This is a genomic window from Zoogloea sp. 1C4 (genome assembly GCF_009469605.1).
GTDB classification, from domain to species: domain Bacteria; phylum Pseudomonadota; class Gammaproteobacteria; order Burkholderiales; family Rhodocyclaceae; genus Zoogloea; species Zoogloea oryzae.
Genome location: NZ_SSXU01000003.1, coordinates 287,395 through 335,478 on the forward strand (window position 1 = coordinate 287,395; position 48,084 = coordinate 335,478).

43 protein-coding genes are annotated in these 48,084 nt (G+C 64.4%); 18 read left to right on the forward strand and 25 right to left on the reverse strand.

All coding sequences use genetic code 11. The annotated features are described in order from the left end of the window. The first annotated feature begins 90 nt into the window (after positions 1-90). The 7 genes from GH681_RS05715 (at position 91) to GH681_RS05745 (ending at position 12,665) form a co-directional block, all read left to right on the forward strand. Complete coding sequence (locus GH681_RS05715; RefSeq protein WP_228111796.1) at positions 91-1,248, forward strand: ABC transporter substrate-binding protein; 1,158 nt, start codon at positions 91-93, stop codon at positions 1,246-1,248. 377 nt (positions 1,249-1,625) lie between these two features. Next, on the forward strand, positions 1,626-4,301 hold the full coding sequence (aceE, locus tag GH681_RS05720) for a pyruvate dehydrogenase (acetyl-transferring), homodimeric type (RefSeq protein WP_153160455.1): 2,676 nt from the start codon (positions 1,626-1,628) through the stop codon (positions 4,299-4,301). A gap of 17 nt (positions 4,302-4,318) precedes the next feature. Then, positions 4,319-5,992 carry a dihydrolipoyllysine-residue acetyltransferase gene (gene aceF / locus GH681_RS05725; protein WP_153160456.1) on the forward strand — a complete coding sequence of 558 codons (1,674 nt, stop codon included), beginning with the start codon at positions 4,319-4,321 and terminating at the stop codon, positions 5,990-5,992. Between the two features lie 88 nt (positions 5,993-6,080). Continuing rightward, on the forward strand, positions 6,081-7,871 hold the full coding sequence (gene lpdA, locus GH681_RS05730; RefSeq protein WP_153160457.1) for a dihydrolipoyl dehydrogenase: 1,791 nt from the start codon (positions 6,081-6,083) through the stop codon (positions 7,869-7,871). 224 nt (positions 7,872-8,095) lie between these two features. After that, positions 8,096-9,430, forward strand: coding sequence for a diguanylate cyclase (locus GH681_RS05735; RefSeq protein WP_194271142.1), 1,335 nt, complete (start codon positions 8,096-8,098; stop codon positions 9,428-9,430). 371 nt (positions 9,431-9,801) lie between these two features. Continuing rightward, positions 9,802-10,350 carry a hypothetical protein gene (locus GH681_RS05740; protein WP_153160459.1) on the forward strand — a complete coding sequence of 183 codons (549 nt, stop codon included), beginning with the start codon at positions 9,802-9,804 and terminating at the stop codon, positions 10,348-10,350. Further along, entirely contained in the window at positions 10,344-12,665 is a 2,322-nt protein-coding gene (locus GH681_RS05745; protein ID WP_194271143.1) for an ATP-binding protein, read from the forward strand. Before GH681_RS05740 ends, GH681_RS05745 begins: the two co-directional genes overlap by 7 nt. Positions 12,666-12,791: 126 nt before the next feature. On the opposite strand, the gene GH681_RS05750 is transcribed toward GH681_RS05745, so the two are convergent. From GH681_RS05750 to GH681_RS05770, 5 genes are all read right to left on the reverse strand, one after another. After that, the gene (locus tag GH681_RS05750; RefSeq protein WP_153160461.1) at positions 12,792-14,987 is read right to left on the reverse strand and encodes an OsmC domain/YcaO domain-containing protein; all 2,196 of its coding nucleotides are present in this window, start codon (positions 14,985-14,987) and stop codon (positions 12,792-12,794) included. A 358-nt stretch (positions 14,988-15,345) separates the two neighbouring features. Further along, positions 15,346-15,831 carry a GNAT family N-acetyltransferase gene (locus GH681_RS05755; RefSeq protein WP_194271144.1) on the reverse strand — a complete coding sequence of 162 codons (486 nt, stop codon included), beginning with the start codon at positions 15,829-15,831 and terminating at the stop codon, positions 15,346-15,348. Between the two features lie 26 nt (positions 15,832-15,857). Then, the gene (locus GH681_RS05760; protein ID WP_153160463.1) at positions 15,858-16,271 is read right to left on the reverse strand and encodes a hypothetical protein; all 414 of its coding nucleotides are present in this window, start codon (positions 16,269-16,271) and stop codon (positions 15,858-15,860) included. Between the two features lie 68 nt (positions 16,272-16,339). Next, on the reverse strand, positions 16,340-16,933 hold the full coding sequence (locus tag GH681_RS05765; protein ID WP_153160464.1) for an HD family hydrolase: 594 nt from the start codon (positions 16,931-16,933) through the stop codon (positions 16,340-16,342). A 513-nt stretch (positions 16,934-17,446) separates the two neighbouring features. Next, complete coding sequence (locus GH681_RS05770; protein WP_153160465.1) at positions 17,447-17,911, reverse strand: GDP-mannose mannosyl hydrolase; 465 nt, start codon at positions 17,909-17,911, stop codon at positions 17,447-17,449. A 260-nt stretch (positions 17,912-18,171) separates the two neighbouring features. On the opposite strand from GH681_RS05770, the gene GH681_RS05775 reads away from it, so the two are divergent. Both GH681_RS05775 and GH681_RS05780 read left to right on the forward strand, forming a co-directional pair. Then, on the forward strand, positions 18,172-18,489 hold the full coding sequence (locus tag GH681_RS05775) for a chorismate mutase (protein ID WP_153160466.1): 318 nt from the start codon (positions 18,172-18,174) through the stop codon (positions 18,487-18,489). A gap of 19 nt (positions 18,490-18,508) precedes the next feature. Then, positions 18,509-19,402: a DMT family transporter gene (locus GH681_RS05780; RefSeq protein ID WP_153160467.1), complete on the forward strand. Its 894-nt coding sequence runs from the start codon at positions 18,509-18,511 to the stop codon at positions 19,400-19,402. Between the two features lie 421 nt (positions 19,403-19,823). On the opposite strand, the gene GH681_RS05785 is transcribed toward GH681_RS05780, so the two are convergent. From GH681_RS05785 to GH681_RS05840, 12 genes are all read right to left on the reverse strand, one after another. Next, positions 19,824-20,147, reverse strand: coding sequence for a hypothetical protein (locus GH681_RS05785; protein WP_153160468.1), 324 nt, complete (start codon positions 20,145-20,147; stop codon positions 19,824-19,826). A gap of 35 nt (positions 20,148-20,182) precedes the next feature. Beyond that, positions 20,183-21,922: a DUF3373 domain-containing protein gene (locus GH681_RS05790; protein WP_153160469.1), complete on the reverse strand. Its 1,740-nt coding sequence runs from the start codon at positions 21,920-21,922 to the stop codon at positions 20,183-20,185. A 30-nt stretch (positions 21,923-21,952) separates the two neighbouring features. After that, entirely contained in the window at positions 21,953-22,543 is a 591-nt protein-coding gene (locus tag GH681_RS05795) for a cytochrome b/b6 domain-containing protein (protein ID WP_194271145.1), read from the reverse strand. A gap of 15 nt (positions 22,544-22,558) precedes the next feature. Then, complete coding sequence (locus tag GH681_RS05800) at positions 22,559-24,118, reverse strand: tetrathionate reductase family octaheme c-type cytochrome (RefSeq protein WP_228111789.1); 1,560 nt, start codon at positions 24,116-24,118, stop codon at positions 22,559-22,561. Positions 24,119-24,462: 344 nt separating this feature from the next. Beyond that, positions 24,463-25,338, reverse strand: coding sequence for an alpha/beta fold hydrolase (locus GH681_RS05805; protein WP_153160471.1), 876 nt, complete (start codon positions 25,336-25,338; stop codon positions 24,463-24,465). 184 nt (positions 25,339-25,522) lie between these two features. Continuing rightward, positions 25,523-26,068: a hypothetical protein gene (locus tag GH681_RS05810; RefSeq protein WP_153160472.1), complete on the reverse strand. Its 546-nt coding sequence runs from the start codon at positions 26,066-26,068 to the stop codon at positions 25,523-25,525. 55 nt (positions 26,069-26,123) lie between these two features. Then, positions 26,124-26,501 carry a hypothetical protein gene (locus GH681_RS05815; RefSeq protein WP_153160473.1) on the reverse strand — a complete coding sequence of 126 codons (378 nt, stop codon included), beginning with the start codon at positions 26,499-26,501 and terminating at the stop codon, positions 26,124-26,126. A gap of 4 nt (positions 26,502-26,505) precedes the next feature. Further along, positions 26,506-27,279 (reverse strand): molybdopterin-binding protein, encoded by a 774-nt coding sequence (locus tag GH681_RS05820; protein WP_153160474.1) that lies wholly within the window; start codon positions 27,277-27,279, stop codon positions 26,506-26,508. A gap of 2 nt (positions 27,280-27,281) precedes the next feature. Then, complete coding sequence (locus GH681_RS05825) at positions 27,282-28,025, reverse strand: EI24 domain-containing protein (protein WP_153160475.1); 744 nt, start codon at positions 28,023-28,025, stop codon at positions 27,282-27,284. A 218-nt stretch (positions 28,026-28,243) separates the two neighbouring features. Then, positions 28,244-28,966, reverse strand: coding sequence for an N-acetylmuramoyl-L-alanine amidase (locus GH681_RS23330; protein WP_194271146.1), 723 nt, complete (start codon positions 28,964-28,966; stop codon positions 28,244-28,246). Further along, positions 28,966-29,826: a toll/interleukin-1 receptor domain-containing protein gene (locus GH681_RS05835; RefSeq protein ID WP_153160477.1), complete on the reverse strand. Its 861-nt coding sequence runs from the start codon at positions 29,824-29,826 to the stop codon at positions 28,966-28,968. The genes GH681_RS23330 and GH681_RS05835 overlap by 1 nt, the downstream gene beginning before the upstream one ends. 21 nt (positions 29,827-29,847) lie before the next feature. Continuing rightward, positions 29,848-30,759, reverse strand: a complete 912-nt coding sequence (locus GH681_RS05840; protein ID WP_194271147.1) for a TraB/GumN family protein — start codon at positions 30,757-30,759, stop codon at positions 29,848-29,850. Between the two features lie 47 nt (positions 30,760-30,806). Between GH681_RS05840 and miaA the strand changes: the two genes are divergently transcribed. Further along, positions 30,807-31,763, forward strand: coding sequence for a tRNA (adenosine(37)-N6)-dimethylallyltransferase MiaA (gene miaA, locus GH681_RS05845; RefSeq protein ID WP_153160479.1), 957 nt, complete (start codon positions 30,807-30,809; stop codon positions 31,761-31,763). A gap of 180 nt (positions 31,764-31,943) precedes the next feature. Continuing rightward, positions 31,944-32,237, forward strand: a complete 294-nt coding sequence (locus tag GH681_RS05850) for an excalibur calcium-binding domain-containing protein (RefSeq protein WP_153160480.1) — start codon at positions 31,944-31,946, stop codon at positions 32,235-32,237. 112 nt (positions 32,238-32,349) lie between these two features. On the opposite strand, the gene GH681_RS05855 is transcribed toward GH681_RS05850, so the two are convergent. The 5 genes from GH681_RS05855 to GH681_RS05875 form a co-directional block, all read right to left on the reverse strand. After that, on the reverse strand, positions 32,350-33,081 hold the full coding sequence (locus GH681_RS05855; RefSeq protein WP_228111790.1) for an EF-hand domain-containing protein: 732 nt from the start codon (positions 33,079-33,081) through the stop codon (positions 32,350-32,352). A 342-nt stretch (positions 33,082-33,423) separates the two neighbouring features. Continuing rightward, complete coding sequence (gene alr / locus GH681_RS05860; RefSeq protein WP_153160481.1) at positions 33,424-34,554, reverse strand: alanine racemase; 1,131 nt, start codon at positions 34,552-34,554, stop codon at positions 33,424-33,426. 12 nt (positions 34,555-34,566) lie between these two features. After that, complete coding sequence (locus GH681_RS05865) at positions 34,567-36,006, reverse strand: amino acid permease (protein WP_153160482.1); 1,440 nt, start codon at positions 36,004-36,006, stop codon at positions 34,567-34,569. Positions 36,007-36,100: 94 nt separating this feature from the next. Next, positions 36,101-36,475, reverse strand: a complete 375-nt coding sequence (locus tag GH681_RS05870; RefSeq protein WP_153160483.1) for a RidA family protein — start codon at positions 36,473-36,475, stop codon at positions 36,101-36,103. A gap of 48 nt (positions 36,476-36,523) precedes the next feature. Further along, on the reverse strand, positions 36,524-37,777 hold the full coding sequence (locus GH681_RS05875; protein WP_153160484.1) for a D-amino acid dehydrogenase: 1,254 nt from the start codon (positions 37,775-37,777) through the stop codon (positions 36,524-36,526). A 257-nt stretch (positions 37,778-38,034) separates the two neighbouring features. Between GH681_RS05875 and GH681_RS05880 the strand changes: the two genes are divergently transcribed. From GH681_RS05880 to GH681_RS05905, 6 genes are all read left to right on the forward strand, one after another. Next, on the forward strand, positions 38,035-39,555 hold the full coding sequence (locus GH681_RS05880) for a sigma-54-dependent transcriptional regulator (protein ID WP_153160485.1): 1,521 nt from the start codon (positions 38,035-38,037) through the stop codon (positions 39,553-39,555). Positions 39,556-39,751: 196 nt separating this feature from the next. Then, entirely contained in the window at positions 39,752-40,219 is a 468-nt protein-coding gene (locus GH681_RS05885; RefSeq protein WP_153160486.1) for a hypothetical protein, read from the forward strand. Positions 40,220-40,862: 643 nt separating this feature from the next. Beyond that, positions 40,863-42,428: a DUF3696 domain-containing protein gene (locus GH681_RS05890; protein WP_153160487.1), complete on the forward strand. Its 1,566-nt coding sequence runs from the start codon at positions 40,863-40,865 to the stop codon at positions 42,426-42,428. Positions 42,429-42,430: 2 nt separating this feature from the next. Beyond that, positions 42,431-43,522, forward strand: a complete 1,092-nt coding sequence (locus GH681_RS05895) for a hypothetical protein (protein ID WP_153160488.1) — start codon at positions 42,431-42,433, stop codon at positions 43,520-43,522. A 168-nt stretch (positions 43,523-43,690) separates the two neighbouring features. Beyond that, positions 43,691-44,542, forward strand: a complete 852-nt coding sequence (gene nadC, locus GH681_RS05900) for a carboxylating nicotinate-nucleotide diphosphorylase (RefSeq protein WP_153160489.1) — start codon at positions 43,691-43,693, stop codon at positions 44,540-44,542. Positions 44,543-44,603: 61 nt separating this feature from the next. Then, the gene (locus GH681_RS05905; protein ID WP_153160490.1) at positions 44,604-45,500 is read left to right on the forward strand and encodes a hypothetical protein; all 897 of its coding nucleotides are present in this window, start codon (positions 44,604-44,606) and stop codon (positions 45,498-45,500) included. A gap of 18 nt (positions 45,501-45,518) precedes the next feature. On the opposite strand, the gene GH681_RS05910 is transcribed toward GH681_RS05905, so the two are convergent. The 3 genes from GH681_RS05910 to GH681_RS05920 form a co-directional block, all read right to left on the reverse strand. Continuing rightward, complete coding sequence (locus tag GH681_RS05910; RefSeq protein ID WP_153160491.1) at positions 45,519-46,436, reverse strand: hypothetical protein; 918 nt, start codon at positions 46,434-46,436, stop codon at positions 45,519-45,521. Positions 46,437-46,594: 158 nt separating this feature from the next. Then, positions 46,595-46,798, reverse strand: coding sequence for a SlyX family protein (locus GH681_RS05915; RefSeq protein ID WP_153160492.1), 204 nt, complete (start codon positions 46,796-46,798; stop codon positions 46,595-46,597). A gap of 84 nt (positions 46,799-46,882) precedes the next feature. Beyond that, positions 46,883-47,374 carry a 2-phosphosulfolactate phosphatase gene (locus GH681_RS05920; RefSeq protein WP_228111791.1) on the reverse strand — a complete coding sequence of 164 codons (492 nt, stop codon included), beginning with the start codon at positions 47,372-47,374 and terminating at the stop codon, positions 46,883-46,885. Between the two features lie 61 nt (positions 47,375-47,435). On the opposite strand from GH681_RS05920, the gene GH681_RS05925 reads away from it, so the two are divergent. Beyond that, the coding region (locus GH681_RS05925) for a transposase (RefSeq protein WP_194271148.1) at positions 47,436-48,084 on the forward strand (649 nt) is incomplete at its 3' end.

Sequence of the window (48,084 nt, forward strand, 5' to 3'; positions counted from 1 at the left end):
GGCGCGGGCTGGCAGCCACTCAAGCAGAACAAGAACACAACAGCGGAGACACCCTTGCTTCGATTCGTGCGTGCCGCGGCCTGTGCCGCGCTGGGTTTGCTCGCGGCCGGCGTGGCGGCGGTGGAGCCGATCCGCATCGGCGTGACCGGGCCATTCACCGGCGGGTCGAGCCCGATGGGGGTGGCGATGCGCGACGGCATTCGTCTGGCGGCGCGGGAGATCAACGACGCCGGCGGCATCCTCGGGCGGCCGGTGCAGCTGCTGGAGCGCGACGACGAGGCCCGCCCGGAACGCGGCGCACAGATCGCCCAGGAGCTCATCAACCACGAGAAGATCGTCGCCGGCCTCGGCATCGTGAACACCGGCGTGGCGCTCGCCAGCCAGCGTTTCTACCAGCAGGCCCACGTGCCGATGATCACCTCGGTGGCCACCGGGTCGATCGTCACCAAGCAGTTTCTGCCGCCCCAGTACCCCGACAACTACATCTTCCGCGTCTCCGCGCCCGATACCTTGCAGGCGGCGATGATCGTCGAGGAGGCGGTGGTGCGCCAGCGCCTGCGCCGGCTTGCGATCTTTCACGACAGCACCAACTACGGCCAGCTCGGCCGCGAAGACCTGGAGCGCGCGCTGGAACGCCACGGCATCAAGCCGGTGACGATCGAGCGCTTCAACATCCGCGACGTGGACATGACGCCCCAGCTCACCCGCGCCCGGGCCGCTGGCGCCGAGGGCATCCTCACCTACGGCCTCGGGCCCGAAACCGCTCACCTCGCCAACGGCATGGTGCGCCTGGGCTGGAAGGTGCCGATGGTGGGCAGCTGGGCGCTGGCCATGTCCAACTTCATCGACAGCGCCGGCCCCAACGCCGAGGGCGCGCGGATGCCCCAGACCTTCATCCAGGAAAGCGATGCGCCGCACCGGCGCAAGTTCGTCGAGAAATACCGCAGCACCTACGGCATCGACCGCCTGCCGGTGGCGCCGGCGGCAGCCCAGGGCTATGACTCGATGCTGCTGCTCGCCGCGGCGATCCGCCAGGCCCGCAGCACCGACGGCACGCGCCTGAAGGACGCCCTCGAATCGCTCAAGGAGCGGGTGGAAGGCATCGTGATGGTATATGATCGACCTTTCTCCAAGACCGACCACGAGGCGATCGACTCGACCCGTCCGCTGGTCATGGGGGAGATTCGCAACAGACAAGTGGTCTTCGCATACGACGAAGACCGTAAGCGGGACGCGCTGTCCAGATGATCCCGCCGCGGAACAACCATTTCCGCAAACGGCCGGGGGTTTTCTCCCTCCCTCCCTCGCCCCCGGCCGTTTTTTTTTACCCGTCCCCGTCGAACGAAAACTCGCCGGCCGGAGCCTTCTGGCCCGGCCGGCGTATGCATTGGGTTTTCCGTATCGCAGCAGAACCGGATGGGATAGCACCGCCACCACCATACCTCGAAAAAAAACCCTCGAACCCCGTGCAAATTGCGGTCGACCCTATTGCACATCGCGGGATTTGATTTTATATTACGAAAAATTCGGGTCGTGATCCGACCCTGCTCCGGTTTGTAGTGAAAGCACGTTGCCGTTACCCACGGCAACAACCCACAACCCGCAAGTCATGAGGAGACAAAACCATGGCCGCGAACACGCAAGAGATCCGGGCTGACATCGACGCCCAGGAAACCAAGGAATGGCTGGACGCCCTCGAAGGCGTCGTCGCACAGGAAGGCACCGACCGTGCCCACTTCCTGATCGAAAAGCTGATCGAAGCCGGTCGTGAGGAAGGGATCGACATCCCCTACTCCGCCAACACCCAGTACATCAACACCATTCCTGCCGACCAGCAGCCCAAGTACCCGGGCAATCCGGACATGGAGATCAAGCTCCACTCCTACATCCGCTGGAACGCCATGGCCATGGTGGTGCGCGCCAACAAGCACACCAACGTCGGCGGCCACATTGCCTCCTTCGCCTCTGCCGCCGCGCTCTACGACGTGGGCTTCTCCCACTTCTGGAAGAGCATCGACCACGAAACCGGCGGCGACCTGATCTTCTTCCAGGGCCACTCGGTTCCCGGCGTTTACTCCCGCGCCTACATGCTCGGCCGTCTGACCGACGAGCAGATGGACAGCTTCCGCCAGGAAGTGGACGGCAAGGGCATCTCCTCCTACCCGCACCCGTGGCTGATGCCGGATTTCTGGCAGTTCCCCACCGTGTCGATGGGCCTTGGCCCCCTGTGCGCGATCTACTCCGCGCGCTTCATGAAGTACCTCGCCAGCCGCGGCCTGATCGACGCCGCCAAGGCCGAGCAGCGCAAGGTCTGGGCCTTCCTGGGCGACGGTGAGACCGACGAGGTCGAATCCCTCGGCGCCATCGGCATGGCCGGCCGCGAGAAGCTCGACAACCTGATCTTCGTCATCAACTGCAACCTGCAGCGCCTCGACGGCCCGGTGCGCGGCAACGGCAAGATCATCCAGGAGCTCGAAGCCGAGTTCCGCGGCGCCGGCTGGAACGTCATCAAGCTGATCTGGGGCACCCACTGGGACGCCCTGTTTGCCCGCGACAAGAAGGGCATCCTGAAGAAGCGGATGATGGAGCTGTGCGACGGCGAGTATCAGACCTTCAAGGCCAAGAACGGCGCCTACGTGCGCGAGCACTTCTTCAACACGCCCGAACTGCGCGCCCTGGTGGCCGACTGGACCGACGACGAGGTGTGGAACCTCAACCGCGGTGGCCACGACATCTTCAAGATCTTCACTGCCTACAACGCCGCCGTCACCCACAAGGGCCAGCCGACGCTGATCCTCGCCAAGACCATCAAGGGCTTCGGCATGGGCCAGTCCGGCGAGGCGATGAACATCTCCCACCAGCAGAAGAAGCTCGACATCGAGTCGATCCGCCGCTTCCGCGACCGCTTCGGCCTGCCGGTACCCGACGACAAGCTGGCCGAGCTGCCCTACCTGCGATTCCCGGAAGACTCCCCCGAATACAAGTACATGCGCGAGCGTCGCATGGCCCTGGGTGGCTTCCTGCCGAGCCGTCGCCGCACCGCTGCCGCCCTCGAGGTGCCGCCGCTCGAAACCTTCGCCGCCCTGCTCAAGGCGTCGGGTGAAGGCCGCGAGCTGTCCACCACGATGGCCATCGTGCGCATCATGAACACCCTGCTGAAGGACAAGCAGATCGGCAAGAACATCGTCCCGATCGTGCCGGACGAGTCCCGCACCTTCGGCATGGAAGGCATGTTCCGCCAGTACGGCATCTGGAACCAGCAAGGCCAGAAGTACGTTCCGGAAGACCATGACCAGCTCATGTTCTACAAGGAAAGCGAAACCGGCCAGGTGCTGCAGGAAGGCATCAACGAGGCCGGCGCCATGGCCGACTGGATCGCCGCCGGCACCGCCTACAGCGTGCACGGCGTGCAGATGATTCCGTTCTACATCTTCTACTCGATGTTCGGCCTGCAGCGCACCATGGACCTGTGCTGGGCGGCAGCCGACCAGCGCACCCGCGGCTTCCTGATCGGCGGTACCGCCGGCCGCACCACGCTGAACGGCGAAGGCCTGCAGCACGAGGACGGCCACAGCCAGCTGCTGGCCAACATGATCCCGAACTGCATCAGCTACGACCCGACCTTCCAGTACGAAGTCGCCGTGATCGTGCAGGACGGTATGCGCCGCATGTTCGCCGAGCAGCAGGATGTGTACTACTACATCACCGTGATGAACGAGAACTACGAGCACCCGGAAATGCCCGCCGGTGCCGAGGCCGACATCATCAAGGGGATGTACGCCTTCCGTAAGGGCGGCGCCGGCGACGTGCGCGTGCAGCTGCTGGGTTCCGGCACGATCTTCAACGAAGTCATCGCCGCGGCCGACCTGCTCAAGAACGACTGGGGTGTCGAGGCCGACATCTGGGGCTGCCCGAGCTTCAACGAACTGGCCCGCGACGGCCAGGACGCTGCCCGCTGGAACCTGCTACACCCGCTGGAAGCCCCGAAGAAGAGCCACGTCGAGCAGAAGCTCGAAGGCGCCGTCGGCCCGGTGATCGCCGCCACCGACTACATCAAGCTCTTCTCCGAGCAGATCCGCCCGTTCGTCAAGAACACCTACGTCACCCTGGGCACCGACGGTTTCGGCCGTTCCGACACCCGCGAGAAGCTGCGCCACTTCTTTGAAGTGGATCGCCACTGGGTCACCCTGGCCGCCCTCAAGGCGCTGGCCGACGAAGGCAGGATCGATCGCGACAAGGTCGCCGCTGCGCTGGTCAAGTACAACCTTGACCCGTCCAAGCCGAACCCCATGTCCGTCTGATCGAGAGGAGCGCAAACATGAGCCAACTCATCGAAGTAAAGGTTCCGGACATTGGCGATTTCGACCAGGTTCCGGTGATCGAACTGTTCGTCAAGGTCGGTGACACCATCAAGGTGGACGACGCCATCGCCACCCTGGAATCCGACAAGGCCACGATGGACGTCCCGTCCTCTGCCGCCGGCATCGTCAAGGAAGTGCTGGTCGGCCTGGGCGACAAGGTTGCCGAAGGCACCGTGCTGATCAAGGTCGAAGCCGCCGGCGCAGCTGCCGCGGCGCCCGCTCCGGCTGCTGCTGCCCCGGCGCCGGCCCCCGCTGCCGCACCGGCCGCACCCGCCCCCGTGGCGGCGGCAGCCCCCGCCGCTGGCGGTGGCATCGTCGAGGTGAAGGTCCCGGACATCGGCGACTTCTCCGACGTGCCGGTGATCGAGCTGTTCGTGAAGGTCGGCGACAGCATCAAGGCGGAAGACGCCATCGCCACCCTGGAATCCGACAAGGCCACGATGGACGTGCCCTCCTCCGCCACCGGCGTGGTGAAGGAAGTGCTGGTCCAGCTGGGCAGCAAGGTGTCCGAAGGCGCGGTGCTGATCAAGGTTGAAACCGGTGCCGGCGCCACTGCGCCTGCCCCGGCTGCAGCCGCCCCCGCGCCTGCGGCCTCCGGCCCGACCACCCCGCTCGCCGATGGCGCCCCGGCAGCCGTGGCCCCGGTGGTTGCAGCCGCCCCGGCCGCTGCCGCCGCGCCGTCCGCCGTCACCCTCGGCGGCAAGGTGCACGCCAGCCCGTCGGTGCGTGCCTTTGCCCGCGAACTGGGTGTCGATCTCGCCCAGGTCAAGGCCACCGGCCCGAAGAACCGCATCATCCAGGCCGACGTCACTGCCTTCGTGAAGGGTGCCATGAGCACCGGCGTCGTTCCGGGCAAGACGGTGGCCGCTGCCGCTGCCGTCGGCAGCCTGGGTGGCGGGCTCGACCTGCTGCCGTGGCCGAAGGTGGACTTCTCCAAGTTCGGCGAAGTCGAAGTGAAGCCGCTGTCGCGCATCAAGAAGATCTCCGGCCAGAACCTGGCCCGCAACTGGGCGATGATCCCGGCCGTCACGTATCACGAGGACGCCGACATCACCGATCTGGAAGCCTTCCGCGTCCAGATGAACAAGGAGTACGACAAGTCCGGCAAGAAGCTCACCATGCTCGCCTTCATCATCAAGGCTTCGGTGCGCGCGCTGCAGGAGTTCCCCGAGTTCAACACCAGTCTCGACGGCGACAACCTGGTCTACAAGAAGTACTTCAACATCGCCTTCGCAGCCGACACCCCGAACGGCCTCGTCGTGCCGGTGGTGAAGGACGCCGACAAGAAGAGCGTGTTCGAGATCGCCGCCGAAACCGGCTCCCTGGCCAAGCTCGCCCGTGACGGCAAGCTCAAGCCGGCCGACATGTCCGGCGCGTGCTTCACCATCTCCAGCCTTGGCGGCATCGGCGGCACCTACTTCGCGCCGATCGTCAATGCACCGGAAGTGGCCATCCTGGGCGTCAACAAGTCGGTGATGAAGCCGGTGTGGGACGGCAAGCAGTTCGTACCGCGCCTCACCCTGCCCATGTCGCTGACTGCCGATCACCGCGTGATCGACGGCGCGCTGGCCACCCGCTTCAACGTGTACCTCGCCCAACTGCTGGCCGACTTCCGTCGGGTCATGCTCTGAAATCGGTGAGGAGTGAGGGGTGAGGAGCCAGGCGTAAAGCCTTCGCCTCCCCCGCACTTTTCACACTACGCCCAAAGAGGTGATCAAGATGAGTCAATTAGTGGAAGTCAAAGTACCCGACATCGGCGATTTTTCCGACGTGCCGGTCATCGAGTTGTTCGTGAAGGTCGGCGACACCATCAAGGTGGACGATGCCATCGCCACGCTCGAATCCGACAAGGCCACGATGGACGTGCCATCCTCGGCCGCCGGCGTCATCAAGGAAGTGAAGGTTGCCCTGGGTGACCGTGTCGGCGAAGGCAAGGTGCTGATCGTCGTCGAAACCGAAGGCGCGGGCGCAAGCCCCGCTCCGGCAGCAGCGACTGCCCCGGCTGCGGCCCCTGCCGCGGCGCCGGTAGCCGCGCCGGCCGCTGCCAGCCACGGTGGCGCGGCCGATGTCGAGTACGACATGGTCGTGCTGGGCGCGGGCCCCGGCGGCTACTCCGCCGCCTTCCGCGCCGCCGACCTCGGCCTGAAGACGGCCATCATCGAGCGCTACGCCACCCTCGGCGGCGTGTGCCTGAACGTGGGCTGCATTCCGTCCAAGGCCCTGCTGCACGTGGCCGCCGTCATCGAGGAGGCCGAACACGCCTCCGTGGCCGGCGTCAGCTTCGCCAAGCCGTCCGTCGACGTGGATGCCCTGCGCGCTCACAAGGAGAAGGTGGTCGGCAAGCTTACCGGCGGTCTGGCCGGCATGGCCAAGGGCCGCAAGGTGGACGTGATCCGCGGCTACGGCCACTTCCTCGACCCGAACCACATCGAAGTCGAGGAAACCACCGGCACCAGCCAGGACAAGACCGGCGCCAAGAAGGTCGTCAAGTTCAAGCAGTGCATCATCGCTGCCGGTTCCGCCGCGGTGCATCTGCCCTTCATCCCGCGTGACCCGCGCATCGTCGATTCCACCGGCGCGCTGGAGCTCCGCTTCGTGCCCGGCAAGCTGCTGGTCATCGGCGGCGGCATCATCGGTCTCGAGATGGCCACCGTCTATTCAACCCTCGGCGCCCGCGTCGATGTGGTCGAGATGATGGACGGCCTGATGCAGGGCCCGGACCGGGACGCCGTGAAGGTGTGGGAGAAGCAGAACGCCAGCCGCTTCGACAAGATCATGCTGAAGACCAAGACGGTCGCCGTGGATGCGAAGGAAGACGGCCTGTACGTCACCTTCGAAGGAGTGGACGCAACTTCGGGCGCGCCTTCCGAGCCGGTCAAGTACGACATGATCCTGCAGTCCGCGGGCCGCGCGCCCAACGGCAAGAAGATCGGCGCCGAGAAGGCCGGCGTGATCGTCACCGATCGCGGCTTCATCCCGGTCGATGCGCAGATGCGCACCAACGTGCCCAACATCTTCGCCATCGGCGACGTGGTCGGCCAGCCCATGCTTGCCCACAAGGCGGTGCATGAAGCCCACGTGGCGGCCGAAGTCGCAGCGGGCCACAAGGCCGCCTTCGACGCCACCGTGATCCCGGGCGTGGCCTACACCCATCCGGAAGTGGCATGGGTCGGCTACACCGAAGCCCAGGCCAAGGCTGAAGGCAAGAAGGTGGAAACCGCCAAGTTCCCGTGGGCCGCCAGCGGCCGCGCGATCGCCAACGGTGCCGACTACGGCTTCACCAAGCTGATCTTCGACGCCGAGACCCACCGCGTGATCGGCGGCACCATCGTCGGCCCGTCGGCTGGCGACATGATCGGCGAAGTGTGCCTGGCCATCGAGATGGGCGCGGATGCCGTGGATATCGGCAAGACCATCCACCCGCACCCGACCCTCGGCGAAACCGTCGGCATGGCGGCCGAGGTGGCCCACGGCAGCTGCACCGACGTGCCCCCGGCGCGCAAGAAGTAGAACAGTACAGATCCCTGTTGCAACGATGCTTGGCGGCCTTCGGGCCGCTTTTTTTTGGCTCGTCGGGCGCCTGGGAAGTGGAGAAAGTCGTGCCCTCGCCGCTCCGGGGGTGCTTGCAGCGAAGAAGCCCGCGCAGGAAGGATTCCAGCAGCACGCGACACGATTTCGGGGGCGGAGAGATGCGTGTATCTTTCCTCCTCCGACCGAACGGATCAGGCACCGTCATGACCACCCCCGCGGACCGCGCTTCCACGCACGCTCACTTCATTCTCGACACCATCCAGCCTGAAGATCGCCACGCGCTGGACGGGCTGCTGGACCATCTGCTCAACGGCGTCGCCTATTGCCGCATGGAATACCGCAATGGCCGCCCCCACGATTTCCGCTACCTCTACACCAACACCGCCTTCCGGACGCTCACCGGCCTTGCAGATGTCGTCGGGCGTCTCGTCAGCGAGGTCATCCCCGGCGTGCAGGAATCCGACGCCGGGCTCTTCGAGATCTACGGACGCGTGGCCAGGGGCGGCGACCCCGAAACCTTCGTCACCTACCTCAAGGCGTTGAATCAGTGGCTGTCCATCTCGGTGTATTGCCCCAAGCCGGACCACTTCGTGGCGCTCTTCGACGTCATCACCGAACGCAAGAAAGCCGAGATCGCGCTGGAAGAGCGCGCCCGGCAGCTCCGCTTCGTGCTCGAAGGCTCCGAGCTGGGCTTCTGGGATTGGGACGTGGTCTCCGGCAAGGTGGAGCGCAACCCCCGCTGGGGCCAGATCCTGGGCTACACCTTCGAAGAGCTCCAGCACACCGCGCAGCAGTGGTCCGACTTCGTCCACCCCGACGACCGGGAGCGCGCCTGGGCATCCGTCTTCGACGCCCTCGAAGGCCGCACCGCCGCCCACAAGCTCGAATACCGCATGCTCCACAAGGATGGCAGCATCCGCTGGATCCTCGACCAGGCCAAGGTGATGCAGCGTGACGAGAACGGCAAAGGCATCCGCATGTGCGGCACCCACACCGACATCACCGAACGCAAGCTCCTCGAAGAAGAACTCCGCCGCCAGGCCCACATCGACTACCTGACCGGCGTCCATAACCGCCGCCACTTCATGGAACGCGCCGAGCAGGAGCTCAGCCGCGCCCACCGCTACGGCAGCCCGCTCTCGATGCTGATGCTCGACATCGACCACTTCAAGCAGATCAACGACCGCTACGGCCACAAGGTGGGCGACATCGTGCTCAAGGCCGTCGCCGACCTGTGCCACGCCACCTTCCGCGACGTGGACATCCTCGGCCGCCTGGGTGGCGAGGAATTCGCGGTGCTGCTCCCCGAAACCGACCAGCACTTTGCCGTCGACGCCGCCGAGCGCCTGCGCGAAACCATCACCAACGCCCGCATCCCCCTTGCCGAAGGCCTGCCCGTCACCTTCAGCGTGTCGATTGGCGTATCAAGCCTGAGCTCCCCTGACGACAACATCGACGTGCTGTTGAGTCTCGCCGACAAGGCCCTCTACGCCGCCAAGGAGAGCGGGCGCAACCGGGTGTGCGGCGCGGGCGGCTGACGTCGCCGGCCAGGACGTGCCCAAGGTCCGTTGCCTGCCCGACCTGGGCGCGACCGGAACAACCGGTGAAGGTGGAAGACCAGCGCGTATTCGGCACCAGGACAGATGGCGCCGCACCGCACCATCACAAGACGCCGCACCGAAGCGTGCAGCCGCCCAAAAATGACATCACGCTCCTGTCACCCCGCCTCGCAGCGCTCAAGACCACGATGCCAATCCGGTTTTCTGGACTTGACCGGAGGATGCGCTTAGAGTGGGCTTGTAAGCTCTTGATCCCAAGACAGGAACGGCTTTTTCCATAAAGCCCGGGCACTCCAGAGTCGATAGCGCTTTGCATGCAGCTGGGTTCCCACGACTCGGGGAGGGAGTGGATGCAATCTCGATTGACCGCGGTGATGACGCCGCACTGTGTTGTCCGTTTCTGGCTCCGCCGGCATCTTGCCCAGCCCCTGCGTGCGCTCACGGCCGGGGTGATCCTGCTGCTCGTGTCCGGCACCGGCTTGGCCGCCACGCCGCCGCACGCAGACCCCGCGCCCACCCCGTCAGCCCCGCAACCGGGCGCAGCGCACAAGTCCGTGCTCATCCTGTCGGGCTCCCAGTACGGTCTCCCGGTCATGGACACGCTCACCGCCGGGGCGGTAAGCAGCCTGAAAGACCGGGGCATCAGCGTCAATCGCATCTATGTCGAGCATCTCGACCTCGTCCGCAGTGGTGACCCCCACTGGCCTCAGACATTGGCCGGCGTGCTGCGCGACAAGCTCGCCAAGGCCGACATCGGCCTCGTGATGGTGCAGAACCAGGGGGCGCTCGAATTTCTGGCCCAGGACGGTTACGGCATCGTGCCGCCCGACGTACCGGTGCTGGCCACCCTGATCTCCAACCCGGCCGTAGCATGGCGCGGCCCGCCGCCCCGATGCTGAACATCATCCGGCGCTGGGATATCGCCGGGACGATCCACCACGGGCTCAAGCTCTTTCCGCAAACACGACGGGTGGTGGTCGTCACCGGGGCCGACAGCGAGCAGCCCTTCTTCATCGCCCAGGCAAACGCCGCGCTCAAGGCCGCATCCGCCAAGCTGGAGGTCGAGGAAACCTCTGCGCTCTCCCACGCCGAAATGCTCCAGCGCATCTCGACCCTCCCGCCCGACACGCTCGTGCTGCTGGGGCTCTATTACAAGGATCGCACGGGGCGCAACTTCATCCCGGCCGAGGTTGCCGCCGACGTTGCCCGACGCACCAACGCGCCCGTGCTGGCGCTATACGATGCCCATATCCGCGAAGGGCTCACGGGTGGTTCGGTGGTGGTCACCACGACGGTTGCCCGACAGGCAGGCGAACTCAGCGCCGACCTGCTCACCGGAACCCGCCGGGTCGACGCGATCAACGCCGACGCCGTCGTTGCGCCGCGGCCGATGTTCGACTGGGCCCAGCTGCAGCGCTGGGGGGCCGACCCGGCGGCGCTCCCCGAAGACACGCTGTTCCTCAATCGCCCGCGAACGCTGTGGAGCGAATACCGGAGCGCCGTCATCACCGCTTCGGCCGCCATTGCCGTGCTGTCCGCCCTGACCATTGCGCTGGCGATCCAGAATCACCGGCGCAGGCGGGCCGAAGAAGCCACCGCAACGCTCAACGAAAGGCTCGAAGAGCTGGTCGCCAGCCGCTCGGCCGAGCTCGCCGCCCGCTCCGCCGAACTGCAGACGATCTTCGACTCCGCCAGCTCCGGCATCGCCCTCGTCACCGACCGCACCATCGTCCGCGGCAACCGCCGGATGCACGAGATGTTCGGCTGGCCCGTGGGCGAGATGATCGGAAAATCCACCGCCATCCTGTATCCCGATGACGAGGCCTTCCAGACCACCGGCCAGGCCGCCTACGCGCAGATCTGGCGTGGCGAACTGCACTGCCGGGAGCAGGAATGCGTCCGCCGCGACGGCACCCGCATCTGGGTACGCATCACTGGCAGCGCCGTCGACCCGAGCGACCCCGCCAAGGGCCTGGTGTCGGTCATCGACGACATCACCCAGGAACGCGAAACCCTGGCCGAGATGGCGCGGGCGCGATCCCTCGCCGAAGCCGCAAACGTCGCCAAGAGCGCCTTCCTGGCCAACATGAGCCACGAGATCCGCACGCCCCTCAACGCCATCATCGGGCTCACCCACCTGCTGAGAAAACGCGCGCTCGACACCGAGTCCACCGAAAAGCTTGAGCGCGTCCATGCGGCCGGCAAGCACCTGCTCCACCTCATCAACGACATCCTCGACTTCTCGAAGATCGAATCCGGCAAGCTGGTGATCGTCCGCGAACCCATGAACGTGGGCGTCACCCCCAACAACGTGGTGTCCATCCTCTCCGAAAGCGCCGCCGCCAAGGGGATCGTGCTGCGCACCGAATCCGACCCGCTCCCCCGGGCGCTGCGCGGCGACACGATGCGCATCACCCAGGCGCTGCTCAACCTGGCCGGAAACGCCATCAAGTTCACGCCAGCGGGCAGCGTCACGATCCGCACCTTGAAAGAAGAAGAAACCGAATCGCAGATCAAGCTGCGCTTTGAAGTCGTCGATACCGGCATCGGCATCGACGAAGAAACGCTGTCAAAGCTCTTCGCTCCCTTCGAGCAGGGCGACTCGTCCATGTCGAAGCGTTTTGGCGGCACGGGCCTCGGCCTCGCCATCACCCGCAAGCTCGCCGAACTGATGGGCGGCGAGGCCGGCGCCAGCAGCACCCCGGGCAAGGGCAGCACCTTCTGGTTCTCGGCGGTCTTCGACAAGATCGAGGACGACGAGCCCATCCAGATGGAACAACGGAGCAAGGACGCCAGCCACGAGATCGCCACCCGATTTGCCGGCGCCCGCGTGCTGCTCGTCGAAGACGACGAGATCAATCAGATCGTCGCCCAGGAGAACCTCGCCGACGCCGGCCTTGTGGCCGACATTGCCAGCGACGGCCTCGAAGCCCTTGCACGCATCCGGCAGGCGCCTCCCGGCCAGTACGCCCTGGTCCTGATGGACATGCAGATGCCCCACATGGACGGCCTGGAGGCAACTCGCGAGATCCGCAAACTCCCCCAGGCCGCCAAGCTCCCGATCATCGCCATGACGGCCAACGCCTTCAACGAAGACCGCGAACGCTGCTTCGCTGCCGGCATGAACGACTTCATCACCAAACCCGTCGAACCCGACCAGATGTTCGCAACCCTTCTCCTGTGGTTGCAACGCGGAACGACGCAGGGGCATTAGTCGCGCCTGAACACCCCGCCTCTTCCTTCCCCGGCGCTGGCGCCATGCCTTGCGCGCCAGAAGTCCGATCGAAGGTCTGGAGCGGTTCAGCCCGAACTTGCAGCGTGATCCGCAACCCCGGTCGCGCTACGCCGCCAGCCGGGCCCGGGCCGTGTGCAGCTTGCGGTAGCTGTCGATCAGGCGCTGGTGGCGGTCGAGGCCTTCCAGTTTCAGGCTCGTGGGTGTGAGACCGAAGAAGCGCACGCTGCCGTCCACCGACCCCATCGCCGCATCCATCCGCTCGTCGCCGAACATCCGACGGAAATTGGCCTCGTAATCGTCCAGCTCCAGCTCGTCGTCCAGCACCACCTCAAGCACCACGTTCACCGCCTGATAGAACAAGCCGCGCTCGACCGTGTTCTCGTTGTACTGCAGGAAGGCCTCGACCTGCTCCTTCGCCGCTTCAAACTGCTGCAGGGCGAGATTGATCAGCAGCTTCAATTCCAGAATCGTCAGCTGCCCCCAGACGGTATTCTCGTCAAACTCGATGCCGATCAGGGTGATGATGTCGGTGTAATCGTCGAGCTCGCTGTCTTCAAGACGTTCAAGCAGCGCCTCCAGCGCGTCGTCGTCGAGGCGATGGAGGTTGAGGATATCGGCGCGGAAGGCCAGCGCCTTGTTGGTGTTATCCCAGATCAGATCTTCCACCGGATAGATCTCGGAATAATCCGGCACCAGGATGCGACAGGCCGTTGCGCCGAGCTGGTCATACACCGCCATGTAAACTTCCTTGCCCATCCCTTCGAGAATGCCGAACAAGGCCGCGGCTTCCTCTGCATTCGAGTTCTCACCCTTGCCGGAGAAATCCCACTCGACAAATTCGTGATCGGCCCTGGCACTAAAGAAGCGCCACGACACCACGCCACTGGAGTCGATGAAATGCTCAACGAAATTGTTCGGCTCGGTGACGGCGTTGCTCTCGAAGGTGGGCCGCGGCAGATCGTTCAGGCCTTCAAAACTGCGCCCCTGCAGCAGCTCGGTGAGGCTGCGCTCCAGCGCCACCTCCAGGCTTGGGTGAGCCCCGAACGAAGCGAACACGCCACCCGTACGCGGATTCATCAGGGTGACGCACATCACCGGGAACCGCCCGCCCAGCGACGCATCCTTTACCAGCACCGGAAACCCCTGCTTTTCCAGCTCGTCGATGCCGGCCAGAATGCCCGGGTACTTCGCGAGCACTTCGTGCGGCACGTCGGGCAGCGCCATCTCGCCCTCCAGAATCTCGCGCTTCACTGCCCGCTCGAAGATTTCCGACAGGCATTGCACCTGCGCTTCGGCCAGCGTATTGCCGGCGCTCATGCCATTGCTGAGGAACAGGTTGTCGATCAGGTTGGACGGGAAATACACCACCTCACCGTCCGACTGACGCACATAGGGCAGCGAACAGATGCCGCGCTGCGTATTGCCCGAGTTGGTGTCGTACAGATGCGAGCCGCGCAATTCGCCATCGGGATCGTATATTCCCAGACAGTATTCATCGAGGATCTCTTTGGGCAGCGCATCCTTGCGGCCCGGCTTGAACCAGCGCTCATCCGGGTAATGCACGAACGGCGCGTTGGCGAATTCCTCGCCCCAGTATTGATCGTTATAGAAGTGATTGCAGCTCAGCCGCTCGATGTATTCACCCAGGGCCGACGCCAGCGCACTTTCCTTGCTCGCACCCTTGCCATTGGTAAAGCACATCGGAGAATGCGCATCGCGGATATGCAGCGACCACACGTTGGGCACCAGATTGCGCCACGACGCAATCTCGATCTTGATCCCCAGTCCCGCCAGCAGCGCCGACATGTTGGCAATGGTCTGCTCCAGCGGCAGATCCTTGCCCAGGATATAAGTGTTTGCGTCCGAATCGGGATTCAGCGTCAGCAAGGCCTGTGCATCGGCATCGAGATTCTCAACTTCCTCGATCACGAACTCCGGCCCCGTCTGCACCACCTTCTTGACCGTGCAGCGCTCGATGGAGCGCAGGATTCCCTGGCGGTCCTTCTCGGAGATATCTTCCGGCAATTCAACCTGAATCTTGAAGATCTGCTTGTAGCGATTCTCCGGATCGACAATATTGTTCTGCGACAGGCGGATGTTGTCCGTCGGAATATCGCGGGTATTGCAATACAGCTTCACGAAGTAAGCTGCACACAGTGCCGACGACGCCAGAAAATAATCAAACGGCCCCGGCGCCGAGCCATCGCCCTTATATCGGATGGGCTGATCGGCCACCACCGTGAAATCATCGAACTTGGCTTCCAGACGAAGCTTGTCGAGAAAATTGACCTTAATTTCCATAGGGGAATCCTGACGCGGCGCTCAAAACAAATTGGCCGCCATTATCACCGGTTTTGCACCGCGAAACGCGGGTTTCTCGGCACGGCACAGCGCCCGCAGCGAGCCCGCAGCGCCGTCACCCGATCAACCGAGATGCGACATCCCGAATCGGCTTGCTCAGGGCGGAAGCTCATGTAGGTCGGGTTAGCGCAGCGTAACCCGACTCATCGTGCGTATCCGTCGCCCCAGGAAAAGCGGGGAGTCACAAGGCCGAGCACAAGATGTCGGGTTACGCTGCGCTAACCCGACCTACGCCAACGACCGAAGACGGGTTCCGTAACCAGAAATACCGGGCCACCACAAAGGCCCATGGTCGGTTTCAGACACTCACGCGCAAGCTCATGTACTGCGCGCCTTCTCCGTAGGTGTCCATGCACCCCGCCTCTGCGTCGGCCACCGAGGTCGATCGGAAACCGTGACGTTCCCAATACGTACTCGACTGATTGACCGCAGTCAGGCAGCCAAACCGCGCGTGTGACAGCCTGAGCGTATGGAAATACGCTGCAACGAGCGCAGCCGCCGCGCCAGAACCTCGCGCCCTCGGGTGCACGGCCAGGTCGTGCAGGTACAGCGCATTGGCTGCCGGTGGCGGCACATAGGTTGGCTCATTCAGGGATGGCGGACTGCCCTCCTCGGCCGGTATCGCCACAAGATAGCCAACCGGAACTTCAGCCACGGTGGCGATGAAGCATGTGGCCGGGGAGGCCTCCAGCTTGGCAAGAAACGATTCGCGCGACTCCAGCTTCGCTGCGTCGTAGCAACACGATTGAATTTCGAGCACCGCGGCAAGGTCTTCGGCGCGCATGGCGCGTATCTCGGTCGTTTTCCCCATCAGGCAGCCTTTTTGCGAAACACTTTAATCAGAAGCCCCAATAGCGGAACCGATAGCACGGAAAAAAGAAGCATTGGTTTGAAGTACGGCTCAAGGAATACAAAAAAAGCCTGATGGGATGGCTCACCGTGATGCGGCACCTCAAGGACGAAGCCGCCGCCGGACGGAGCGCCGAAATAGAGGACAATAAAATACAAGAAGTAAAGCAATGCCGCCGACGAGAAAACAAAAAGCCACGGTCTGGAAAAACCGGACCAGAAAGCCCACGAAACACCTGACGCATAGAGCGCGGGCAGCACGACCAGGAGGATGACTTCAAGAAAAAGACTGATCATCGAGATGCTCAACTTTGTTTTCGGGCGCCAGATTTGACGCAAGGCTTCAGCATGGATCCAACTCAGCGTGTCCGCCAAGGACAAGCGCAGCCGACATCAGGCGTTGGCCGATCGCACTTTCTCAACCGGCCCACCGGAAGCGCCTCTCACTGCTGCCCCGATCCTTTGCCGTAATGCGCCTCGGCCATCCCAAGCGCGGCTTTCCACAGTGCCGGCGCGCCGCGTTCGATGGGCGGCTGGCAGCGGGCGGTGATCTGCTCCAGCGTCACGTCGCATTCGACCCAGGTGCCGCCGTCGGTGGCGGCGTTGTGCAGCATGGGCTGGAAGCGGTCGAGGGCTTTGGCGAATCTGGCGTCGTCGCTCTCGGCGGCTTCGAACTCGAACCACAGTTCGCGGAATTCGGCCGCCTGGGCGTCGGGCAGCAGGCCGAAGAGGCGTTCAGCGGCGAGGCGTTCGCGCTCGTCCTGACCCGCATGGGTTGCCGGCATGTGGAAGGGGACGTCGCCGGCGTCGATCTCGACGATGTCGTGGATCAGCAGCATCTTCACGACGCGCTGCACATCCACCGTTCCGGTGGCGTGCTCGGCCAGTACCAGGGCGTACATCGCCAGATGCCATGAATGCTCGGCGCTGTTCTCGCGGCGCGAGCGATCGATCAGCGGCGACAGGCGCACGATGCTCTTGAGCCGGTCGATTTCCTTGAGGAAGGCCAGTTGCCTTTCGAGGGTGGACGGGGTCACTTTGCTGCGTTCTCTCTGGGATGGGGGATGGCAAAGTCTAGCAGACCCGCCCTGCCCGCCTCGCCGCCGGGGCTCCGGACGGCACAGCCGGGCTGCCGGCAATGGACGCCGACCCTTCGCGCAGCACTGCGAGAAGCATGTGCACCACTGAGAGAAGCATTCGCACGCCTGCGAGAACCAATCTCAGGGCTGCGAGAGGCAATCTCACGTCTGAATGAAGCAATCTCAGGGCTGAGAGAAGCATTCGCACGCCCGCGAGAACCAATCTCAGGGCTGAGAGAAGCAATCTCACGCCTGAGAGAAGCAATCTCAGCACTGCGAGAAGCATGTGCACCGCTGCGAGAAGCAATCGCAGGGCTGCGAGAAGGATTCACCACCCTGTAGGTCGGACTTCAGTCCGACAGAATCCTGCATCGCTCTTGTCGGACTGAAGTCCGACCTACAGGGTTGGGGGTGTCAGTAATTTTGTGTTCAAGGCGGTTGGGGGTGCGGGAATGCCTGTTGCGCAGGGGCTCAGCCCAGCAGCGGCAGGTAATCCCGCGTGTAGCGATGCACGTCGGCGCTCGCCGTGGCTTCGGCAATCGGCCACCAGCGCAGGGATTCGTGCTGCTCGTCGATGCCTTGCACGTCAAAATCTGCGGGAACATCGATGCGGTGGGCGAGCACCACGTAGTGGGTGGTCACGCCCATGTCGCCGGCAAAGCAATCCGGGTAGAAGTGCTCGAAGGGGCCGAGGAAGGAGGGCGCCAGCCCGTGGATGTCGTCGATCCCCAGCTCGCGGCGGGCCACCCGCGTGAGGGCGTCGGCGCGCCTTTCGTCCTTGAGGATGCGCCCGCCGGGCACGAACCAGCTTCCCTGCGCCGGGCGGTTGGTGCGCAGGCCGAGCAGGATCTCACACCCGCCGCGCACCAGCACCAGATCCACCGACACCAGGGGCAGCGCCCGCACCAGTTCGACAAAACCTTGCTGCGATTCCACCTGTTGCACTCCGGGCCCTGCCGCGGCAGGCCGGCGGCCCGCTTGACGCGGTGCGCCATCCGCCCCCAATATAACCGGATGCAATTCACATCCGCCACTTACGCCCTGATTTGCCGCCGTGCCCTGCGTGCATGGCGCGCCGTCGTGCGTCCGTGGCCCGGAATGGACTAAACCCTCTCCATTCCCTGATTTCTCCGAAAGGCCGCGGTTCTCACAGACCGCGGCCTTTGTGTTTTTTACGCCCCTGAAAGGAGCTTGCCATGTCGTATCCCGTCTTCACCTCCCTCGCCGATGTGCGCCTGCGCATCGATGCCATCGACCGCCAGCTGGTGGCCCTGATCGCCGAGCGCGGCGCCTGTGTAGCCCAGGCCGCCGGCTTCAAGCGTAGCGACGCCGAAGTCGCCGCGCCCGACCGCGTGGCCCAGGTGCTGGCACGGGTGAATGGGCTGGCCGTGGAGCTGGGTGCCGACCCGCAGGTGGTCGAGGCCACCTGGCGCGCCATGATTGGCGCCTTCATCGAGATGGAGCGCGCCGCCCGTGCCCGCTTGCACCCACCCGCGCCCCAACACCCCGATTGATCCCGCAGGAGTCACACCCATGTCTGTTCCATTCGCTTACGCTTCGATCATCCTCATCTGGTCCACCACCCCGCTGGCTGTCCGCTGGAGCACCGAAGGCACCGGGTTTGCCTTTGCCGTGCTCGCCCGCATGCTGATCGGGGTTGTCGTTGCCACCCTCCTCCTGCGCCTCGGGCGCCATCCGATTCCCCTTCACGCCCGCGCCCGCCGCGCTTATCTGGTGGGCGGGCTCGGCCTGTTCGGCACCATGGCGCTCACCTACTGGGGCGCCCGTCATGTGGGCTCCGGGCTGATCTCGGTGCTGTTCGGCCTGTCGCCGCTGGTGGCCGGCGTGTTTGCCACCCGCTGGCTGGGCGAACGCAATCTCACCCCCATCAAGATTGGCGGAATGCTGCTGAGCGCCGCCGGGCTCGCGCTGATCTTTCTGCATGACGGCGCGAGCGCAGGCAGCAACGAGGCTGCCGGTGTCTGTGCGCTGCTGGGCGCGGTGCTTGCGTCTTCCGCCAGCCTGGTGGGGATGAAGCGCATCGGCGACGACAGCCCGCCGCTCGCCACCACCATCGGCTCCATCATCGTGGCGCTGCCGTTGTTCGCGCTGTTGTGGCTCGCGACCGACGGCACCCTGCCCCACGACGTGCCCCTGCGCGCCGGCGGCGCCATCGCCTATCTGGGCGTGTTCGGCTCGGCGGTGGGCTTTGCCCTGTACTTCTACGTGGTGCGCCACCTGGAGGCGTCGAAGGTGGCGCTCATCACCCTCATCACGCCGGTGCTGGCGCTGATGCTGGGCCATTGGCTCAACGGCGAGGTGATCGGCCCGAGGGTGGCCGCAGGAACGGGCTTGATCCTCGCCGGGCTGGCGATGCATCAGCACACCGCGTGGCGGGTGATCCAGCGGCTGCGGGTGCGGGCTTAGGGGTGTGGGGATGTCGGACTGAAGTCCGACCTACAGGGGGCCTGGGCGCGGAGCCGACCCTCGCCGGGCCGGCGATGCATCAGCACACCGCGTGGCGGGTGATCCAGCGGCTGCGGGTGCGGGCTTAGGGGCGTGGGGATGTCGGACTGAAGTCCGACCTACAGGGGGCCTGGGCGCGGAGCCGACCCTCGCCGGGCCGGCGATGCACCAGCACACCGCGTGGCGGGTGATCCAGCGCTTGCGGGTGCGGGCTTAGGGGCGTGGGGGTGTCGGACTGAAGTCCGACCTACAGGGGGCGTGGGCGCGGAGCCGACCCTCGCCAGGCCGACGATGCCCCGGCACTCTGCGGGCGGTGCACGAAAACGGGGCGGTTCCGCTCAGGGAGCCGCCCCGATTTGCCCGACAGCGGGCGGGATAGGTGTCAGCAGCCGGCGGTCTTCTTGAAGGACTTGCTCTCGTTCTTGCCACCCGCGTTGTCGTACTTGGCGCGGATCTCGTCACCTTCGACGATGCGCTTGTCCTTGAACTTGTCGAGGGTGAGATCGTCGTTGATGTTGATGGTGACACTGTCACCGGACTTGTTGTCCTTGAGGATGGCGACGGCCGACTTGCCGTCGGCGGCCAGCTTGATCTTGGTGATGACACCGACCATCTTCACGTCGTCGGCCACGGCCGGGGTGCTGAAGGAGGCGGCCGAAATCACGACGGCCACGGAGAGCATCAGGTTGGAGATGAGCTTGCGCATGGTTGGGTTCCTTTGATCAGCGGGGCTTCGTGCCCTCAGAATTTCACTTCGAAGGTGGCGTAGGCGTTGTAGGCGTTGTCGAGCGGCGTGGTGGTCATCATCTGGCCGTTCACGTCGGACATCTTCACGGGGGCGCCAACCCAGTTGTTGCTGCCGGTGTACTGGAAGTCGTAGTACTGGAAGCCCAGGCGAACGAAGCTCTTCGCCAGATAGGACGAGATCGGCCGACTGTTGAGTTCCTGGATCAGGTAGAGCTCATAGACGTTGCCGCGGGTGCCCACCTTGGATGTCCACATGTCGGTGGCCGCCGGGGCAAAGGTGATCCAGTTCTTGGAGCCGTGGTTGTATTCAAAGCCGAGCTTGGTCCTGGAGGGCAGGTCGTAACGCACGCCCAGGGCAATGGCGGTGCCGGTCTTGTCGCGGGCGGCTTCGGGGCTGAAGAAGCCGCCGGTGAGCAGCCCCTGGAAGCCGAACTGCGCCGAGACGTTGTCGTTGGGGTGGGTGACGCTCATGCCCAGATCGGCGAAGTAGTTGAGATCGCCCACGCCCACCTGCTTGATGGTGCCCATGGCGCCCATGCCGTACCAGTCGATGTCACCCAGGTTGACCTTGGGCATGGTGTTGCCGAAGTAGGTGTCCTGCATCTTGGGGGCGTCGAAGATCTTGAAGCCCCGGTTCCATTGCAGCCACACCCGCAGGGGGTCGGTGTCGATGGGGATCAGGGCCACGCCGAGCATGTCGGTATCCTGCAGCGAGTTGCCGGGGGTGGACCGGAAGCCGCTTTCAAAGCCGCGGCCGTAGCAGATCTTGCCGTAGGCGCCGGGCAGGCCGTCGATGTCGGGCGCCCAGCCGACGGTCATGCCGTCGAAGGCGTAGTCCACCAGCAGCGAGGGCGTGCCGCCGTTGCCGGGGCGCGGGGCGTTGAGGCGCAGGTTGCTCGGGGCACCGTGGGTGGATGGGCGACGGCCCACCGAGAACCAGATGTCCTGATCGGCGATGTTGCTGACGGTGGCAAAGGCCCGGTCGACGTTGAGATAGCTGCTCGACGGGATGTGGCCGAGGGTGCCGTCGAAGACGCCCACGCGATCGGCGAAGTACGGGGCCGATCCGCCGTTGGTCACGGCGTCGTCGTCGCCGGCGCCAAAGGTCTTGTACATCACCAGCCGGGCGTTGACGGTCACGTCCTGCGTGGCTTTGGCGACGAGATCGAGGCCGAAGCGGTTGGTGTAGAGGGTGTCGTTGCGGGGCTTGTAGGCCGCCACCGGGACGCCGAAGCTGCCCAGCGCACCCATCATTCCGGCATTGGCGCCCATGAAGCTCTGGGCCTGCTGGTAGGTGCGCACGCCGGACATGTCGGAAGCAAACCGCATCAGCCCCGCCAGCGCGGCGCCATTGGCGGGCGTGGGGTTGGCGAAGAAGTTGGCCTGAAGCTGGGCCTGGGCGTTGGCGAAAGTGGCGCTCACGTCGGTGAAGGGCTTGGTCTCGCCCCACAGGCTATCGACGCGGAACTGGTAATCACCGCCGATGGTGAGCCAGCGCTCGGAGGATTTGTCCTCGGCCTTGACCACCTTCTCCTTCAGCTCTTCGGTGGCCTGGCGGTTGGCGGTGGTGGCGGCGTTGTTGGCTTCCACCTGGCTCTTCAGGCGGGTGAGTTCCTGGGAGAGGGCTTCGATCCGCTTGAGCAGTTCGGCGTTGGTTTCGGCCTGGGCCTGGAAGGGCAGGAACAGCCCTGCCACCAGGACACCGATCAAGGTTCTGACATGACGGGTTTGCATGACAACTCCCTGTAAGCTGCGTTGTTTGAATCAGTGATCGTCGTCCCAGCCGGTGACCATCGCCCGGAAGTGGGCCATTGGCGTGTGGCCGGTGGTGCCGAGGTAGATGTGCCCGATCAGGAAGGCCAGCATCAGGAAGGCGCCCACCGTGTGCACGGTGGCGATCGTCCCGAGGTCGACGCGGAAACCTGCGGCACCCAGCTCGTTGTAGAAGAGATAGGCCAGCCCCGAGAGCCAGATCAGCGGCGTCACCACCACGGTCACGCCCAGGTAGGTCTGGGCCTGCATCGGGTTGTGCTTGCGCTCGCGGGTCGGCTTGAAGGGGTGAGGCTCGCCCTTGAAGATCCCCACCGCATAGAAGCGGACGATCTTGTCGATGTTCTTCATCGTGGGGATGTATTGCCGCCACTCGCCGGTGGTGAGGTGCCAGAACATGGCAAACACCCACAGCCCGATGAAGGCCCACACGGCGGTGGTGTGCACCCGGTGGGCCTGCTCGAAACCGAGCAGGTGATAGCTGCCGTGGATCTCGAAGCCGGTGATCAGCATGCCGATGATGAGCACCGCCTGAATCCAGTGCCACAGGCGTTCGAAGCGGGTAAAGATATAGACGCGTCCCATGATCCCGTCTCCCGGTCAGTGCTTGCGATTGACGAAGCGGATGAGGCCATGCACCAGCACGCCGGCAAGGAGCGCCGCCGCAGCCAGCCAACCCACCGTATCGACGATGCGGTTGCCACCCCGGCCGGGGATGTAGATGCCCTCGATCTTGTCGAGGCGCCCACCGCGGGCGTGACATTCGGTGCAGGCCAGGGCCTTCTCCTTGGGGGCGACCATGTGGGTGATCGGCCACATCGCCACCGTCTCGATGAAATCCACCTTGCCCGAGTAGGGCTTGCCCACCGTGGCCATGCCCGCGGTGATGGCCTTCTGCCAGTCCATGTTCTTCCAGTAGGCGGTGTCGTCCTCGCCGGCCAGATGGGCCACCACGAGGGAGCGATTGACCGGATCGAAAGGCTGCTTTCCGCGGAACACCTTGACCGGCCATATCATCGACTTGCCATCGTCCGGCCCGCCTTCAAAGGTGTTGATGGCGATCGGCTGGCGGCTCTTGTCGATGTCGTCACCGAGCAGGGTGTATTTCACCGAGCCGTTGAACCACATGTACTCGGGGCGGACGTTCTCTTCGAGCACGAAATCGCCCTTGATGCCGTTGTAGGTGATGTGGCCGTCGTCGTTGGTGATGACCAGCGGCTTGCCCTTGGCGTCGCGCTTGCCGGCGGTGGACCAGTCCCAGGACATCTTGGTGGGCATGTCGCCCCGCGCGAAGGCAGGGATGTGACAGGTCTGGCAGGCCACCTTGTCGGTGTGGTCGTTGAGCTTGGCCATGCCGTGGGGCGCCTGGCCGTGGCAGGCCTGGCAGGTGGCCGGGTTGCTGCTGTCGGCCTTGCCGCGCATGTGGGCGCCGCCCTTGTCCATGGCGGTGGGCGCATAGCGGCTGCCGGGCACCTGGTGGCCGTCGGTCTTGTGGCAGGTGGCGCAGGTGAAGTTGTTGCCCTCGGCGTCCATGTGCACATCGAGCGCCTTGTCGGGCTGTTCGAGGGAGCTGTCCAGATCGCCGTGCTTCACGGCGTCGCCGCCGCCGCCATAAAAATGGCACGCGCCGCAGGTTTCACGACGGGTCTTGCCGACCTTCTGGGCGATGGCCTGCAGATCGATGCCGCGGATGATCTTGCCTGAGCCAGGGGGAAACTCGGTGTCCTTGGTCACCGGGTTGCCGGCAAAGCCGGAGGGCTTCTTGTATTTGCCGGTGGCGTCGTGGCACACCAGACAATCGACGTTCTCCTGGGAGGCGAAGTCGAACTTGCTGCCGTCCTCCATCCCGTAGCCGATGTGGCAACTGGCACAGGCCTTGTAGTTGGACGAGACCGAGGTGCAGAAATTGTTGATCACATGCCGCTTGCCGAGCGTCTGCCCGGTGCCGGGATTCACGTATTCCCACTTCCAGTGCTGGGTCTGGTGAACCTGCTTGGCGGCTTCCGTGTGACACGTCAGGCAGGCCTTGGTGACTTCCGGGCCAGACTGGAACGGTCGCTGGAGTTCCTTGAACTTGCTGTGATCCGCCGTGGACTTGAGCAGCGCCGCAGTGGCCGCCCCCGCCTTCTGATCGGCCGCCGCATGGGCAGTCCCTCCCATCAGCGTAGCCATCGACAGCGCGAATAAAAGTTGCTTGAGCACTTGCATACGCCCCCCTCTTGCGAATCAACCGACTGAAGTGGTGCACGGCAAAACAGCACAAGCTAAATCTAAGAACTTTCTAATATTCGAATATTGATATTCATCAATACCCACGATGAGATCACGGTTAAAACACACGTTGCTGGCAACGATGTTGCGGCGCCTTGCTGCCGGGCCGGTTTTTGCCGCGACCAGACATCCCGGAGCGTGGTGGATTTCACCGAAGCAAAAGCGCTCCCCCCGAACGACAAAAGGCCGCGCACCGGGCGCGGCCTTTCATCTGCCGGAAAGACTGAAAAGGGTCAGTGGGCCAGAAAATCCACCACCATCCGGTTGAACTTGTCCGCGTGCTCCCACTGGGCCCAGTGCCCACAACGATTGAAGATGTGCAGCTCGGCGTTGGGCATGCCCCACAGCAGGCGCAGGCCCACGTCCATCGGCACGAAGCGGTCGTCGCGGCCCCAGATGACCAGCGTCGGGGCGCTGATCTCGCCCAGGCGCGGGCCGTAGTCGGGGAACTGCTTGGGGTTGGCGGCCAGGCTCTTCACAAAGTTTTCCAGGTGATCCTTGCGGGCCATCATGTTGTCGAGGCGGGCCTGGTACAGCGCGTCGGTGAGGCTGCTGGTGTCGAAGACGAACACCGCCATCATCTTCTTGAGGTTCTCGATGGTCGGGTCGCGGTACAGGCCCTGCAGCAGCTTGATGCCTTCGGTGGGCATGGGCACGAACTGGCTGGGGCCGCCGGTGCCACCGCCCATCAGCACGAGCTTGCCGACGCGGCCGGGGTTGAACAACGCGAAGGCCACCGCACTGTGGCCGCCCATGGAGTTGCCGATGATGTGCACCTTGTCGAGGCCCAGCGCATCGAGCAGGCCCTTGAGGCAGCGGGCGTTGAGCTCGGAGCGGGAGCCGGTGCACACGATCGGGTCGCTCTTGCTCCAGCCCGGGCAGTCCATCAGGATCACCCGGTAGCCGGCATTCACGAGGGGCTCGATGTTGCGGTTGAAGTTGGCCCAGCCGCTGGCGCCGGGGCCGGAGCCGTGGAGCATCACCACCGTCTCGGCGCCGCTGCCGCAGTCGTTGTAGTGCAGTTGCAGGTCGAGCTCGCCCTCGGTGATGCGGACGAACTTGCTGGTTTCGGCTTCGGTCAGGGCGGGGGTGGGCGCGGCGGTCGTCATCCTGTTTCCTTTCGGCGTGACGCAGGCCGGCGGCGGGGCCGGTCGCGACTTATTGTTGTGGGGTCGGGGGCCGGCGCGGCGCGATGGACACGGCACGCGGCCCGGCCGGGCAGTACAGCACAGGCGGGCGTGCCGATGCATCCCGGGCGGGCGGAATGTCCACTGCTTGCACAGCCGAAGGCGGTCAGCCCTCGTCGGGCAGCATCTCGTAGAAGTTCTTGCCGATGGTGTCGATGTGGCGCACGCCGAGCTCGTCGGCGATTTCCTGGCACATCTCGAAGGCCAGCACCAGCTGGGCGCGGGAGGTGGCGTTGCGCAGGTGGTCGCGCACCGGCTGGTCGCCGTGGCGCAGGCTCTGCTCCATGGCGTTGAGGAGGTACAGCCTCGCCAAGGCGAGGGATCGCCGCTGACGCGGTGCTTTGGCCGGTTGATCCGGCACGGGTGCAGGCGCCGGCCGGCTGCGGGCATCCACCTGCGCCGAGGCGCGGCTCGCCACCGCCGCCACCGGCCGCGGGCCGCCGACACGGATCACGAAGCCTTCGTCGTGGAGCGTTTCAAGCGCCTGGCGCACGTCGCCCAGGCCGGCGGCGGCGTCGATCAGCTCGGCCACGCTGCGCCGGCCGTCCACGAGAATCAGCATCGTCCGAAGGCGCGGCGGAACCCGTCTAGTGCGGGTTGCGATCTCCTCCACCCCGGCCACGGTCTTGGCCAGAATCCAGTCGTTTCCCATTGCGCGCCCTCGTGCTGCCATCTGATACGGGGCGCGAGTATATGAAATGAAAACTTCAGTTACGTGACACCCGCCGATGACGGAAGCTCGCTGGCGCGTGGGCGAACACCACCGAGAAGACGAGGATCAGCCAGAACAACGCGGGGCGGGCCGCTTCATCCACGACGAAGATGCCGATCAGCACGAACTTGACCAGCAGCGAGAGCCCGGCAAATTCCTTGAGCCACAGGGCGTTGGACCACGCATCGAGCGCCGCCATCGCCACACCCGAGGCCACCATCAGGATCAGGAAGCCATCCGCCACGCCCTGCCCGCCCGCCAGCAAGCCGGCCCCCACGCCCACCACGCCGGCCAGGTGCGCAGCGCGCAGCACCACGACCAGCCAGCGCCGGCCGGGAAAATCGCGGTAGGTGGATGAAGGGCTGGCGCTCATGGCGTTACAGATCGGCGCGGGGCTCCCAGGCGTAACCGCGCCGGGTGAGTTCGTCGGTGATGCGGGCCATCGCGGCCTCCACGCTGGCCACCGGGCCCTTCATGCCCAGCTCGATGTGGCGCGGCACACCGTCGCCGCCCACGCTGGGCAGGCTGAACAGGGTGGCATCGGGAAAGTCCGCGGTGATGGCTTCCATCAGGTCGATGAGCTTGCCCTCCAGCGCCTCCCAGGCGATCACCGAGCGCTCGACGTAATCCACCTTGTGGTGCAGGTGCGCGAGGCGCTGATCCAGCACCCATTCGACCATCGGCCACGCCATCACCGGAAAGCCGGGCACGAAGTAATGGTTGGCGATGGAGAAGCCGGGGATGCGGTTGTAGGGGTTGGGGATGATCTCGGCGCCCAGCGGATACACGCCCATCTGCAGGCGCTGGGGCGTGGTCTCGTCACCAAAGCGGGCGCGGATCTCGGCTTCGGCCTCGGGGTGCAGGGCCAGGGGCAGGCCCAGGGCCTCGGCTGCGGCCTGGCGGGTGTGGTCGTCGGGGGTGGCGCCGATGCCTCCGAAGCTGAACACGATGTCGCCGCTGGCGAAGCTCTCCTTCAGCGTCTGCACCAGCCGCGGGCGCTCGTCGCCCACATGGCGCGATGACGCCAGCCGCAGGCCGCGGGCCTTGAGCAGCTCGACCACCTTGCCAAAGTGCTTGTCCTCTCGACGACCGGAGAGGATCTCGTCGCCGATGATGATTGCGCCGAAAGCCGGCGTGGAATCCGCAGCCATGTTCAGTTCACCTCGATGATGTTTTCGCGGCTGCGCGCCACGCGCAGGGCCGACAGCAGGTAATGCACGAAGGCCAGCCCGGAAAGCGCCGGCGCAAACAGGTTGATGAGCGGCAGGTGCGCCATCGCCGCGCCCACCAGCCCCACGCCGAACAGCCCGCTGGAGTGCTGGGCCGGCAGGGCTTTCATCTCGTGGGTGTCGGCGTGGGCCATCAGCGCGTCGTAGCGGAAGGCGCGCTGGTTGAGCCAGGCGGTGAGGATCAGCGAAATCAGCAGCCCGGCGCCGGGGATCAGCCACAGGGGCAGGCTCAGCACCAGCAGCACCAGAAACTGGATCACCGAGGTGAGCGCGTTCCAGACGCTGCCGATCTGGCTGCCGCCGCTGCGGCGGGCGATATCGGCGTAATCGCTGGCGGCGACACGCTCCAGCATCAGCGGCAGCGCCACCGCCGCCACCAGGAAGGCCGCGGTCACATAGATCATCGGCAGCGCCAGCACCACCAGTCCGATTTTGAACATCAGCAGCGCCACCATCAGCGCGCCCTCGGACGAGGCCAGCCAGTCGCCCACCAGCGGCATCCCGGTGATGAGGCTGCTGCCCAACGCCACCAGCGAACCCCAGCTCGTCACCAGGAGGCCCGTCCAGATGATGCTGGCGGCCAGCGTCGGCCACATCAGGTGCCACAGGATGCCCGGCCGGCCCAGGCTGCGGGCGGCGGAGAAGTAGGACAAGAGGATCGTCTTCATCGTTTGGACATGGATGTCAGGTCAATCGGACTGTGCAGGTATTCTTGTAGGTCGGACTTCAGTCTGACAACGAGGCTTGATCCAGGCGGAGGTGTCGGACTGAAGTTCGACCTACAGGAGCGTAGCCCGACAGCATCGTGGCCGGCCGCGCCGCATGGCCGAATCTTGATCCGGCACGACAAGCACCGCAAAACCGGAAGCCCCCGCATTTTCCCCGATCAGCGGCCCGCGGTCACCCCGCAGGTGCGCAGGCCCTTGGACACTGCGTTGGCGGTGAGGGCGCGGCGTTCCGGCGTGGCTAGCTCGATCGCCTCGGCCGGATGCACGATCACCCCGGCCTCCAGCAGCACCGCGGGCACCGTGGAGGTCTTCAGCACCACCAGGTTGTCGTAGTAATACACGCCGTTGGTTTCGTCGGCCCACGGGCGGCCGATGCCGGCGGCCTCGGCGTGATGGGGCGTGGGCTTGAGGCCCGCCGCCCGCAGCGCGGCGCCGATGCTGCTCGCGCAGGCCAGGCTTTCGGCCAACCGCGGGTTCTTGCGTGACACGAACAGCGAGAAGCCCCGGGCGTATTCGGAATAGCGCTGCTCCTTGCCGTCCACCAGCCACGTCTGCTGGTACTCGGCCTTCACCGAATCGTGATGCACCGACAGGAAGAACTGCCCGCCCGCCGCCTCGGCCTGGGGCGCGCGGGCGTAGAGATCGGCCATCTCGCCCTTGTAACCGATCAGCCGCACCGGCACGCCATCGGCTTCCAGCCGGGTGGCGATCACCGCCGCAAGGTTCTGGTTGTATTCAAACTCGGTCACCCCGTAGGCGCTGGTGGCGCCGGGCTTCTCGAGGAAGTGGCCGACATCCACCGCCACCGGGCCCGCCGCAACAGCCGCGCAGCCCGCCAGCGCGAGGCAGACCGCCAGCACGCTTTCACACATCCTGTTCATCAACGCACTCCACTGAAACTCAATTCGCCGTGGGGCGAGTAGTCGAGACGCTGGGGCGTCCGGGTCGGGTCCACCACCAGCGCGGTATCGCCACCATCGGCGAGTACGCGATCCCCGACCTGGCTCACGCGCACCGTCACCGCCGGAATGCGCGGGTAGTCGGACGTGAGCCGCACCGTGTAACGGTCGACGAACTCGACGGTCACCGACACCCCATTGCGGGAGCCGCCCTTCGAATCCGCCACCACCGCACCGCGATACACGCCAGCGATACGCGCCGCCGACCACTCGCCCTCGCCCGCCGACGCACTTTGCGGCGCCGGCACCGGGGCCACGGGCGGCACGGCCCGCTGGGACACGCCCCAGAACACCCCGCCCGCCAGCACCACCGCCAGCGCGGCCAGCAGCGGCAGCCGCCGGTTGCCAGCCGGTGCCGGCAGCGTGGGCGGCGCCACCGGCGCACGGGGCGCTTCGCCCAGCAGTGGCTCCACCGCCTCGCACAGCGACGCAAAGCCCGGATGATCCACTGCCCCGCGCCAGTCGGTCAGATCGGCCGTCTGCTTGCGGCGGAACTCCAGCGGCAGCTTGACCGGCACGATCATCGCCGGCACCAGCACGCCCCGCTCGGCGCCCACCGCAGCCTCGTTCTTCACCCATTCCGAGGCCGCCGAATCCGGCGACCACAGCACCACCACGCATTTCGCCGCCTCCAGCGCCTGCTCGATGGCCGCATCGAAAGCCTGACCCGGCACGATCCGCCGATCCCACCACACCGACCAGCCCCGCGCCTCGAAGGCCGAGGCAAACTGCCCGGCGCGCGCCCGGTCTTCGCTGGCGTAGCTGATGAAGATGTCGGTCATGCCTGCTCCGCGTGGTGGGTGTCAGTCGTTGGCATCGTGCACCTGCCGCAGCGCGTAACCCCGCGCGGCGAGGATTTCCAGCAGCCCGCCCTTGCCGCCGATGTGCCCCGCGCCCACCGCGATGAAGGGCCGGCGGCCGGGCTTGAGGCCGCGCTCGATGGCCTCGGCCATCTCCACGTTGCGCGCATCGAGCAGCGCCTCGAGCAGCGGCGCGGCGTCGGGCCCGCCGGATTCCTCGCGCAGGATGCGGTCGATCTCGGCCACGTCGCCGGTACGCCACGCGCGCAGCATCGAAGCAAAGTATTCCGGCGCGGCATCGTCCTCGATCAGCGAGACGACCTCGGTCAGGTAGGCCACCTGGGCCTTGTCGCCGCCGGCCGAGAGCGCCGCCACCTGTTGCTCGACCCGCTCCAGCGGCCAGAGTTCGATGCCCCGGGCGCGGGCGTCGCGGGCCAGCGAGAGATCGATCCCCTGCCCTGCCCCGTAGCCGGCCCGCTCCGCCGCCTTGAGGGTGAGGAGCGTGCTCACCATCCACGGCTGCATGCCCTGGAGCACCGCCTGGGGCAGGCCCAGCCGATCCATCGCCAACGCCACGCGGGGCCGCAGCGCGGGCGGCAGGATGTCGTCGAGCCGCTCGCCGGCCGGCAGCCGCGCCGCCTGCATCAGCAGCCGGGTGAGGCCCGGGTCTTCCGGATCGAGCTCCAGCGCCAGGCTGTCGGCGCCGGCAAAGGCCGCGCGCACATCCGCCGGCAGCGGAAAGCAGGTCGCGTCGCACACGTGGATCGTGCCGTAGAGCCAGGCGCGAAGCGTGCCCTCGCCGTCGCGCAGCTCCCACAGGAACAGCGGCCCCTTCGCCGCCGCCAGCCCCGCCCACAGCAGCAGGGCGCCCGCCAGCAGCGCCCGCCCGATCCGACTCCAGCCCGATGCGTTCAACCGAATTTCTCCACCCGCTACAATGCACGATTGCCAAGGCCCGAATCATGCCCGAAACCACGCCGCTTCCGCCCGCCATCCTGTTACTCGGCCCCACCGCCAGCGGCAAGACCGCCTGCGCCCTGGCCCTCGCGCGGCGCCTGCCGGTCGAGATCATCAGCGTCGATTCGGCCCTCGTGTATCGCGACATGGACATCGGCACCGCCAAGCCCAGCGCCGACGAGCAGGCCGCCTGCCCGCACCATCTGATCGACATCGTGAGCCCTGAAGAGGCGTACTCCGCCGCCCGCTTCTGCGAGGACGCGCGCCGTCTGATGGGCGAGATCACCGCCCGCGGCAAGGTGCCGCTGCTGGTGGGCGGCACGATGCTCTATTACAAGGCCCTGCGCGAAGGGCTCTCCGAACTCCCCGAAGCCGACCCGCAGCTGCGCAAGGACATCGAGGACGCCGCCGCCCGCGACGGCTGGCCGGCGCTGCACGCCCAGCTCGCTGCCCTCGACCCGGACGCCGCCGCCCGCCTCAAGCCCAACGACGCCCAGCGCATCCAGCGCGCGCTGGAGATCGTCCGCCTCACCGGCCGCCCGCTGGCCGACAGCTACGCCAGGCGCGACGACGCCGAAGAGACCCACCGTTTCATCCCCATCGCCCTGGCCCCCAGCGACCGGGCCGTGCTCCACGCCCGCATCGAACGCCGCTTCGACACCATGCTGCTGGCCGGCTTCGTGGACGAGGTGATCCGCCTGCGCCGCCACTACCAGCTCGACCCCAACCTGCCGTCGATGCGCTGCGTGGGCTACCGCCAGGCCCTGGAATTTCTGGACGGCCAGTGCGACATGCGCAGCTTCCGCGACAAGGGCGTCTTCGCCACCCGCCAGCTCGCCAAGCGCCAACTCACCTGGCAACGCAACTTCCGCGAGAACTGGGGCGATCTGACCGAGGTGGATTGCCTCGCGGCGGATGTGGAAGCGCAGGTGTGGGAGATCGTCGCCCGTGGGCTGGGCTGAATCTCGAGCGCCGGCGCGGTAGGTGGAACCTCAGTCTGACATCGCCAACCGAACGGGAGCGACGTGACCGAATGACATCCAACCGACGGAAACGCGTTGAAGCTCCAGCTTGGACATACGTGCCGGCTGAGCACCCCGTCGACATATAATTCGGGCATTCCCGCACACCCCGGACACGCGATGAAGCGCCTGCTGATCCTCTTCCTCGTCGGGCTCGCCGCGTGGCAAGCCTATGGCAAATACAACAGGCGCGACGTACCCGCCGCGACCATCGAGCCGATCACCGACGCCCGGCCCGCCCGCCAGTCCAGCGAGCGTCCAGCCCCGGAACCCCGCTTCACCTGCGACGGACGCACTCACTGCTCGCAGATGACCTCCTGCGAGGAGGCCACCTGGTTTCTGCGCAATTGCCCGGGGACCAAGATGGATGGCAACAACGACGGCGTGCCCTGCGAAAAACAGTGGTGCCGCTAGCCGCGCACTCATCCCTGTAGGTCGGACTTCAGTCCGACACGTCGGCTCAGATCAACCCGTGCTGTCGGACTGAAGTCCGACCTACAGCCCGACCTGCGACACACATCCTGGATCAGGCCGACACCGACAGCACGCCGCTCGCCGCCGACGTGGTCGAATCGCCACCGTAGGCGCGCATCAGTTCCATCAGCCGATGGGCCAGCATGGCGTCGGTGTGGCTCGAGGAGCTGGTGCTGCCGGTGCTGCCGGTGCTGGTCGAGTTGCCCGAGGTGCTGCTCTGGGTGGATTGCTCGTAGGCCATCGCCTCGGTGGCGCTCACCTTGCCGTCGCCGTTGGTGTCGGCCTTGTCGAAGTTTTCGACGACGCTGGAGATCAGCGACGAGCGCTTGCTGTCGGTGCTGCCGACTTCCTCCAGCTGACTCTGCAGCTCGTCCTGGGTGAAGCCCGCGTCGTCCTGCCCGCCCCCCGGCGGTGGAGGCGGCGGCATTCCGCCGGCGGCGCCCATTCCGCCCATTCCGCCCGCGCCGCCCATGCGGCTGCTGAAGGCCTGGCTGTCCAGCGCCTCGGCGAGCTTCTGCATGCCGGTGGAGAACTCGCTCTCCGTCACCTTGCCGTTGCTGTCGCCATCCAGCGCGCTGAAAAGCTGGCTGCTGGCGTCGTTCGCCTGGGACGACGCGGCGTTGCCGAACACCTGGCTGAACGCCGACTGCAGATCGCTCTGCTCGATGAAGCCCTGCCCTTTCGTATCCAGTCTGGAGAACAGCTTGCTCGCCATCTGGCTCGGGTCGGGGCGCGTCATCGCCATCGCCGACGCGCTGCTGTAACCGCTGATGCTGCTGACCATGATCTTTCCTTTCCTCCGTGTTGCCGGAATCACTCCGGGCGGCCTGCGCCTGCCCCCGGTTCTTAGCAAGATAACGGCCCAATCCCGCCCCCGATTGGTGGCGGATCGGGTTAAGGGAGGTAAAGTTGGGTTAAGACATTGGTCTGTGCGTCACCCCGCAGGCCTTGCCCCGCGCGGAAAACGTCGCCCCGGGCAAAAGCTGCCGGCAGGTATCCGCTGCCGATTGCCGGAACGGCAGGGGTCGGGGGGGGCGGGTGGCGTGAAATCCGGTGGGCATCACGCAAAACGGCAGAAAGTTCCGGCCCGGGGCGGCACCGCAAGGCCACCCCGGGCCGCAAGGCATCAATCCGGCTGGATGCGGCCGCCTTCGATGTACTGGCGCGCGTAGCGCCGCCCCAGGCTGGTGAGGATCTCGTAGCCGATGGTGCCGGCACGTTCAGCGACGGCGTCGACGCCGTTGATGGGGTCGGCAAGATCGACGAAGGCACCCTCGACGATGCGCGCTTCGGGCACGTCGGTGACATCCACGATGATCGTGTCCATCGACACCTTGCCCACCAGCGGCAGCGGGACGTCTTCGTAGCGAGCGAGGCCGCGGTTGCTCAGGCTGCGCAGATAGCCGTCCGCATAGCCCACGGCAACGGTGGCAAGCCGCGACGGGCGGCAGGCCATCCAGCTGTGGCCGTAACCCACCGCGGTGCCCGCATCGACGCGCCGGGTCTGCAGCACCTTGCCCTGCAGGCGGATCACCGGCCGCATGGGGTTGGCCTGCCCGGCCACCGGGGCGACGCCGTACAGCGCGGCGCCCGGGCGGACCAGCCCGAAGTGGTACTCGCCGCCCAGAAAGATCCCCGACGAGTTGGCGAGGCTGCCGCGCATCCCCGGCAGCTGCGCCAGCGCCGCCTCGAAGCGCGCCAGCTGCCGGCGATTGACCGGGTCGTGCTGCGCTTCGGCGCTCACCAGATGGCTCATCACGAACTGCAGGGCCAACCCTTCGAGCAGGGCCGGATGCGCGATCAGGCTGGCGAACTCGTCCTCGCTCAGCCCGAGCCGGGCCATGCCGGTATCCACCTGCAGCACGGCGGGGAGCACGCCGTCCTCCCACTGGGCGAGGGTCTGCCAGGCCTTCACCTGGGGCAGGCTGTTGAGCACCGGCACCAGCCGGCTGCGCACGAAGTCCCGCTCCGAGCCAGGGTGCGGGCCGTGCAGCACGTAGATCATCGCGGTCTGGTCGGGCAGCACGGCACGCAGGTGGATGCCTTCGGTCAGGTGGGCCACGAAGAAGCTGCGGCAACCGGCGCGATACAGCGCCGGAGCCACGCGTTCGGCACCGAGGCCGTAGGCGTCGGCCTTGACGACGGCGGCGCATTCGGCGCCCTCGGCCTGGCGCCGGAGCAGGCGCCAGTTGTCGCACAGGGCATCGAGATCAATGGTCAGCACGGCGCCGGCCCTGGTCACGTTCGAGTCGATCATGCTTGGGTTCTTTCAGGATTCGGATTCGGGTTGGAGCCGGGCTGGCACCGGCGCGCGGGCAGACGCCCCGGTGTCGGCGCAGAAACGGTAGCCGATGCCCAGCAGGGCGAACCACACCGGCGCCACGTAGAGCGCCACGCGGGTGCTGGGGTCGAGGGCCAGGAGCCCGCACACGGCCACCATGAAGGCCACCACGACCCAGTTCATGTACGGCGCGCCGGGCATCCGGAAGGACACCGCCTTGACGGTGCCGGCCGCCACGGCCCGGCGGTAGCCGAGGTGGGCGAGGACGATGATCGTCCAGGTCCACAAGGCGCCGATGAGCGAGATGCTGGTCACCCATACGAAGACCTGCTCGGGCACCAGATAGTTGAGCACCACACCGATGCTCATCACCAGGGTGGACAGGGTGATGGCGTTGGCCGGCAGATGGTGGCGATTCACCCGGCCGAGAGCCTTCGGCGCCTGACGGAACTGGGCCAGCGTGTAGAGCATGCGCCCGGTGCTGAAGATGCCGCTGTTGCACGACGAGGCCGCCGCGGTGATGACCACGAAGTTGATGAGGCCGGCGGCGCCGGGGATGCCGATGCGTTCAAACACGAACACGAAGGGGCTGACACCCGGCCGCAGCTCGCTCCACGGCACCAGCGCCATCATGATGACCAGCGCGCCCACGTAGAAGGCGAGGATCCGCCAGATGATGCTGTTGGTGGCGCTGGGCAGCACGCGCTCGGGGTTCTGGGCCTCGCCGGCCGTCACGCCGATCAGCTCGACGCCCTGGTAGGCGAACATCACGATCTGCAGGGTCATCACCACGCCGAGGATGCCGAAGGGCATGAAACCGCCGTGGCTCCACAGGTTTGAGAAGCTGGCGGTCTTGCCGAGCGGGGTGATGTCGAAACAGATGATCGCCAGGCCGAGGAGGATCATCCCGACGAAGGTGACCACCTTGATCATCGCGAACCAGAACTCCAGCTCGCCGAACAGCGCCACCGAGATCCGGTTGGCCGAATACAGCACCGCAAGCGTGACGAGCGCCGGTATCCACTGGGGCACGTCCGGAAACCAGTAGTTCACGTACACCGCCACCGCGGTGATCTCGGCCATGCCGATCGTCACCCAGGTGAACCAGTACGACCAGCCAGTGGCAAAGCCCGCAAAGGGGCCGATGAACTCCTCCGCGTAGGACGCGAATGAGCCGGCCACCGGGCGGTACAGCAGCAGCTCGCCGAGTGCCCGCATGATGAAGAAGATGATCAGCCCGCCCACCGCGTAACTCAGCAGCAGGCCCGGCCCGGCCACCGAGATCGCGCGCCCGGCCCCGAGGAACAGGCCTACGCCGATCGCGCCGCCGAGGGCGATCATCTGAATGTGCCGATCCTTGAGGCCCCGATGAAGATCGCGCGCCTCGTGGGCGGCCTCCTCGGCCAGACTTGCTTTTACATCTGTCATGACAAGATCCTTTCATTGCCGCCCGGGTGTGAGCGGGCTGTCAATCCGGCATGGGCAGGAGCGCCCGCCACCGGACGGATGATGGGAAAAGCAATCAGGCCAGCCGGGCCACCACTTCGATCTCGACCTTCACATCCCGCGGCAGCCGCGCGACCTCGACGGTGGAACGGGCCGGCGTGTGCGTACCGAAGCGGCGGGCATACACACTGTTGAGGCGGGCGAAATCCTCCAGGTCCTTCACGAAGACCGTGGATTTGACGACCTGGGCGAGGGACGCGCCGGCCGCGGCCAGCACCGCCTCGAGGTTGTCGAAGACCTGCTCGGTCTGGGCCTCGATGTCGGGGCCGGCCAGCTGGCCGTCGGCGGTGAGGGGAATCTGGCCGGAGCTGAACAGCCAGCCGTCGATGAGCACGGCCTGGGCGTAGGGGCCGATGGCTTTGGGCGCGGCGGCGGTGTCGATTATTTTCATGGGGGTCTCCTTTGGTGTGGGGTTGGTGGATAGGTGGGAAAGCCGGGTTCAGGCGTAGCGGGCGACGCTGAGGTCGGCAACGGGGATCTCGGGCTGGCGTCCGCTCACCATGTCGGCCACGACGCGGCCGGTGCCAGCGGCCATCGTCCAGCCCAGGGTGCCGTGGCCGGTGCTGAGGGTGAGGTTGGAGAAGCGGCTCGGGCCGATGATCGGGGTGCCGTCGGGGGTCATCGGACGCAGGCCCGTCCAGAATTCGGCGCGGGAAACGTCGCCGCCGTGGGGGAAGAGATCGGACACCACGAACTCCAGCGTCTCGCGGCGCTTGCCGTCCAGGCTCAGGTCGAAGCCCGACAGCTGCGCCGTGCCGCCCACGCGGATGCGGTCGCCCAGGCGGGTCACCGCCACCTTGTGGGTCTCGTCCATCACCGTGGATTCGGGCGCCATGGCGGCATCGGTGATCGGCACGGTGATCGAGTAGCCCTTGACCGGATAGACCGGGATGTCGATGCCCACCTGCCCGAGGAGCTGGGTGGAATAGCAGCCGAGGGCCAGCACGTAGTGATCGGCGGTGAGCACACCGGCGTCGGTGCGGATGCCGGTGACCCGCGCGCCGTCCTGCTCGATGCCGTGGATCGAAGTGCCGAACCGGAAGCGCACCCCAAGCTTTTCGGCCATGCTGGCCAGCCGGCAGGTGAACAGGTGGCAGTCGCCGGTCTCGTCGCCGGGCAGGCGCAGCGCGCCGACGAACTTGTGCTTCACCGCGGCGAGGGCCGGCTCGTAGGCCAGGTAGCCGTTCCGGTCGAGGAGCTGGAAGGGGACGCCGGATTCCCGCAGGATGTCCACGTCCTTGCCGATGCCGTCCAGCTGCTTCTCGGTGCGGAACAGTTGCAGCGTGCCCTGGGTGCGCTCGTCGTAGGCGATGCCGGTTTCGGCGCGCAACTCCTTCAGGCAGTCGCGGCTGTATTCGGCGACGCGCACCATGCGCGCCTTGTTGATGTTGTACGCCGAGGTGGTGCAGTTCTTCAGCATCGCCACGCACCAGCGCCACATGGACGGGTCCAGCAGCGGCTTGATGACCAGCGGGCTGTGGTGCATCAGCATCCACTTGATGGCCTTGACCGGCACCCCCGGGCCCGCCCACGGGGCGGAATAGCCCGGCGACACCTCGCCGGCGTTGGCGAAGCTGGTCTCCTGGGCCGGGCCGGGCTGGCGGTCCACCACCGTGACTTCGTGGCCGGCCTTGGCCAGGTAGTAGGCGGCGGTGGTGCCGATGACGCCGCTACCGAGGACGAGGACGCGCATGGGATTCTCCTTTTCAATTCGGGTTGTTCATCTGTCTGCAAGACCTATAGCCAGTCTCGTGCCAGATCAAAAAACCGTTTGAAAACAACATTGTGGAGAATCACCCCATCCATCCGGGCTGCGAATTGTATCGATTTCGTTACAACCAACCACCGGCCAGGCGCCACCGGGCACGCGCTTTTCTTTTTATTTCAAGGATTTGAAAAAGCCGTACACTTTTCGTTACACTGTAACGGAATTGATACAAAGGTAAGCTCATGCGGATCGACGTGTTCTTCTCCGACCGGGTCGGGATCGCCCAGGAAGTGCTCGCCGAGCTGGCCCGGCGGAGCTTCAACGTCACCGCGGTCGAGGTGGCCCCGCCCCACATCTTCATCGAGGCGCCGGAGCTGGACGAGCGCAGCTTCAATGCGCTGCGAGAGCACCTGTTCCTGCTGGAAGGCGTGCTCAGCGTCGAGACGGTGGGCATGCTGCCCGGCGCCCAGCGGCGGCTCTACCTGGACGCCCTGCTCGCCTCCCAGCCCGACCCGGTGTTCGCCATCGACGAAGCCGGGCGGGTGGTGATCGCCAACGGCGCGGCCAGCGCCGCCTGCCGGCTGGCCGAAGGCAGCCTGATCGGCACCTCGATCCAGGGCCTGATCGGCAAGCCCGACCTGCTGCGCGATCTGGCGGCGGCCGACTACCACCTGCCGGCGTGCGAGGTGGCGATCAGCGGCGAACCCTTCCTGCTCGAGACCATGCCCCTCCACGAAACCGGCGGGCGCGTGGCCGGCGCGGTGCTCACTCTGCACGCCCCCAGCCGCATGGGCGAGCGCATGAGCGCGCTGCAGAACTACGACGCCGGCGGCTTCGACGCCATCCTCGGCACCTCGCCGGAGATCGAGCAGCTCAAGCAGCGGGCGGCGCGCATGGCGATGGTCGACGCACCGCTGCTCATCACCGGCGAGACCGGCACCGGCAAGGAGCTCCTCGCCCACGCCTGCCACGCCAGCAGCAGCCGCCGCAGCCAGCCCTTCTTCGCCCTCAACTGCGCGGCCCTGCCCGAGAACCTCGCCGAGAGCGAGCTCTTCGGCTACTCCGCCGGCGCCTTCACCGGCGGCCTGCGCGGCGGCAAGCCCGGGCTGCTGGAACTCGCCGACGGTGGCACGGTGTTTCTGGATGAAATCGGCGAGATGTCGCCCTACCTGCAGGCCAAGCTGCTGCGCTTCCTGAACGACGGCAGCTTCCGGCGGGTCGGCGGCGAGCGCGAGGTGCGCATGAACGTGCGCATCATCAGCGCCACCCACCGCTCGCTGGAAGCCATGGCGAGCTCCGGCCATTTTCGCGAGGACCTGCTGTTCCGCCTCAACGTGCTCAACCTGCAGGTGCCGCCGCTGCGGGAGCGGCCCGGCGACATCCTGCCCCTCGCCCACGCCTTCCTCGCCCGCGCCTGCGCCCAGGCCGCCAGGCCGCCCATGCGCCTGTCCCAGAGCGCCTGCGCGGCGATGCTCGACAACCCCTGGGCCGGCAACGTGCGGCAGCTCCAGAACGTGATCTTCCGCGCCGTCACCATGACCGAGCGCAGCATCATCCAGGCCGAAGACCTGGAGCTCGCCCAGGTCACCACCCCCGCCCAGCCCGGCGAGGTGCGCAGCCTCGAACAGGCCGTCGCCGATTTCGAGAAGGAACTGCTGCAGCGGCTCTACAAGGAATTCCCCTCCAGCCGCCGACTGGCAAAGCGCCTCGGCACCTCCCACTCCGCCATCGCTACCCGGCTGCGGCGCTACGGGATCGACTGAGGGCTGGCCGGGCCCGACAACGCGAAGCGTACTCAGCGGCAACAGTTCCGCCACACACGCCGCGGGGCAGAAATTGTCAAATGCATGATTCTGTACCCATAACAAATTTCCTGGGTTACCATCCGCTCCTGTCTTACTGCTGAACAAAACCCCAGGCCGAACAGCACGGCAAATCCACCACGTACAGGAGCGAACCATGCCGCAGAACCTCATCTCCCTCGACATCGGCGCCGACGCCATTGCCGCCGTCGATCAGGCCATCGCCACGCTCGAGAACTTCACCAAACCCTTCCTCACCCTCACCGCCAGTGAGAAGAAGGATCTCTTCAAGATGGGCGACAAATCGGTCACCTTCTGCCAGCAAACCGCCATGGTGCTCGAGCAGAACCAGCAGGCCCTGCCCGAGAGCTTCGACTACCCCGAGATGAAATCCGACCTCGCCGCCTACACCCTCCTCGAGCCCCGCATCCTGCGAATCAAGGAAGTGCTGGCCAAGATGGAAGACACCCAGACCGCCCTTGGCAGCGACGTGATGGTCGCCACCTCCGACGGCTACGCGCTCATGAAGATGTTCGGAAAAGCCGCCGGCCTTGAAGAACTGCAGCAAGCCATGAAAATCCGCCGCCCCGGCCGCCCACGCAAGAACGACACCCCCGCAGACTGATCCCGGCGCATCCAGGCGAAAAGGCGGGGCAACCCGCTTTTTTTGCGCCCGCCCTTGCAAAAACCCGCGCGGACATCAATTTAATTGCTCCGAGCAATTAATTAATCCTTCCATCCATTAAAAAAACCCAAGACTGAACCCATCGCCCTGAGCAAGCGGGATTATTTAATTACTCGGCGTATATTTTTTAATACAAAACGGGAATTTCTTGATACTCGACGGAATTTATCTGGCTTTATCCGAGATTAAAAAATTGCAGGTTTTTCGAAGGGCTTAGCGAATTTCGGATTTTTTATATGCGCAGAAGACACTTAAATTCAAACCATATTGACCCACGGAAGCCGAACAGAAAAAAATAGAAACGCATTAAATATAGATACCTCAATAACAGCAAATTTGAAAACCCTTTCATCATGGTTAGCCGTACCGCTATACATCGAGACTGATCATCACGAAGAAACTGACCAAACACCTCACACGCAAGAGTTTGCCAATAACACAAGCTGGCTGTAAAATGAAAAAAATTATCACTCTATCCTACATAAATAACGCAATACATTTTAAAAAAAGAAGTCAGAAAAATAAAAAACAAACAATTAGCAAAGAACACCATATATTTGTCAATTTTTAAAGAGCCGCTCCCATGGGTAAATTGATCGCAATTCGAGCTCAAAACCTGCGCTCTCTGGAAGACACAGGGTTTATTGAGTTTCGTCCAATTACAGTTCTTGTAGGCCGCAACAGTGCAGGAAAAAGTACATTTGCGCGCATACTCCCTCTACTAAGACAAACAGCGGAGGTCAGAAAAAGGGAACCAGTACTTTGGTGGGGCCGTTTTGTCGACTTTGGCTCTTTTGGGGACTCAATAAGAAGAGACTCGACAGAAAAAGAAATAGAGTTTTCGTTTAAGGTCTTGCTTGACAGCCACACAAGAGAAATCAGCCCCATTACCTGGAGCACAGCCGGTCAACCTCCCGTAACAACAAGAACAGCGGAGGCGAGTTTAATACTTGCTGAGGGCCAAAAGAAGAACGAGGCATTCCTTTCTCGAATATGCATTAAAGAAGAAACCAATAAATACAAAATTTATTTCAGCCAAGACCATAATATTGAAAAAATTGAAGTAAACGAGTATGCATGGACACCCCCAGCAAACACGATTCAAAAAATAAATTTCAACACAATCTTCCCTGAAATAAATTTTTTCAGAACCAGAAAGTTAAAAACACCAGACGGCAAGACTGTCAATATTCAACACAGAGACGACCCACTCACAACCGAGCTAACCAGTTTTTTCTACCAAAGAAAACTGGTTCACTCCAATACGGGTTGGGACGCAATCTGGCATATTTGCCGCCAAATTGACACTAGAACAGCAGACTCCGCGTTAAAATCGATAAAGTCTATCGTTGACGCCCCGCCGTCTTGGTATCGAGCTACTCAAAACATTGAGGCAAAAGACTCTAGGGTAGATGAATTGCGGAACAGAATCTTAGCGAGCAAAGTAATTTCGCTAATTGAACAAATTGATGAGATTGTAACAAACAGTGCATCTAATTGCTCATACATAGAGCCTCTTCGTGCGACCGCGGAGCGCTACTACAGAAAGCAGGGACTAGCTGTCGCAGAAGTTGACTCAAAGGGCGCAAATGTTCCATTTTTTCTAGAAAGTTTAACACCGACAGATCGAGAAAAATTCAATGCGTGGATGCAACGCTACTTAGAAGCAAACGTACAAACATCATCTGATGGCGGACATCTTTCTATTCGAATAAAAGACAAGACCGGGTTAGAAGCAAACCTTGCTGACGTTGGATTTGGCTTCTCTCAAGTACTTCCGGTTGCGCTTCAACTCTGGTCCTCAACGAGACGAATTCGAGGAAAAAGCATTAGAAATACAGCTGAAGCAATTGTTGTCATTGAACAACCAGAACTTCACCTACATCCAGATTATCAGGCCAAAATTGCTGACTTGCTCAAATCAGCGATTGAGGCAGGAGACACAACCACCATAGTAGAAACCCACAGCGCGTCACTGATAAATAGACTTGGGATCCTCATTGCAACCGGGGAATTGGAGCCAAGCGACGTACAAATACTTCGATTTGACAAAACCGAAGGGCAAGCATCGACTTCTGTGAGCAAGTCCGAATTTGATGAAGACGGAGTGCTTCGCAATTGGCCTTTTGGATTTTTCGACGGCCAATAAAAATGCACTTCATTTTAACATCCGCAATTCTGGACATAAAAGACTGGACCATCGAGCAAATCACCGGAATGGAGAGTCTTGCGCGCGCATCATTCCAAGGACATCACTTCGTTTCAGTCGAAAAAGTTGCAATAGCACTATCTCTCGAAAAAAGAACCAATGAATTCAGCCTAGCCTTTCATTCCTTTATTAAGAAGTGCATATCCAACCATGCACTCTCTGGCGAACTGAGAGAAATAAGCACCAAATCACTTTTAGTAGCCCCTTTGAACCACATCCAAAATCTTGCCAACAAAACTCAACACATATCCATAGAAGAATTGTCACATGTCAATCTCGAACCGACGACTATTCTCGCGGAGAACAAGGTTGACGCAGACGCGTATCTTCTAGCCGCAAGGCACTACAAAACCAAGAAAAAAGCGCACAAAATCGATATAGCAGGGACGCCCCGAGGAGGCGGGGGAAACACTATTCAAGTGGAGTTTGAGACGATTGCAAAGTCTAGAAAACAATTATGTCTAGCAATCACCGACGGAGACCATTTGTGGCCCACTCGATCACCATCGCGAGTATCAAAGACATGCGATGAAATAGCGAATAGCCATCCAGACCTCTGCGGGCATTTACGAATACCGGTTCGAGAACTTGAAAACCTAATTCCCATTGAAGCCATCAGAGAAATTAACAAAGGAGTCGAAGACAACGCAATGGAGCTTGCCAAAAAGATTCTAGAGAAAGCCCCAGAGTTACGAATTTGCGCAGACTGGAAGGATGGAACAAAGCTAAGAAAGCTGCACAACTTAGCTGAAAACACCCCCGAACGGGAACCTTTAGAAAAAGCATTAGGGGCAAACAATAGCATCCCCAAGAAATGCATAAGACTTTGCGAAAAATCTGAGGATACACCGTGCACATGCTACGTCGTACCGAACATAGCTGGCGGGTTGGGCCCTAAGTTCGTTCGATGGGCTGAAGCTCAGAGCCCGCACAAAGTCTTAAAGTATTTCAAGTCCGAATGGGAAGAATCATGGTTAAGCGTTGGCGAAGCGGTTTTTCAATGGTGCTGTTCGCCAGCAAAAACGAGGATTTAATTTTTTCTTTCTTGACATTTAAAAAATCGCAGTGATGACTAGCATCGAAGATGCAAAACTTATTGCACGCACATTTTGCTCGCAAGACTAGCAGGTCGAGACGACCGCTACGAAACCCTCGCCCCCCGGATGTTAGAATCCCCCCTCAGCACGACTAAGGTGACCCCGATGGAATTTACTGAACAGCTTCGCGTTGAAGTCCAGCGCTCCGTGGCGGCCTCTCTGGCCGAAGACATCGGCACCGGCGACCTCACCGCCCGACTCATTCCCGCCACCCGCATGGCCCGCGGCCGTGTGATCACCCGCGAGGATGCCGTGCTGTGCGGCACCGCGTGGTTCGACGCCGCCTTCACCGCCCTCGAGCCCGACGCCTCGGTGATCTGGCATGTGCGCGACGGCGAGCGCATCAAGCCAGGCCAGCTGCTGTGCGAGATCGACGCATCCGCCCGCGCCCTCCTCACCGCCGAGCGCACCGCCCTCAACTTCGTGCAGCTGCTCTCCGGCACGGCGACGCTCACCTCCACCTTCGTGCAGGCAGTGGCCGGCACCAAGGCCAAGATCGTCGACACCCGCAAGACCCTGCCCGGCCTGCGTCTGGCGCAGAAGTATGCGGTCAAGGTGGGCGGCGGCACCAATCACCGGATCGGCCTGTACGACGGCATCCTGATCAAGGAAAACCACATCATCGCCGCCGGCAGCATCAAGGCGGTGATCGAACAGGCCCGCTCGTTCGCCCCGTCCAACGTGTTCATCGAGGTGGAAGTGGAGAACCTCGCCCAGCTTGAGGAAGCCCTCGCCGCCGGCGCCAAGATGATCCTCCTCGACAACATGCAGCTGGCCGAAATGCGCCAGGCCGTCGAGATCAACGCCGGCCGCGCCGAGCTCGAAGCCTCCGGCGGCGTCAACCTGGAGCGTGTGCGCGCCATCGCCGAGACCGGCGTCGATCGCATCTCCATCGGCAGCCTGACCAAGGACGTCCGCGCCATCGACCTGTCGCTGCGCCACGTCGAAGAAGAATAATCCGCCCCAACTCCGGGCCCGGCGATCAGCGTCCGGGCCTTTTTCTTTTTTTCCGCCGATCATGAACATCGAATTCGACGGCCCGGTTTCGAGTGCCAACGCCACCCTCATCCGTCAGGTCATCGAGGCGCTGATCCAGCGCATCGTGGCCCGCGACGGGGATCTCGACCTCTCCGCCCTCGACCGCGTCGTTGTGGCCGACGACCTGGCCGCCGCCGAGGCGCGCTTTGGCGTCACGCCCGCCGCCGGCGAGCACCTGTCGCGCATCGTCGATAGCAGCCCGGGCTTTGCGCTGCTGGTGAATGGCATCAAGCTGTGGTCGATCCTCGAAGGCGACAGCGCCGAGATCGCCCGCCTGATCCACCACCTGCACAAGGAATGCTGGCGCCTGCACGATGCGGCCCGCCCGGCCGCAGCGGCCGAAGCCGGCACCCCGCTGGCCCGCGCGCTGGCGCCCATCGTCGCGGTGATGTGGCAGGAATACCGCATCAACCGGCGCACCGCGTGGTCGCTGCCGGCGGATTCCGACCTGCTGCTCAACCACCTGGCGGCGCTCCTCGAAGCCCTGCCCGGCGGCATGCAGGAAGAAATCACCCTGTATTTTGCGGATCAGGATCTGGACGGCCTGTTTGCCAAGAGCACCGGCCGCATCGCCCACCTGATGCAGGCCGTGGCCCACGTGCAGGGCTATCTGGACGGGATGGAACAGCCGCTCAAGGCGGTCAGCGCCGAGATGGCCGAGCGGGTGAGCAAATCCTTCCTGTCGCCGATCTGGATGACCACCGCCCAGCATCTGGCCGCCGGCCACGCCATCGAGCCGGGCGAGCTGGCCGACGCGCCGCTGCGCCGGGACGTGCACGCCGCCTTCGCCACCTTCGGGCTGATGACCCGCGAGAGCGAGGACGGCGACGTGTGGGTGGATGTCGAGCCGCTCACTCCGCCCGACACCCTGCACTAAAGCCTTCGCCAGCCCGCCTCAGCGCGGGTTGCGCTTGGCCCAGTCGATCTGCTCGCGCTTGCCCCAGGCGAGCATGTAGCTCTTGGGCATGTACTTGCCCTCTTCGTAGAGCTTGCGGCGGCTGGGCGACGTGGACGTGGCGTTGTCGATGTGATCGCCGCCGGTGCTCACGTAGAGCACATGGGCGCCGCCGTCCTGGGGAATCTTGCGCAGGTAGGCAAGCCGCGGGCTGATGTCATCGAGCACCGGGTCGTAGAACCAGCTGGCGCCGAACATGCCCAGCAGTTGCGGCATCGTCTCGTAGAGCTCCGCGCAGCAGCGGTAGCACTCGTTCCAGCCTTCCTCGTTGAAATCGTCCAGGTCCGACAGATGGGTGTGGATCTGCACATAGGGCTTGAAGCCGCCCATCTGCATGATCGCCTGACCCTTCTTCACGCTGGCCAGCGCGCCCTCGGTGAACAGGATCGAGCGCGGGATGCCGCAGCGGATGTCCAGCAGCTGCGCCGCAGCGGCAAACAGGCGCAGGGTGATGAGGCCGAAATCCTTGTGGAAGAGATCGCCCTTGATGTTCATCCAGTCGGCGTTGGCCGAGGTGGCGCCAGCGATGCGGCCCATGTGCTTGACGTGGTAATGCACGATGCGCGGCGGCAGCGCGTCGAGCCGGCCGGATTCGAGCAGGTCGGCCGCGCCGTGGGCAAGGGCCGCTCGCAGGAAGGTCTTCGCGCCGTCGGCGCCGTGGGCGGCCTCGACCTGGCGCACCGCCTCGGCGGCGGCATCCGGCACGGTGACGTAATGGACCATTTCGCCCACCTTGCCGTAGTCGGCAATGAAGCGGGCGACCGACACACCTTCGGGCAGCGCACCAAGGCTCGTGAGCGCCTCGTGGGCGTGTTCCCGGGCCTGGGCGACGAAGCGCGTCAAGTCGGCGTTGGGCATGGAACTCCTCCTGATTTCTTGTTGGTTGGCGGCAACCGGCAGCGCAGCCGCGCGGATCGCCCGATCGTCGTTATAGCCGCTCGGCCGGCAAAGCGGCGTGGAAAAATGTCATGGGCGTTCAAAACACCACGCTCGGCGCCACAAAGCGCCGCCGGCGCTCAGTAGTGAGGCGGGATCTCGTCGCGCAGGTCGTGGCTCTCGGCCGACGCGCTGGCCGACTGCATCTGCTGGTAAAGCTGGCGGATCTGGCGCTGCAGGGCGTCGATCTGCTCCTGCTGGCGATGCACCGTCATGTTGAGGGTGTCCACCAGATCTTCTGTGAGGGCGAGCTTGATCTCGATTTCGGTGAGTCTGGATTCCATGGCGTGCACCGATGAAGTTTGCGAAAGGGCGGATTGTTCCAGCCCGCGGCGCGGGCGCCAAGGGCGGCGTAGCCAGACGGTGGCTCAGCGGATCACCATCCGCTCGCCTTCCCGCACCACCGGCATCGCAAAATCAAAGCGATCCACCTGGGCGGCAAGCTCCAGATCGGCCAGCGGCAGGTTGGGCCAGGTGCCGGCCACGAAACGCCGGCCAAAGTCCGACTCGCGCACCCGCCGCGCAAAATCCGCCGGCACCACCGGCTCGCCGCGCAGCAGGGCCTCGATGAAATCGGCACAGGCCACGTCTTCGTCGCCGTCCCGATCCACCCATTCGCCGGTGATCACGAAGCACACCTCGTCGGCCCCCGCCCGGCGGATCGCCTCGGCGGTGGCGCGGGCGCACACCAGACTCGCCGCGTAGAGCTGCCGCGCCTGCCGGAAGCGCTGCAGCCCGCGCACCCCCGCGGCGGTGCTCATCACCACCGGGCGCCCGGCAAGGTCGGCATCGAGCAGTGCCGCGGGCGAGTTGCCGTATTCGAAGCCCGGCGCCGGATCACCCCCTTCGATCCATCCCATTGCACACATCTCCCACCCCTGTACCCTATCGTCCTGAGTGACGAACACAGGGAGCGTGCAGATGAGCTGGGCGAAGCAGGAGTTTGAGACGATCGAGCTGGGTGATGCGCGGCTGAATCAGCGTGCAGTGCTGCTGGCCGAACGACTGGGGCAGAAGCCCGGAGCGAGCATTCCCGGTGCGTGCGAGAACTGGGCCGAAACGGCCGCGGCGTATCGATTCCTGCGCAACGAACAGGTGGGCTGGGAGGAGGTGCTGAGCGCCCACGCCCAGGCCAGCCAGGCGCGGATCCGCGAGCACCCGGTGGTGCTGTGCATCCAGGACACCACCGAACTGGACTACAACGGGCAGGCGATGAGTGGGCTGGGGCCGCTCAGCTTTGAAGCCCAGCGCGGGCTCTACCTGCACCCCACCTACGTCGTCAGCCCCGAGCGCGAGCCGCTGGGCGTCACCAACGCCTGGACCTGGGCGCGGGAGTTCAAGCAGGGCGATGCGCCGCGCGGCGGTGTTCTCGAGAGCGTCCGCTGGGTCGAGAGCTACGAGCGCATCGCCGAACAGGCCCGCGCCCTGCCCGAGACCCGACACGTGTGCATCGGCGACCGGGAGTCGGACATGCTGTCGCTGCTGGTCAAGGCACGCGACCTCGGCTACCCGGCCGATTATCTGGTGCGCTGCCAGCACAACCGGGTGCTCCCCGAGGGCGACAAACTGT

Coding starts and splice junctions, on each gene's coding strand:
- GH681_RS05890 (WP_153160487.1), top strand. CDS start 40,863: ATGGGTAAATTGATCGCAATTCGAGCTCAAAACCTGCGCTCTCTGGAA.
- GH681_RS05780 (WP_153160467.1), top strand. CDS start 18,509: ATGTCTGTTCCATTCGCTTACGCTTCGATCATCCTCATCTGGTCCACC.
- GH681_RS05910 (WP_153160491.1), bottom strand. CDS start 46,436: ATGCCCAACGCCGACTTGACGCGCTTCGTCGCCCAGGCCCGGGAACAC.
- GH681_RS23330 (WP_194271146.1), bottom strand. CDS start 28,966: ATGAACAGGATGTGTGAAAGCGTGCTGGCGGTCTGCCTCGCGCTGGCG.
- GH681_RS05920 (WP_228111791.1), bottom strand. CDS start 47,374: ATGGGATGGATCGAAGGGGGTGATCCGGCGCCGGGCTTCGAATACGGC.
- GH681_RS05820 (WP_153160474.1), bottom strand. CDS start 27,279: ATGGCTGCGGATTCCACGCCGGCTTTCGGCGCAATCATCATCGGCGAC.
- GH681_RS05850 (WP_153160480.1), top strand. CDS start 31,944: ATGAAGCGCCTGCTGATCCTCTTCCTCGTCGGGCTCGCCGCGTGGCAA.
- GH681_RS05815 (WP_153160473.1), bottom strand. CDS start 26,501: ATGAGCGCCAGCCCTTCATCCACCTACCGCGATTTTCCCGGCCGGCGC.
- GH681_RS05745 (WP_194271143.1), top strand. CDS start 10,344: ATGCTGAACATCATCCGGCGCTGGGATATCGCCGGGACGATCCACCAC.
- GH681_RS05740 (WP_153160459.1), top strand. CDS start 9,802: ATGCAATCTCGATTGACCGCGGTGATGACGCCGCACTGTGTTGTCCGT.
- GH681_RS05735 (WP_194271142.1), top strand. CDS start 8,096: ATGACCACCCCCGCGGACCGCGCTTCCACGCACGCTCACTTCATTCTC.
- GH681_RS05785 (WP_153160468.1), bottom strand. CDS start 20,147: ATGCGCAAGCTCATCTCCAACCTGATGCTCTCCGTGGCCGTCGTGATT.
- lpdA (WP_153160457.1), top strand. CDS start 6,081: ATGAGTCAATTAGTGGAAGTCAAAGTACCCGACATCGGCGATTTTTCC.
- GH681_RS05880 (WP_153160485.1), top strand. CDS start 38,035: ATGCGGATCGACGTGTTCTTCTCCGACCGGGTCGGGATCGCCCAGGAA.
- GH681_RS05895 (WP_153160488.1), top strand. CDS start 42,431: ATGCACTTCATTTTAACATCCGCAATTCTGGACATAAAAGACTGGACC.
- alr (WP_153160481.1), bottom strand. CDS start 34,554: ATGATCGACTCGAACGTGACCAGGGCCGGCGCCGTGCTGACCATTGAT.
- GH681_RS05775 (WP_153160466.1), top strand. CDS start 18,172: ATGTCGTATCCCGTCTTCACCTCCCTCGCCGATGTGCGCCTGCGCATC.
- GH681_RS05755 (WP_194271144.1), bottom strand. CDS start 15,831: ATGCGCGCCGAAGACCTTGCCGCGGTGCTCGAAATTCAATCGTGTTGC.
- miaA (WP_153160479.1), top strand. CDS start 30,807: ATGCCCGAAACCACGCCGCTTCCGCCCGCCATCCTGTTACTCGGCCCC.
- GH681_RS05875 (WP_153160484.1), bottom strand. CDS start 37,777: ATGCGCGTCCTCGTCCTCGGTAGCGGCGTCATCGGCACCACCGCCGCC.
- GH681_RS05790 (WP_153160469.1), bottom strand. CDS start 21,922: ATGCAAACCCGTCATGTCAGAACCTTGATCGGTGTCCTGGTGGCAGGG.
- GH681_RS05810 (WP_153160472.1), bottom strand. CDS start 26,068: ATGGGAAACGACTGGATTCTGGCCAAGACCGTGGCCGGGGTGGAGGAG.
- GH681_RS05835 (WP_153160477.1), bottom strand. CDS start 29,826: ATGACCGACATCTTCATCAGCTACGCCAGCGAAGACCGGGCGCGCGCC.
- GH681_RS05870 (WP_153160483.1), bottom strand. CDS start 36,475: ATGAAAATAATCGACACCGCCGCCGCGCCCAAAGCCATCGGCCCCTAC.
- GH681_RS05865 (WP_153160482.1), bottom strand. CDS start 36,006: ATGACAGATGTAAAAGCAAGTCTGGCCGAGGAGGCCGCCCACGAGGCG.
- GH681_RS05800 (WP_228111789.1), bottom strand. CDS start 24,118: ATGGGAGGGACTGCCCATGCGGCGGCCGATCAGAAGGCGGGGGCGGCC.
- GH681_RS05805 (WP_153160471.1), bottom strand. CDS start 25,338: ATGACGACCGCCGCGCCCACCCCCGCCCTGACCGAAGCCGAAACCAGC.
- GH681_RS05825 (WP_153160475.1), bottom strand. CDS start 28,025: ATGAAGACGATCCTCTTGTCCTACTTCTCCGCCGCCCGCAGCCTGGGC.
- GH681_RS05885 (WP_153160486.1), top strand. CDS start 39,752: ATGCCGCAGAACCTCATCTCCCTCGACATCGGCGCCGACGCCATTGCC.
- GH681_RS05795 (WP_194271145.1), bottom strand. CDS start 22,543: ATGGGACGCGTCTATATCTTTACCCGCTTCGAACGCCTGTGGCACTGG.
- GH681_RS05855 (WP_228111790.1), bottom strand. CDS start 33,081: ATGGTCAGCAGCATCAGCGGTTACAGCAGCGCGTCGGCGATGGCGATG.
- nadC (WP_153160489.1), top strand. CDS start 43,691: ATGGAATTTACTGAACAGCTTCGCGTTGAAGTCCAGCGCTCCGTGGCG.
- GH681_RS05905 (WP_153160490.1), top strand. CDS start 44,604: ATGAACATCGAATTCGACGGCCCGGTTTCGAGTGCCAACGCCACCCTC.
- aceF (WP_153160456.1), top strand. CDS start 4,319: ATGAGCCAACTCATCGAAGTAAAGGTTCCGGACATTGGCGATTTCGAC.
- GH681_RS05915 (WP_153160492.1), bottom strand. CDS start 46,798: ATGGAATCCAGACTCACCGAAATCGAGATCAAGCTCGCCCTCACAGAA.
- GH681_RS05750 (WP_153160461.1), bottom strand. CDS start 14,987: ATGGAAATTAAGGTCAATTTTCTCGACAAGCTTCGTCTGGAAGCCAAG.
- aceE (WP_153160455.1), top strand. CDS start 1,626: ATGGCCGCGAACACGCAAGAGATCCGGGCTGACATCGACGCCCAGGAA.